Annotated in this window: 56 protein-coding genes and 1 riboswitch (2 of these 57 only partly in view); of the genes, 19 read left to right on the forward strand and 37 right to left on the reverse strand. The window is 48.9% G+C overall.

Features of this window, described 5'->3' with window-relative positions:
- The 8 genes from IEW74_RS02040 to IEW74_RS02075 form a co-directional block, all read right to left on the reverse strand.
- Positions 1–882, reverse strand: partial view of an aminopeptidase P family protein gene (locus IEW74_RS02040; RefSeq protein WP_188660734.1) — the start only. Its footprint begins 894 nt before the window's first position; only the first 882 of its 1,776 coding nucleotides appear in the window; the start codon lies at positions 880–882; the stop codon falls past the left edge of the window.
- A 19-nt stretch (positions 883–901) separates the two neighbouring features.
- Positions 902–3,322, reverse strand: coding sequence for a DUF4175 domain-containing protein (locus IEW74_RS02045; protein ID WP_188660738.1), 2,421 nt, complete (start codon positions 3,320–3,322; stop codon positions 902–904).
- A 78-nt stretch (positions 3,323–3,400) separates the two neighbouring features.
- On the reverse strand, positions 3,401–4,273 hold the full coding sequence (gene yddG / locus IEW74_RS02050) for an aromatic amino acid exporter YddG (RefSeq protein ID WP_188660741.1): 873 nt from the start codon (positions 4,271–4,273) through the stop codon (positions 3,401–3,403).
- Between the two features lie 68 nt (positions 4,274–4,341).
- Positions 4,342–5,091, reverse strand: a complete 750-nt coding sequence (locus IEW74_RS02055; RefSeq protein WP_188660744.1) for an AraC family transcriptional regulator — start codon at positions 5,089–5,091, stop codon at positions 4,342–4,344.
- Positions 5,092–5,136: 45 nt separating this feature from the next.
- On the reverse strand, positions 5,137–6,399 hold the full coding sequence (gene lysA, locus IEW74_RS02060) for a diaminopimelate decarboxylase (protein WP_188660747.1): 1,263 nt from the start codon (positions 6,397–6,399) through the stop codon (positions 5,137–5,139).
- Between the two features lie 13 nt (positions 6,400–6,412).
- Positions 6,413–6,574 (reverse strand): hypothetical protein, encoded by a 162-nt coding sequence (locus IEW74_RS02065; RefSeq protein ID WP_188660750.1) that lies wholly within the window; start codon positions 6,572–6,574, stop codon positions 6,413–6,415.
- Positions 6,575–6,587: 13 nt separating this feature from the next.
- Positions 6,588–7,982, reverse strand: a complete 1,395-nt coding sequence (gene argH, locus IEW74_RS02070; protein ID WP_188660752.1) for an argininosuccinate lyase — start codon at positions 7,980–7,982, stop codon at positions 6,588–6,590.
- A gap of 132 nt (positions 7,983–8,114) precedes the next feature.
- Positions 8,115–8,891 (reverse strand): hypothetical protein, encoded by a 777-nt coding sequence (locus tag IEW74_RS02075; protein ID WP_188660756.1) that lies wholly within the window; start codon positions 8,889–8,891, stop codon positions 8,115–8,117.
- A gap of 322 nt (positions 8,892–9,213) precedes the next feature.
- Here IEW74_RS02075 and arsC point away from each other — a divergent pair, with 322 nt between their 5' ends.
- From arsC to arsB, 3 genes are all read left to right on the forward strand, one after another.
- Positions 9,214–9,555, forward strand: a complete 342-nt coding sequence (gene arsC, locus IEW74_RS02080; RefSeq protein WP_188660761.1) for an arsenate reductase (glutaredoxin) — start codon at positions 9,214–9,216, stop codon at positions 9,553–9,555.
- A gap of 105 nt (positions 9,556–9,660) precedes the next feature.
- A complete protein-coding gene (locus IEW74_RS02085) occupies positions 9,661–10,506 on the forward strand; it encodes a metalloregulator ArsR/SmtB family transcription factor (protein WP_188660763.1) in 846 nt (281 codons plus the stop codon).
- A gap of 47 nt (positions 10,507–10,553) precedes the next feature.
- The gene (gene arsB, locus IEW74_RS02090; RefSeq protein ID WP_188660767.1) at positions 10,554–11,585 is read left to right on the forward strand and encodes an ACR3 family arsenite efflux transporter; all 1,032 of its coding nucleotides are present in this window, start codon (positions 10,554–10,556) and stop codon (positions 11,583–11,585) included.
- A 24-nt stretch (positions 11,586–11,609) separates the two neighbouring features.
- On the opposite strand, the gene elbB is transcribed toward arsB, so the two are convergent.
- The 6 genes from elbB to IEW74_RS02120 form a co-directional block, all read right to left on the reverse strand.
- Positions 11,610–12,257, reverse strand: coding sequence for an isoprenoid biosynthesis glyoxalase ElbB (gene elbB, locus IEW74_RS02095; protein ID WP_188660770.1), 648 nt, complete (start codon positions 12,255–12,257; stop codon positions 11,610–11,612).
- 83 nt (positions 12,258–12,340) lie between these two features.
- Complete coding sequence (gcvH, locus tag IEW74_RS02100) at positions 12,341–12,715, reverse strand: glycine cleavage system protein GcvH (RefSeq protein WP_188660773.1); 375 nt, start codon at positions 12,713–12,715, stop codon at positions 12,341–12,343.
- Between the two features lie 4 nt (positions 12,716–12,719).
- A complete protein-coding gene (gene gcvT / locus IEW74_RS02105; protein WP_188660776.1) occupies positions 12,720–13,820 on the reverse strand; it encodes a glycine cleavage system aminomethyltransferase GcvT in 1,101 nt (366 codons plus the stop codon).
- 17 nt (positions 13,821–13,837) lie between these two features.
- A riboswitch (glycine riboswitch) is annotated at positions 13,838–13,941 on the reverse strand.
- 81 nt (positions 13,942–14,022) lie between these two features.
- Positions 14,023–15,447, reverse strand: a complete 1,425-nt coding sequence (locus tag IEW74_RS02110) for a cryptochrome/photolyase family protein (RefSeq protein ID WP_188660779.1) — start codon at positions 15,445–15,447, stop codon at positions 14,023–14,025.
- 57 nt (positions 15,448–15,504) lie between these two features.
- Positions 15,505–16,071 (reverse strand): hypothetical protein, encoded by a 567-nt coding sequence (locus tag IEW74_RS02115; RefSeq protein WP_188660798.1) that lies wholly within the window; start codon positions 16,069–16,071, stop codon positions 15,505–15,507.
- A gap of 59 nt (positions 16,072–16,130) precedes the next feature.
- Positions 16,131–17,804: a peptidoglycan-binding domain-containing protein gene (locus tag IEW74_RS02120; protein ID WP_188660801.1), complete on the reverse strand. Its 1,674-nt coding sequence runs from the start codon at positions 17,802–17,804 to the stop codon at positions 16,131–16,133.
- Positions 17,805–17,881: 77 nt separating this feature from the next.
- Here IEW74_RS02120 and ispH point away from each other — a divergent pair, with 77 nt between their 5' ends.
- The 3 genes from ispH to rnhA are packed head-to-tail and all read left to right on the forward strand — an operon-like array spanning position 17,882 to position 20,244.
- Positions 17,882–18,823 (forward strand): 4-hydroxy-3-methylbut-2-enyl diphosphate reductase, encoded by a 942-nt coding sequence (gene ispH, locus IEW74_RS02125; RefSeq protein WP_188660973.1) that lies wholly within the window; start codon positions 17,882–17,884, stop codon positions 18,821–18,823.
- Between the two features lie 3 nt (positions 18,824–18,826).
- Positions 18,827–19,789, forward strand: coding sequence for a homoserine kinase (locus IEW74_RS02130; RefSeq protein WP_188660803.1), 963 nt, complete (start codon positions 18,827–18,829; stop codon positions 19,787–19,789).
- Entirely contained in the window at positions 19,789–20,244 is a 456-nt protein-coding gene (rnhA, locus tag IEW74_RS02135) for a ribonuclease HI (protein ID WP_188660806.1), read from the forward strand. The genes IEW74_RS02130 and rnhA overlap by 1 nt, the downstream gene beginning before the upstream one ends.
- A 108-nt stretch (positions 20,245–20,352) precedes the next feature.
- On the opposite strand, the gene IEW74_RS02140 is transcribed toward rnhA, so the two are convergent.
- Complete coding sequence (locus tag IEW74_RS02140) at positions 20,353–22,470, reverse strand: protein-disulfide reductase DsbD family protein (protein ID WP_188660809.1); 2,118 nt, start codon at positions 22,468–22,470, stop codon at positions 20,353–20,355.
- A 138-nt stretch (positions 22,471–22,608) separates the two neighbouring features.
- Between IEW74_RS02140 and IEW74_RS02145 the strand changes: the two genes are divergently transcribed.
- Positions 22,609–23,184, forward strand: coding sequence for a YqgE/AlgH family protein (locus tag IEW74_RS02145; protein ID WP_188660812.1), 576 nt, complete (start codon positions 22,609–22,611; stop codon positions 23,182–23,184).
- A 13-nt stretch (positions 23,185–23,197) separates the two neighbouring features.
- Here the strand turns inward: IEW74_RS02145 and rsmI are convergent, their stop codons facing one another.
- Positions 23,198–24,124, reverse strand: a complete 927-nt coding sequence (gene rsmI, locus IEW74_RS02150) for a 16S rRNA (cytidine(1402)-2'-O)-methyltransferase (protein ID WP_188660815.1) — start codon at positions 24,122–24,124, stop codon at positions 23,198–23,200.
- Here rsmI and IEW74_RS02155 point away from each other — a divergent pair.
- Both IEW74_RS02155 and IEW74_RS02160 read left to right on the forward strand, forming a co-directional pair.
- Positions 24,091–25,512, forward strand: a complete 1,422-nt coding sequence (locus IEW74_RS02155) for a penicillin-binding protein activator (protein ID WP_188660818.1) — start codon at positions 24,091–24,093, stop codon at positions 25,510–25,512. The two genes, rsmI and IEW74_RS02155, sit on opposite strands and share 34 nt — an antisense overlap.
- Before the next feature lie 22 nt (positions 25,513–25,534).
- The gene (locus tag IEW74_RS02160; RefSeq protein ID WP_188660821.1) at positions 25,535–26,860 is read left to right on the forward strand and encodes a cyclic nucleotide-binding domain-containing protein; all 1,326 of its coding nucleotides are present in this window, start codon (positions 25,535–25,537) and stop codon (positions 26,858–26,860) included.
- Here IEW74_RS02160 and hemW read toward each other — a convergent pair.
- The 9 genes from hemW to IEW74_RS02205 form a co-directional block, all read right to left on the reverse strand.
- Entirely contained in the window at positions 26,857–27,999 is a 1,143-nt protein-coding gene (gene hemW, locus IEW74_RS02165) for a radical SAM family heme chaperone HemW (RefSeq protein ID WP_188660825.1), read from the reverse strand. The two genes, IEW74_RS02160 and hemW, sit on opposite strands and share 4 nt — an antisense overlap.
- A gap of 59 nt (positions 28,000–28,058) precedes the next feature.
- Positions 28,059–28,937 (reverse strand): hemolysin family protein, encoded by an 879-nt coding sequence (locus IEW74_RS02170; RefSeq protein WP_229734208.1) that lies wholly within the window; start codon positions 28,935–28,937, stop codon positions 28,059–28,061.
- 34 nt (positions 28,938–28,971) lie between these two features.
- Positions 28,972–29,490, reverse strand: a complete 519-nt coding sequence (locus IEW74_RS02175) for a PIN domain-containing protein (protein WP_188660830.1) — start codon at positions 29,488–29,490, stop codon at positions 28,972–28,974.
- A complete protein-coding gene (locus IEW74_RS02180; RefSeq protein WP_188660833.1) occupies positions 29,490–30,251 on the reverse strand; it encodes a hypothetical protein in 762 nt (253 codons plus the stop codon). Before IEW74_RS02180 ends, IEW74_RS02175 begins: the two co-directional genes overlap by 1 nt.
- A gap of 86 nt (positions 30,252–30,337) precedes the next feature.
- On the reverse strand, positions 30,338–30,823 hold the full coding sequence (gene ybeY, locus IEW74_RS02185; RefSeq protein WP_188660846.1) for an rRNA maturation RNase YbeY: 486 nt from the start codon (positions 30,821–30,823) through the stop codon (positions 30,338–30,340).
- The gene (locus tag IEW74_RS02190) at positions 30,823–31,863 is read right to left on the reverse strand and encodes a PhoH family protein (RefSeq protein ID WP_229734209.1); all 1,041 of its coding nucleotides are present in this window, start codon (positions 31,861–31,863) and stop codon (positions 30,823–30,825) included. The genes ybeY and IEW74_RS02190 overlap by 1 nt, the downstream gene beginning before the upstream one ends.
- Entirely contained in the window at positions 31,860–33,227 is a 1,368-nt protein-coding gene (gene miaB / locus IEW74_RS02195) for a tRNA (N6-isopentenyl adenosine(37)-C2)-methylthiotransferase MiaB (protein WP_188660849.1), read from the reverse strand. Before miaB ends, IEW74_RS02190 begins: the two co-directional genes overlap by 4 nt.
- A gap of 160 nt (positions 33,228–33,387) precedes the next feature.
- A complete protein-coding gene (locus tag IEW74_RS02200) occupies positions 33,388–33,804 on the reverse strand; it encodes a Fur family transcriptional regulator (protein ID WP_188660852.1) in 417 nt (138 codons plus the stop codon).
- Positions 33,805–34,019: 215 nt separating this feature from the next.
- A complete protein-coding gene (locus tag IEW74_RS02205) occupies positions 34,020–34,427 on the reverse strand; it encodes a Ros/MucR family transcriptional regulator (protein WP_188660854.1) in 408 nt (135 codons plus the stop codon).
- Positions 34,428–34,510: 83 nt separating this feature from the next.
- Between IEW74_RS02205 and IEW74_RS02210 the strand changes: the two genes are divergently transcribed.
- Positions 34,511–34,774, forward strand: a complete 264-nt coding sequence (locus IEW74_RS02210) for a sulfurtransferase TusA family protein (RefSeq protein ID WP_229734210.1) — start codon at positions 34,511–34,513, stop codon at positions 34,772–34,774.
- A gap of 78 nt (positions 34,775–34,852) precedes the next feature.
- The gene (locus tag IEW74_RS02215) at positions 34,853–37,216 is read left to right on the forward strand and encodes a PAS domain S-box protein (RefSeq protein ID WP_188660857.1); all 2,364 of its coding nucleotides are present in this window, start codon (positions 34,853–34,855) and stop codon (positions 37,214–37,216) included.
- Here IEW74_RS02215 and IEW74_RS02220 read toward each other — a convergent pair.
- Together IEW74_RS02220 and tsaB are read right to left on the reverse strand one after the other, a co-directional pair.
- A complete protein-coding gene (locus IEW74_RS02220; RefSeq protein ID WP_188660860.1) occupies positions 37,206–37,640 on the reverse strand; it encodes a GNAT family N-acetyltransferase in 435 nt (144 codons plus the stop codon). The two genes, IEW74_RS02215 and IEW74_RS02220, sit on opposite strands and share 11 nt — an antisense overlap.
- On the reverse strand, positions 37,637–38,320 hold the full coding sequence (tsaB, locus tag IEW74_RS02225; RefSeq protein ID WP_188660863.1) for a tRNA (adenosine(37)-N6)-threonylcarbamoyltransferase complex dimerization subunit type 1 TsaB: 684 nt from the start codon (positions 38,318–38,320) through the stop codon (positions 37,637–37,639). Before tsaB ends, IEW74_RS02220 begins: the two co-directional genes overlap by 4 nt.
- 74 nt (positions 38,321–38,394) lie before the next feature.
- Between tsaB and ddpX the strand changes: the two genes are divergently transcribed.
- Complete coding sequence (gene ddpX / locus IEW74_RS02230) at positions 38,395–38,949, forward strand: D-alanyl-D-alanine dipeptidase (RefSeq protein ID WP_188660867.1); 555 nt, start codon at positions 38,395–38,397, stop codon at positions 38,947–38,949.
- Here ddpX and IEW74_RS02235 read toward each other — a convergent pair.
- Positions 38,946–39,797 carry a LysR substrate-binding domain-containing protein gene (locus IEW74_RS02235; protein WP_188660870.1) on the reverse strand — a complete coding sequence of 284 codons (852 nt, stop codon included), beginning with the start codon at positions 39,795–39,797 and terminating at the stop codon, positions 38,946–38,948. The two genes, ddpX and IEW74_RS02235, sit on opposite strands and share 4 nt — an antisense overlap.
- Positions 39,798–39,922: 125 nt before the next feature.
- Between IEW74_RS02235 and IEW74_RS02240 the strand changes: the two genes are divergently transcribed.
- The 3 genes from IEW74_RS02240 to IEW74_RS02250 all read left to right on the forward strand — a co-directional run bounded on the left by IEW74_RS02240 (position 39,923) and on the right by IEW74_RS02250 (position 42,951).
- On the forward strand, positions 39,923–41,113 hold the full coding sequence (locus IEW74_RS02240) for a YbfB/YjiJ family MFS transporter (RefSeq protein WP_188660872.1): 1,191 nt from the start codon (positions 39,923–39,925) through the stop codon (positions 41,111–41,113).
- A 66-nt stretch (positions 41,114–41,179) separates the two neighbouring features.
- Positions 41,180–42,283: an ion transporter gene (locus IEW74_RS02245; RefSeq protein WP_188660875.1), complete on the forward strand. Its 1,104-nt coding sequence runs from the start codon at positions 41,180–41,182 to the stop codon at positions 42,281–42,283.
- Positions 42,280–42,951 carry an HAD family hydrolase gene (locus IEW74_RS02250; RefSeq protein ID WP_188660878.1) on the forward strand — a complete coding sequence of 224 codons (672 nt, stop codon included), beginning with the start codon at positions 42,280–42,282 and terminating at the stop codon, positions 42,949–42,951. Before IEW74_RS02245 ends, IEW74_RS02250 begins: the two co-directional genes overlap by 4 nt.
- Here IEW74_RS02250 and thpR read toward each other — a convergent pair.
- Genes thpR through IEW74_RS02265 form a run of 3 tightly spaced genes read right to left on the reverse strand, consistent with a single transcriptional unit; the run spans position 42,935 to position 45,190 of the window.
- Complete coding sequence (thpR, locus tag IEW74_RS02255; RefSeq protein ID WP_188660881.1) at positions 42,935–43,480, reverse strand: RNA 2',3'-cyclic phosphodiesterase; 546 nt, start codon at positions 43,478–43,480, stop codon at positions 42,935–42,937. The genes IEW74_RS02250 and thpR overlap by 17 nt on opposite strands.
- Before the next feature lie 19 nt (positions 43,481–43,499).
- Positions 43,500–44,543: an NADP(H)-dependent aldo-keto reductase gene (locus IEW74_RS02260; RefSeq protein WP_188660884.1), complete on the reverse strand. Its 1,044-nt coding sequence runs from the start codon at positions 44,541–44,543 to the stop codon at positions 43,500–43,502.
- Positions 44,543–45,190: an arylesterase gene (locus IEW74_RS02265; RefSeq protein WP_188660887.1), complete on the reverse strand. Its 648-nt coding sequence runs from the start codon at positions 45,188–45,190 to the stop codon at positions 44,543–44,545. The genes IEW74_RS02260 and IEW74_RS02265 overlap by 1 nt, the downstream gene beginning before the upstream one ends.
- On the opposite strand from IEW74_RS02265, the gene IEW74_RS02270 reads away from it, so the two are divergent.
- The 4 genes from IEW74_RS02270 to IEW74_RS02285 all read left to right on the forward strand — a co-directional run bounded on the left by IEW74_RS02270 (position 45,189) and on the right by IEW74_RS02285 (position 50,931).
- On the forward strand, positions 45,189–45,893 hold the full coding sequence (locus tag IEW74_RS02270) for an ABC transporter ATP-binding protein (RefSeq protein WP_188660890.1): 705 nt from the start codon (positions 45,189–45,191) through the stop codon (positions 45,891–45,893). The genes IEW74_RS02265 and IEW74_RS02270 overlap by 2 nt on opposite strands.
- A complete protein-coding gene (locus IEW74_RS02275) occupies positions 45,890–48,394 on the forward strand; it encodes an ABC transporter permease (RefSeq protein WP_188660894.1) in 2,505 nt (834 codons plus the stop codon). Before IEW74_RS02270 ends, IEW74_RS02275 begins: the two co-directional genes overlap by 4 nt.
- 111 nt (positions 48,395–48,505) lie before the next feature.
- Positions 48,506–49,222, forward strand: coding sequence for a Bax inhibitor-1/YccA family protein (locus IEW74_RS02280; RefSeq protein ID WP_188660897.1), 717 nt, complete (start codon positions 48,506–48,508; stop codon positions 49,220–49,222).
- A gap of 140 nt (positions 49,223–49,362) precedes the next feature.
- The gene (locus IEW74_RS02285; protein ID WP_188660900.1) at positions 49,363–50,931 is read left to right on the forward strand and encodes a carbon-nitrogen hydrolase family protein; all 1,569 of its coding nucleotides are present in this window, start codon (positions 49,363–49,365) and stop codon (positions 50,929–50,931) included.
- Between the two features lie 68 nt (positions 50,932–50,999).
- On the opposite strand, the gene IEW74_RS02290 is transcribed toward IEW74_RS02285, so the two are convergent.
- From IEW74_RS02290 to IEW74_RS02315, 6 genes are all read right to left on the reverse strand, one after another.
- Positions 51,000–52,241 carry a phenylacetate--CoA ligase family protein gene (locus tag IEW74_RS02290; protein ID WP_188660903.1) on the reverse strand — a complete coding sequence of 414 codons (1,242 nt, stop codon included), beginning with the start codon at positions 52,239–52,241 and terminating at the stop codon, positions 51,000–51,002.
- A 47-nt stretch (positions 52,242–52,288) separates the two neighbouring features.
- Positions 52,289–53,116 carry an ABC transporter ATP-binding protein gene (locus tag IEW74_RS02295; RefSeq protein ID WP_188660906.1) on the reverse strand — a complete coding sequence of 276 codons (828 nt, stop codon included), beginning with the start codon at positions 53,114–53,116 and terminating at the stop codon, positions 52,289–52,291.
- Between the two features lie 154 nt (positions 53,117–53,270).
- Positions 53,271–54,545 (reverse strand): ABC transporter substrate-binding protein, encoded by a 1,275-nt coding sequence (locus tag IEW74_RS02300; RefSeq protein WP_188660909.1) that lies wholly within the window; start codon positions 54,543–54,545, stop codon positions 53,271–53,273.
- 110 nt (positions 54,546–54,655) lie between these two features.
- A complete protein-coding gene (locus IEW74_RS02305) occupies positions 54,656–55,747 on the reverse strand; it encodes a branched-chain amino acid ABC transporter permease (protein ID WP_188660912.1) in 1,092 nt (363 codons plus the stop codon).
- A gap of 4 nt (positions 55,748–55,751) precedes the next feature.
- On the reverse strand, positions 55,752–56,645 hold the full coding sequence (locus IEW74_RS02310) for a branched-chain amino acid ABC transporter permease (protein ID WP_188660916.1): 894 nt from the start codon (positions 56,643–56,645) through the stop codon (positions 55,752–55,754).
- 13 nt (positions 56,646–56,658) lie between these two features.
- On the reverse strand, positions 56,659–57,671 hold the 3' portion of the coding sequence (locus IEW74_RS02315; protein ID WP_188660919.1) for a long-chain fatty acid--CoA ligase. It continues 922 nt past the right edge of the window; the window shows 1,013 of its 1,935 coding nt (coding positions 923–1,935); its start codon lies off the right edge, out of view; it ends in the stop codon at positions 56,659–56,661.

A 57,671-nucleotide genomic window follows, 5' to 3' on the forward strand; every position in this document is an offset into this window, starting at 1 on the left:
TAAATCATCCCCCAGCACCACATTCGCTTTTGCCTTTTTCAGACGTTCACTCATCCACAAAGGCGTGCTGGCCCCTTCAAGGCGCACGGTCTTTGTACTCAATTCATCTAGTTTCTGCCCCAGAGCTTTGGGTTCAAAAATTCGAATATCATCCTCCAGATGCGTACGAACATCCTCATCAATTTTTCGATGATCCATAAACAAATCTGCCGTTGCATCACGATAAAGAATCGCAAAACCCAATGCCACCGGTGTGCAGGGAATATCCCCGCCGCGAATATTGAAAAGCCATGCAATCGAATCGGGCAGGCTTAAAACCATTGCGTCCTGATTTTCCTGATCCAGCTGTGCGGCAATCTCCGTCCTTTTATCCTCATGGCTGCGCCCGGCAAATTCTAGCCCATGCGGTGTTATAGGATGCAGAGGTGGGTCCGGGCGGTCCGTCCAGATTGCATCGATAAAATTATGCGGCGCCGGGGCCAATTTTGCCCCGACCTTTTCACAGGCCTGCTTTAAACGATGCAGACTTGGCCCGGTATGCAGCCACGGATCATAGGACAAAACCATCCCTTTGCTTAAATGATTTTCCAACCAGTTTGCCGCCGGTTCATCCGTCATATGACAACGTTCAAAACAGGCCCCGTCCACTTCCTTTTCCGCCTGAAGGGTATAACGTCCATCCACAAAAACCGCAGCATGATCGCGCAAAACAAGGGCCAATCCCGCCGACCCGGTAAAGCCGGTCAGCCACGCCAAACGTTCTGAACAGGGGGCGACATATTCGCCTTGATGTTCATCGCTGCGCGGGACAATAAAGCCATCCATCGAAAAAATATCCATTTCATGACGCAAGGCGGCAAGGCGGGAGGCACGGTCTTTCATAAAGGTTTCCTATAGAGTCCTAAAAACGATCCAATAATCGATCAATATATTCCAATTCTTCGCGTTCGCGACCCTTTTGTCCGGCGCGACGGTATAATTCCTGTAAAATTTCACGCGAACGATGGATGGTGCGTTCACTGGGCAGGGTGTGCCCGTTTGGGGTGACAATACGCCCGCCACGCCCGCGACCCAAAGGGTCCGTTCCCGGCAGTTGTTGTCCCATCGGCATCATCCCCATTTGACGAGCCATTCTTTGCGCGGCTTCTTTCAATCCTGAACTTAATTTATCCACGGCGCGCATCTGGGCCTGCAAGGCATCTTCATCCAATCCGCGTTGCAAGGATTGCGCGGCATGTTCCATATTTTGCAAAGCATCTCGCAGATCTCTTGACGGCTTCATCGACATTTTTTTCATGGCCTGAATTTGTTCATGCAAGCGTTGCAGCAATTTTTCCTGATCTTCGCTTTCTGCAATGGCTTGACGCGTCGCATCCAGACTCGGCCCCTCTTGATTGCGCACCCGTTTAAACGTGCGATCCAGCAGGTTTTGCTGATCCGCCTTCAACTGGCGCAGCCCGTCCATCGTTTCCTTGGCCTGTTGCATCTGGTCCGGGTCGGGCTTGGGTTGCTGGGCCAATCGCGATAAAATCGACTGAAACTGTTCCATCAAGGCGCGTGCCCCGGCCAAATCCCCCTGACGCATCAACTCACGCGCTTTATTCAACATCTCCTGCATTTGATCGCGCCCAATCATTTCGGCATCCGCTGGCGATGCCGCTTCTTTAAATTCCTGCATTTGAGCATTGGATTCGATCATTTTTTGCAAATATTGATCCAGACTTTGGTTCATTTGTTCGAACAACGTCTCCATCGCCGCATGATCGGACCCTTGCGCCATCATATCCTGCATTTTCTGGCTCAGATCTTCCAAAAGGTTGCGTTGCGTGCCTGCGGCCCCTTCATCAAGGCGCAAAGCTACCTCCCACAAAATGGCGCGGATGCGGCTTATTTGATCGTCTTGTGTATAGTGGCGCAAACGTTGTGAGGCGACTTTCAAGGCCAGATAAACCGTCACATCGCCATCAAACAGTTGCGGCGCTGTCAGAATTTTCCTCAACTCAAACTGACCAAAAATCCGGTCTTCCGCACTTGGTTGATAAAGATCACGGCGAATAGCGATTAAACGAACGGCAACGGGATGACGAAAATGGCGTTGCGGCAAAACAGTTTCCAGCGCATCCCCCAAGGCCATCTGACCAAAATTATCAACTGCTTTGGGCGTTATAATCACCCGTTGTCCCGCCCACGGGTGATCGGCCAGATTGCGACTGAACATCCCCGTTGCTTTTTTACCGGAAACCACCCGTGTTAATTCAAGTGGGATAGACGATGCCCCTTCTGCCTTGCGGATGGATAAAGCGACCTCGTTTAATCCAAAATCATCTTCTGCGGTAAAGGAAAGACGCAATTGTCCCCGTCTAAAACGGTCTTCCTGAATTTTAGCCGAGACCTGAGGCGCCAGATCAAGCAACAAATCAACCGGTTGCTGAAACAGAACCTCATTGTCGTTTTTTACAACCAATGCCGTCCCTTGATCAAAAACGGTTTCGTAACTGTAGGCCCCTTGGGATAAATCTTGAAACGACTCTTGAAATGTCCCAGTGGAAAAAGACAGATCCGCCCCGGTTTTATAGCCCGCAAGCCGGATCATAATTTCGCTATGTTGGGCAAAACGCAGAAGTCCGGCTTCATCGTATGTTTGTATATCAGTGGCATTCAGACTGATATAACGGCTGCCCAACCCGGTATGGGGCGGCGGCGTGATCCATATATCAAGGGTCCAGTCCCCGGCCACACTTTGTTCCTGCGTTATATGAAACGCACGCCCAAATCGGTCCTGCCAGTCAAAACGTGCTTCTATGCCAGCAAGAACCAGTAATAAAATTAATAAGGCACGCAAAGAATAAGGATCTTTTTTATATAACGCTGAACGGGGCCAAGGGCGTTTAAGACGACGAACGGACCGTATCATGCGGTTTTGATGGGTTAACCAAATGATTTCAGCCTGCCCTGAAAGTTTTTTTCGGGCCGGTTGATCCAACAAGGCCAACAACGGGTGATGATGTAATCCATTGTCGGTCTCCAGACGGATCAGGGCGGCCCGTTGGCTGGGCCAGAACACCGATTGAAAGGCACGATACAGGAAAAACAGAAACAATAATCCCACGACCGCCAGTACCGTTGCATGCATAAACGGTGGTAACATTTGAAAGAAATCAAATAAAACAGCCAGCAGGAACACGCCGGAAACGATCAATGTTCCCCAAAGACGAGGCCATATCTGTTCCCAAAACAACACACAGCGCGTCCAGATCACCATGCGTATCAAACGCCGGATCAAGGCGGGATCATAATCCTCTGTGTCGTGTCGTTTGTCCATATTCTGCCTTTTGGCGATTGCGACAGGGTCTAGACTAAACTGTGAACGCATCGGGCGCTATACAAGTCTTTGTGAAATTTACGCGCGCGCCTTTTTAAACATATCCAGTGATCCCAAGACAGCCCCAGATGTAATCAGCAAACAGGCCGCCACCAAATGAATTGTGACCTCTGCCTGTCCCGCCATTGTCAGAAACAGCGTACTAAACAGCGGTGCCCCGTAGGAACACACCCCAAGGAAATGAATATTGCCGTGTTTGGTGCCATAATCCCACGCATAAAAAGATGCCCCAACCGGCCCGGCCCCCAGTGCAATAATCGCCAACCATTGTGTAAATGTCGGATCCACCCAGCTTTCAAACATCATATGCGAAAATGCGCCCAATATGGCCGTCAATAAACAAAACCCGGCCACGGTTTCCGTTGGGACATGGCCTTGTGTGCGGTTCAGCACCGAATAAAGCGACCAGATCAACGCACACGCACAAGCCGCCATATACCCCCACGCAAATTGGGAAGAAAAGGAAAATTCGCCTTTGCTGGCAACCAGCAATGTCGCCCCGCCCAATCCCATAAAGGCACCAACCATATGAAACCAGCGCAACCGTTCACCGGGCAAAAAGGCGGAGAACACCACGATTAACAAGGGCCACAAATAAGCGATCAGGCTGGCGTCAGCAACCGGAGCATTGGATAAAGCGGTAAAATAGAAAAAATGGTACCCAAACAAACCGCCGACCCCCAAAACCCAGGCCCGGGGTGGCTGTTTTAGTTTGACCCATCCCGTTTTGCCACGATGGGCAATGAAGGCAAACCCGATCAATGCCCCGACAAAAAACGTCAAAGCCAACATCTGAAATGGCTTGATCCCGGTTGTTGCAGACGTAAACAGCGCCAGCAACGACCACATTGCAATGGCACTGATTCCGGATACGTTGGCCTTGGCATTCATATGAAAAAACCTCCTGAATGATATTTTCCACAGAATGACACAGGCCGGGATAAAATTCTCAACCCGGCCTACGATTTTTTGGTTTGAAACTCTTGTTTACGCCATTTTGCGGGCGAAACACCAAAAGCCTTGCTAAAGGCACGTCCAAAACTGCTTTGATCACTAAACCCGACCTGATCGGCCACATCCACAAGGCTGTGACCATGTGTGATCAAACGCTTGGCCATATCGAGTCGACATTTTGTCAGATATTGCTGCGGCGTCATCCCTGTTGTCTGGCGAAACAGTTCATAAAATCGTGCCGGAGATAAAGAAACCAGCGCCGCGAGTTCGCGGTTTTCAAGAACCCGGCCTAAATTAGCCTGCATATAAGCAACCGCACGCTGAATGCGCGCGGGCAGGTCCGGCAGTTCCCCGGCCAAATCACAGGCCAGCGTTTGCATGAACAGATTCTGCCACATCTGTAAATCCTGAGACGATGCCCCTAAATTTTTGCGATAAAGGGCATAATCACTCAAGCTGGTCAGGGCCTGCGACATTGGTAAAAACGGTTGATCAATGGCTTGTGACCAAACGGTTTCCCAATTTCGGCCCGTTTCTTCGCCAATATCCAATACCAAAAACCGATTATCCCCATTGGATCGAAAGGCATGGGTTTCCCCCATTGCAATCGCCCCAACGGTTCGGGTCTGCACCCATCCTTGGCGACCGCGCATATCCAGTTCCAGCGCCCCAACCAAAGGAACGATGACTTGATGGAACGCCGCATGGCAATGTGTCGCCTGCGCGCTTTCATATTTGCGAATGGAACTGGTCATAATCCAGACAATAACAAACAATCAGGGCGCAGGGATATCAGAAAATTAATCCTGCCAGGATGCGAGAGCTTCAAGGTCCATTTGTTCTTCAATATCAAGGCGGCGACGAATAATGGCGTATTCTTCACCTTTTACCATAAGCTCAGGTATTAATGAGCGTGAATTATAAGTATTTGACATAGTCGCGCCATAGGCACCTGCCGTTCTAAAGGCTATCAGATCACCCGTTTTCAGCTTGTTCAGCAGGCGGTCCTTGGCAAAGGTGTCACCGGTTTCACAAATCGGCCCGACCACATCATAAAGCTGCTTGGCCTCTTCTGCATCGGCTTCAATCACCGGAACAATCGCGTGATAGGCATCATACAAAGACGGGCGCATCAGATCATTCATGGCGGCATCAATAATAGCAAAAGTCTTACTGAGGCCTTCTTTCACATAGATAACTTCGCTGACCAGAATACCGGCATTGCCAACAATCATGCGACCGGGTTCAAATTCGAACTCCACATCCAGATCACCCAGTTCTTCAACAACCAGTTTGCCATATTCAACAGGAAGCGGTGTGTCCCCTTCATCATAAGGGATCCCCAGACCACCGCCCAAATCAACCCGGCTGACATCCAGACCCAAACCACGCAATTCACTGACCATTTCTTTCATCCGGCGAAAGGCGGCGCGAAACGGTTCAAGATCTGTGAGTTGCGAACCGATATGACAAGCCAAACCCTTGGGTTCCACACCCGCCATATTGCTGGCACGCTGATAAACTTCGACCGCGCGTTTCCAGTCGATACCAAACTTGTTGCCGGATTTCCCGGTCGAAATCTTGGCATGCGTTTTGGCATCCACATCCGGGTTGACGCGTAAAACGATCGGCATACGCGCACCCATTTCCTGTGCGACCTCATTCAGGACTGCCAATTCTTCTTCCGATTCCACATTGATTTGTCGAATGCCCGTTTCAACGGCGGCCTTCAACTCACTGCGGCTTTTACCAACGCCGGAATAAACAATTTTATCTGCCGGAACGCCTGCTTTGAGCGCACGTTTCATTTCCCCGACAGAAACAACATCTGCACCGGCCCCGAGATCGGATAAAGCCTTGATCACAGAAATGTTGGAATTGGCCTTAACGGCAAAGCAGATGGTCGCATCAATATCTTTAACCGCATCGGCAAAAACCTGATAGTGGCGTTCTAAAGTTGCCTGAGAATAGACATAAAAAGGCGTGCCGACTTCCTGTGCAATTTTGCTCAGAGCGATGTTTTCGGCGTAAAGTTCGCCATTTTTGTACTGAAAATGATCCATTTGATTTCCAATGTTATTTTGTGCTGCCGGGAACCGGCTGTTGTGCCGGATATTGACGGGGATATTTCGGATCCACATCATCCGGTGCCACAGGTTTGCCCACACGCCCACAGGCATTGAGCGAGACAGCAAATGCCGCCAGTAACAAGACCATGAGAATCCGATGCCGCATCATTTGCACAAACTCCTTACAGGAAACGCTGACGCGCTTCTTTAATCTGTTCACGTACGTTATTCGGTGCCGTCCCCCCATAAGAGGTTCGCGAGGCAACGGAGGCTTCAAGCGTGAGAACATTGAAAACATCATCGGTAATCGCCGCATCCACCGTTTGCATTTCTGCCAACGACAGATCGGACAGATCACAGCCTTTGTCTTCCGCCAGTTTCACAATCGCACCAGTGACATGGTGGGCATTACGAAACGGCATCCCCAGTTCACGCACCAGCCAGTCGGCCAGATCGGTTGCCGTGGTGAAACCCCAGCCCGCGCTTTCACGCATTTTTTCTTTGTTCACCGTCATTTCCGCAATCATTCCCGTCATAACCGCAACGCTGAGTTCGATGGTATCAGCGGCATCAAAGACAGGTTCTTTATCTTCCTGCATATCCTTGGAATAAGCCAGCGGCAATCCTTTCATGGACATCATCAGGCTGTTCAGATCACCGACCACCCGACCGATTTTAGAACGGATAAGTTCGGCCGCGTCCGGGTTCTTTTTCTGTGGCATGATACTGGACCCGGTCGAAAAACTGTCCGACATACGCACAAAACCGAATTGTGCAGATGACCAGATGACCAATTCTTCGGACAGGCGCGACAAATGCAGGGCACAGATAGAGGCCGCACTCAGATATTCCAGCGCGAAATCACGATCTGACACCCCATCCAGCGAATTACGCATCGGGCCATTAAAGCCCAGCAGTTCTGCCGTATGATGACGATCAATCGGATAAGGCGTGCCTGCCAGTGCCGCAGAACCCAGCGGTGATTCATTCAAACGTTCGCGGGCATCTTTCAGGCGAGAACGGTCCCGCCCCACCATTTCCACATAAGCCAGCATATGATGACCAAAAGAAACCGGCTGGGCCGCCTGTAAATGCGTAAAACCGGGCAGGATCGTATCCACCTGTTCTTCTGCGCGTTCAATCAAAACCTGTTGCAGAACTTGCAAACCATCGTCCAGACGGTCAATGGCATCACGCACCCATAAACGGAAATCCGTTGCCACCTGATCGTTACGAGAACGCGCCGTATGCAGACGACCGGCGGCATCCCCGATCAATTCGCGCAAACGGTTTTCCACGTTCATATGGATATCTTCCAAGGCTGGTGAAAATTTAAAGTCACCGGCTTCAATTTCCGCCAGAACCTTATCCAACCCATCGGTAATGGACTGTCCGTCTTCGGCCGTGAGAATGCCCTGTTTCACCAGCATGGCACAATGGGCTTTGGAGCCAGCGATATCCTGTGCATAAAAACGTTTGTCAAAATCAATCGAGGCATTGATTTTTTCCATGATTGCACTGGGTCCACCGGAAAAACGGCCCCCCCACATTGTGTTCGTATCGGAAGATTTACTCATATCGGTCCATCACTTGAATAAGAGGCAAGGCTTCAGTGTTTGCCCCATTCTGACATATCCGTCAATCATCGAGGCATGAAAAAACCACCGAAACGTCCAATTTTCGGTGGTTTTCATTCATTTTACGACAGATCAATCGAACAGTGCGTCGATATCGGCCTGAGAAATCCCACCGCCATGTTCAGCCGGACCGTGTAATTCCTCGCCTTCGGGGGCACGCCCAGCCTCCAATGCCTTGACTTCATCGGGGTGATCAACCGTATCGAAGTTTTCTTCACCCCAGATTTCCATCATGCGTTCAACACGTTCTTCGATGAATTTCAGGGTATTCACCACCTTGGTTGTACGCTGACCACATAAATCCTGAAAGTTACAGGCTTCAAACATGCCAATGGTATTTTCCAGAATTTCATCGGTCAATTGGGTGACAAACTGATCCGGGGAATGCTGGCGTAATTGTTGCGCCAGATCATCGATTTTCTCTGCAGCGGTCAAAATGGTTTCCGTTGCCCGTTCCGTTGCCCCGACGATTTCATCCAGTTCGTTTGTCACAACGGAGAATTTATCTTCCTCATTCATGCCCAACGCTTTAATCTCACGTTTGGTATCGTGAATGCTGCGTGACAAGGCCCGAACTTCGGTGCGCAGAAGATTTACCTCATCCAGTTTGTCTTCCAAATCATGTTGCGCTTCTTTCAGCTCTGTTTTTTTCTCAGCCTTATTAAGCTCTTTGACTTGGACTTTCTGCATCAATAATTCGGACTGCAACGCCTTAATCGCTGTCATCAAGTCCTGATTGGTAATTCCGGATGGATCCGCAGCCCCTGCAGAAACACCTGAAGCCCCCATAATTTTTTCTTTTATTTTGCGTTCCGCACTAAAGAGACGCTTCGTAGCTCCCGACGTCATATTAGCTTTCTCCTGTCTACCCCTTTGCGGGGCATGTCATTCCCTCAATCATATCTTGAACGATACTATAGCGGAATTTTTCCATATTTGAAAAGCTATTAGAATAATGCAGCGATGTCGCCCTCTTTTTTTGGAATTTTTGGGATGAAAAAATAAATTCACACAATTTTATAAGTATATATACTTATGATAAATAAGGTGAGTGCCCCTCATTGTTGCAAATGTCACTTACTTTTGAATGGTTCCAATATCATCCAAGGAATGATATGGTCGGACATAAAATGTTTGATCCCCTATCATTCCAACCAAGAGAAGGCAGCTTATGTCCGTTACCATCTATCATAATCCACGCTGTAGCAAATCCCGCCAGACACTTCAACTTATTGAAGATAAAGGCATTAGCCCAACCATCATCACCTATCTGGACAATCCACCCAGCATTGATGAGCTTAAAGCCATTTTGTCAAAACTGGGGGTCTCGCCACGCGAACTACTTCGCAAAAAAGAAGCAGAAGAATGTGGCCTGAATGACGATTCGCTGAATGAAGATGCCCTTATCGCTGGCATGGTTGCCAACCCACGCGCCATCGAGCGCCCGATTGTGGTTAAAGGTGACAAGGCGGTTCTGGGCCGTCCCCCTGAAAATGTACTGGATCTGCTCTAGGCCTGAATAAATCTCCAAGACGGGATTTCATTTATTTCACTGGTCAACTCTCTGTCATTAAACTATAACATGACTCTTCGTATATTCACGAAATATAAAAATGATATGAAAACAGAGAATGCCATACAGTTATTTGCTGCCCTTGCCCATGAAACAAGGCTGGGGGCTTTTCGAACCCTTCTCAACAAAGGGGCGATGAGTGCCGGTGACTTATCCGAATACCTTCATGCAACGCCGTCAACACTTTCAGCCCACTTGCGGGACTTACGATCCGCCGGGTTGATAAGCAGTTACAAACAAGGGCGTTTCATATTTTATGAAGCCAATGTTTCGGCAATCGGTGTCTTGGTAAACTATCTGCTGATGGAATGTTGTAATGGCAAGCCGGAAGCCTGTGCGGATTCTCTGGGTGTTTTAAAATCCATATCAGAGGGTCTCGTCATGACGGCCAACATCACAGAAGACAAAGTATTCAACGTTCTCTTTCTCTGTACAGGAAATTCCGCCAGAAGCATTATGGCCGAAGCAATTTTGAACCGTGAAGGCATAGGACGTTTTAACGCTTATAGCGCAGGTTCCACCCCTCGCGGTGAAGTCCACCCGGAAACAATCAAATTGCTGCGCCGAAGCAATCTTCCTGTTGAACATCTACGATCCAAAAAATGGGAAGAGTTTATAGGGGAAGATGCCCCGAAACTGGATTTTGTCTTTACCGTTTGTGACAACGCCGCCCATGAAGTTTGTCCCGTTTGGCCCGGTCAACCCTTAACAGCCAATTGGGGGGTGCCTGATCCTGCATTGGCAAGCGGCACACCGTCAGAAGTTGCTCTTGCTTTTGCCGATACTTACCGAATGCTAAATAATCGAATTTCTATTTTCACGGCTTTGCCGTTACAAGCGCTTGATAAACTGTCATTGCAAAAACGACTGGATGAAATCGGGCAGTCCTGAATTATCGAAATTACATGAATGAAACAGGCAAATAACGGATATTTAAGATGGGACTATTTGAAAGATATTTAACCCTTTGGGTCGGCCTCTGCATTATCGCCGGTGTCCTTCTGGGAAATCTGTATCCTGCACTCTTTGCCTTTATTGCCGGATTGGAACTTGCGCACGTCAATCTGGTCGTTGCGGTTTTAATCTGGGTGATGATTTATCCGATGATGGTGCAAATTGATTTCTTTGCCATCAAGGATATTGGCAAAAAGCCCCAAGGTATCCTCCTGACTGTTATTGTAAACTGGCTCATCAAGCCCTTCTCAATGGCATTTCTGGGTTGGCTATTCTTCAAAGTTATCTTTGCTGGATGGGTCAACCCAGAAACCGCAGAACAATATATTGCCGGTATGATTTTATTAGGCGTTGCCCCTTGTACCGCAATGGTATTCGTCTGGAGCCAACTGACAAAAGGCGACCCTAACTACACTTTGGTTCAAGTCTCGGTAAATGACATCATTATGGTGTTCGCCTTTGCCCCAATCGCCGCTTTTTTGCTGGGTATTTCAGAAATACATGTTCCGTGGGAAACATTGCTGCTTTCCGTCGTTCTTTACGTTCTCTTTCCCTTAATTCTGGGTGTGCTGACTCGTAAACGGCTGGAACGAAAAAATGATGATCACAAACTCATTGCTTTTTTAGAGAAAGTCAAACCGTGGTCGGTTGTCGGATTACTCTCAACCGTCATTCTTCTTTTTGGATTTCAGGCTGAAAAGATCATCGCACAGCCACAAGACATCATGCTGATTGCCATCCCTTTGTTGATCCAGACTTATGGCATTTTTATCATTGCCTATCTGGCGGCAAAAGCCATGAAACTGGCCCACAATATCGCAGGTCCGGCCTCCTTGATCGGGACATCAAACTTTTTTGAATTGGCGGTCGCTGTTGCCATTTCACTTTTTGGACTGCATTCCGGTGCTGCCCTTGCCACTGTTGTCGGTGTCCTCGTCGAGGTTCCGGTCATGTTGTCACTGGTGGCTATCGTCAATAACACCCGCCATTGGTTTGCAGAAAAGCCCGCAGATTGATTGCTGCGGGCCTCCTCTCAAACCTTAAATCAGGTTGAGGACTTCTTTGACGCAAGCCTCTGCCCCATCGGCAATCTGGGCAATATTGGCATCCAGCATATAACAGGGTGTCGTGACCACTTTGGCTGCCTGATCAATAATAATTTCACCATGATCGGTACATGTGTGCGTACAGCCTAATGTTTCAATCGCGCCAGCAACGCCTTCATCCTGACCGATGGTCACGTTCACATCCCCGAAGACCTTGGCGAGAACAGCAGGGCTAATACATAAGGCACCGATCGGTTTGCCTGCGCTGCGTGTTGTTTTCAAGGCCGCTTCCACATCCACATTCACCGTGCAATCCGGCCCGTCAATTGCAAATGTGGACAGGTTTTTCGCCGCACCGAAACCGCCGGGTAAAATCAATGCATCATAATCGGCCGCCTTATAATCAGACAGCGCCTTAATATCACCACGCGCAATCCGTGATGCTTCCACCATCACATTGCGTTTTTCATCCATTTCATCGCCTGTCATATGATTGATGACGTGATATTGATCCATATCCGGTGCAAAACACTGATATGTGGACCCGGCCCGTTGAATGGCCAGCATGGTCAAAACGGCTTCGTGAATTTCTGCGCCATCAAAAACGCCACAACCTGATAAAAGAACCGCAATTTTCGCCATATTCAAGTCTCCCTTTAAAAAATAAAAGTGCCGAAAAAACCCCTTTCAGGTCTTCCGGCACTTTTACAGATATTCAGCACATCTTAGTCAAGACCATCACAGAATGCCTGATAAGCGGCTTCGTCCATCAAATCATCCAGTTGCGCCGCATCGCCAACAGTCATTTTAAAGAACCAGCCATCACCTTCCGGGGAACTATTCACAAGGGCGGGATCATCTTCCAGGGCTTCGTTGCCTTCAATGATTTCGCCCGTGATCGGGGCGTAAACTTCAGAAGCGGCCTTTACAGATTCAACAACGGCACAGTCTTCACCTTGTTCAACTTCGCGGCCGGCTTCCGGCAATTCAACAAACACGATATCACCAAGGGCGTTTTGGGCGTAATCGGTAATGCCGACCGTTGCATTTTCGCCTTCAATCAATACCCATTCATGGTCTTCTGTATATTTCACAGTCATTCTCTTAGCCCTTGTAGTAACGTTGTGGAACAAATGGTAATTTGGCAATCTCCGCCGGCATCGCTTTGCCGCGTACAATTAAATTGACGGACGTGCCGATTTTCGAAAATTCGTGTTTGACGTAACCCATCGCAACCGGTCCCTGAAAAGTCGGACCGAAGCCACCGGAGGTAATTTCACCGATGATGTTACCGTCTTGATCGGCAATCTCGGTATGGGCACGTGCAGGCGCACGACCCAAAGGTTTAATCCCCACCCGTTTGCGCGCAATGCCCTCATTCAGATGCGTCATCACGACACCATGACCGGGAAAACCACCTTCTTCGCGGCGACGTTTACCCACCGCCCAATTCAAGGAAGCTTCAATCGGGGAAGTGGTTTCATCAATATCAGCCCCATAAAGACACAAGCCGACTTCCAGACGTAAGGAGTCACGTGCGCCCAAACCAATGGCTTCGACCTCGTCTTCACCCAGAAGCTTACGGGCCAAGTCTTCGGCTTTATCCGCCGGAACGGAAATTTCATAACCATCTTCCCCGGTATAGCCAGAACGCGACACCAAACAAGGAATACCCGCAATATCGTATTCCCCCATATTCATAAAGATCAGTTGATCAATGCCGGGGGCAAAACGGTTTAAAACCACAGGCGCCATCGGGCCTTGTAAGGCCAACAGCGCGCGATCATTGAGCAATTCCAACTCGTAATCCGGTAAAGATCGGGCGATATAGTCAAAATCGGCCTCTTTACACGCCGCATTTACCACCAGATAGAGATGATCCCCCCGGTTGGTCACCATGAAATCATCTCGAATACCGCCTTGTTCGTTCATCAATAAAGAATATCGGATACCGTTCTGAGGGAGGCCTTTAATATCACTCGGCGTCAGGCTTTCAATTGCCGCCTGAACATCAGCCCCTTTTAAAAGCGCCTGCCCCATATGGGACACATCAAACAGACCGCAAGCCTCTCGCGTATGGGTATGTTCTTTCATAATACCCTGTTTATATTGCACAGGCATATCATAACCGGCAAAGGGCACCATCTTGCCGCCCAACTCCAAATGCAAGGCATGAAGCGGGGTGGTTTTTAAATCTTCACTCATGGAAAATTCCTTTTATGATGAGTCCAGCGGTCCTATATGCCTGAGAGTTTGCAGGGGCGCTTGCTCCTTCGGCGGATGATCCGTTCAAAGATAAAGATCATCACTCTCCCGCATGGGATCATATGATTTCGCCGCATTTTACAGAGGGTCGTTTTTACGGTCAAAAGGATTTTCAACAATGTGAAAAAATTCCACCTTCAGGTCAACGCCCCAGTTCCTTAAAGGCAGAAAGGGCGCGTTCCCGTGTCGATTTCAGATCAACAATCGGTCGGGGATACTGGACACCAAGAACAATCGAATGTTGCTTTAAAATATCCATCGGGGCCATCCACGGTTTGTGAATATATTTATCCGGCAAGCCTGCCAGTTCCGGCACATAACGCCGGATATAATCGCCACTGGGATCAAACTTTTCCGATTGTGTCACCGGATTGAATATCCGAAAATAAGGCGCGGCATCTGCCCCACAACCCGCCACCCACTGCCAGCTTGCACTGTTATTGGCAAGATCGGCATCAAACAGGCAATCCCAAAACCAGCCTTCCCCATCTTGCCACGGGATCATCAGATTCTTAACCAGAAAAGAAGCAACAATCATGCGTACCCGGTTGTGCATATACCCGGTTTGCCACAGTTCACGCATCCCGGCATCAATAATCGGATATCCCGTTCTTCCGCTTTGCCATGCACTCACATGCTGTGTATTTTCCAGCCAGGGAAAATCATTAAATTTTTCCTGAAGCGGTTGTTCCGGTATGTGCGCATTATAATAAAGCAGAGAATGGGAAAATTCCCGCCATGCCAGTTCCGAACAGAAATGATCCAGATCACGATCGAGATGATGCGCCTGTCCATAGCTGCGTGCCGCTGCCCATACCTGATGCGGTGAAATCTGTCCAAAATGCAGATAAGGTGCCAATCTTGAGGTGTTATCCTGCGCGGGGCAGTCTCGTCCCGTTTTATAATGGGACAGGCCGTCACACAAAAATGCATCCAGTCGGTTATGAGCCCCTTCCTCGCTAATATCCCAATGGGCAACCATGTCGCTATACCAATCGACCTTGCGGGGTAATAACGACAGATCATCCAGTGCAAGCCCCTTGTCTTTTTGCACCAAGGATATGGTATCTGGGGCAGGTAGCGGGGAGCGCGGCGGAGCTGCGTTTAGGCAGCCTTTGCGAAAATAGGGCGTAAAGACCTTGTACGGCGTACCATCTTTTTTCTGCACCTCCCACGGTTCCCATAACAGAGAATGGTTGAAACTGCGCACATCCACGCCCTGTTGCAAAAAACGTTCCTTGATGGTGCAATCGCGTGCCATACGCCACGGCTCGTAACAGCGTCCCCAATAAAGCCCTTTGACGTCATAATCCGCAATCAGTTGCGCCAAAATTTCAGCCGCATTCCCCTGAAAAACCTGTAAACACCCGTCAAGCTGGTCATTCAAATCCTGCAAAGCCGAATGGAGCCAAACCCGCGACGCCGCCCCCATCTTCCATTGCGCCGCCGCCTCGTCATCCAGAATATATATCGGTAAAACCGTCCCGCATTGTGCGGCATACTGCAAAGCCGGATTGTCCGCCAAACGCAAATCTTGCCGAAACCAGACGATGTTTACTTTGTTCATATCTTAGCTCGTGTGATGTATTCATCATAATATTTCAGATATTAAACAAGCGTCCAATTAACGTTGGCGCAAACGTTCGTTATAGGCCATTTCTTCTTCGCTCAGTTGAAAACCGACATAGATTTCATAGGCCGTACCGTCTTTACTGCCATCCGTTGTAAGGGTCAGATCGATCGGTTCATCACGCACTTCGTTTTGAACCAGATTGCCGGGGAAAGCGAGTTTCAGGGGAAAGACACTTTTTTGCAGAATGTTTTTCTGTTCATCAACCATCGCAACAAAATATTCAATCTCTGCCAGACGGCTGGTATCTGCCGGGCCGCGTTTGCCTAAAATCACCGGTGCCACTTGCGCATGAATGGAACCCGCACGTGTGTCATAATCCACGTCATATTCACAGGTGCTATAAACATTTGTCACCTTGGCTTCAAACAGCACATCGATCAGATCTCGCCCCGGTCCGGGTTTGAATTTGGTTAATTCCGCCGCGTTGCGTAAAACTGTAACACGCGGACAAGGTTCCGGTTTTGCCTTGCGCCAGACTTTCAAACTATCCACAGTATCACAAGCACTTAACCCAACACCAAGGGCCAAAGCGAGCAAAGTGAATTTAGCGATTTTCATTGAAAACTCCATAGCTTGAAAGGCAGTGACAGCACCTTACCCCATAAGCAAGGCGACAATCAATCAAAGCGATACGCCAAAGCCGCAAATTTTGCCAAGGCCCGAGATCTTGCCCACGGATTTTTCAGTTCCTCAACCGTCACAAGCCCCAGTTCAAAGGCGCGTTTTGCCCGTTCCGGCTCATTTTCCGTCTGATAGTATTCCACCAGATCACCCAAGACCCAAACCCGGGAAAATTTACTTTTTATCGCCCCGACCGCCATTTGGGCCACCGCGTCCAAATCCGTCCCCGCCACGGATAAATGATTCCGACTGGCCGCATGGGCCAGATCCCACAGCCCGCGCGCTTTCAAGCGGTCATCACTTATATTTTGTAAAATGGCATAAGCCCGCGCGGCATGGACACTTTCTTGTGAATTTTCGGCAATCCTCATCAGGGTTTGCGCGATATGGGATAAGGAAAAATTCCGTGCAAAGGGTAATTTTACCCCTTTGGCAATGACAAGGGCTTCTTCCAACGCAGTCAAGGCATTTTGATGTTCCCCCGCACGCCACATATGTCCGGCCATATCGGCCAAAATAACACTGCGATAGCGTTTTGCCGAAATCCGTTCAATGGTTTGGTGGGCGGCCTTGAAACGTTGCGCTTTTAAAAAAGCCCGCGCCGCCGCCATCAAAACCGGAATACGGGTTTCATCATCCGGCATTTTTTCAAGCACTTTCAACGCCCATTCTGGATAGCCGATTTTTGCAATCGCCCCGGCCGCTTGGCGCATCAAGGTGACTTTCGATCCGTTTTGCGCTTTTGTTCGGGCACGTTCAGACATGGCATCCAATAAATTAAGCGCCCGTTTGCTCTCGACATCAGCCAGCAGTTCTGCCGCTTCAATCTGAAGGGACAAGCCTTCTTCAAAAGACTCCAGCCCTGCCGCAGTTGTCAAAATATTATCAACAATGCGTTTCAGGTCCCTTTTACGATTTTCAATGCGATAGGCTTTGGCAATTTCCAATAAAACAGAAAGGCGACGTTCAATCACCGGGATTAAATCCAAACTGCTCAGGGCTTCTTCAATCTTGCCTTCGCGCGCATGGGTTTTCGCAATATTGGTCAAGGCCGCAATAATCAAGCGGCTGTCTTTAATCCGCGCCGCCGTTTTCAGGGCGTCCTCTTCCTGACCGACAGCGACTTGCGCAGCCAAAATCTCACCCAGCGCCCAATCACGCATATCATCTTCATAGACCGCCTTTGAAGTTTCAACCGCCCCACGCAGCAAACATCCGCTGGTGGGTTGGACAAAACAATGCGACATATCGCGGGTCGGGTCTGCGGTTTTATGGTCTTTTTGTTCCAGCAATTTCCGGGTGCGCGGGTCGGATAGCAAAGCCTGACGTGCCTTTTCCCGGCGTTGACGGCGCACGTCTTCCAATCGCGTAATCAACGCCCGGATGCGCCCGACATTTTCCAGATGCGCAATTAATTCCGCCGATATCTTGCCGGTTTGTGGCAATCCTTGTTCTTTTTGATACAGCCGAATTGCGCGTTCCAGATCGGACCCCATAAAACCGTCAACCGCCCCTTCATAGCGCCCTTGCGATTTCAGAAGTTCCTGAACACGGGCAACCGGATTCTTCAAACGATAAAGTTCGGGGCGGGCCTGCGGGTCCGCCAGTCCATCCGGTTTGGCCGCAAAGGCGGGCAGTCCCATCCCGATGACCAGACATATGAGTATCATGCGCAACATAGAAAAAATTTTATCACGAAAGAACAGGATTGGCTTTACTCTTTGTTGCGGGTTTCTATATTGGGCTTATGAAACCGACCTTGACCATATTACTGGCCGGACCGCGCGGCTTTTGCGCCGGTGTGGACCGGGCCATCCATATCGTAGAACGCGCACTGGAAAAATTCGGTGCGCCCGTTTATGTCCGCCACGAAATTGTCCACAACAAATTTGTTGTCGATAGCTTGCGCGATAAAGGCGCCATATTCGTCGATGAACTGGACGAAGTCCCCGATGACAGGCCAGTGATTTTTTCCGCCCACGGTGTCGCCAAGTCCGTTCCCGCAGAAGCGAGCCGCCGCGACATGACCTATGTAGACGCCACATGCCCGTTGGTCAGCAAAGTCCATCGTGCGGCAGAAAAACATTATGACAAGGAACATCCTGTGATCCTGATCGGCCACGAGGGCCACCCCGAAGTGATCGGCACAATGGGACAATTACCGGATGGGGCCGTCATTCTGGTTGAAAATGTCGCACAGGCCCAAACGGTTGAACTTCCCCGTAACGTCCCGTTAGGATTGGTCACGCAAACCACCTTGTCGGTTGACGATACCAAAGAGGTTCTGGCGGTTTTAAAAGACCGTTATCCCAATCTGGAAATGCCGCGCAAAGAAGATATCTGTTATGCCACCACCAACCGTCAGGCTGCGGTTAAACAGATTGCACAAAAAGCCGATATGATCATGGTCATCGGTGCGCCGAATTCATCCAATTCCAAACGATTGGTCGAAGTTGCCCGGCTGAACGGCTGCCCTAAATCCATGCTGGTCCAGCGCGCCGATGAAATTGATTTCGATCTGTTTGACGGGGTAAGCACACTCGGTATCACAGCAGGGGCATCCGCCCCTGAAATTTTGGTGGAAGAAGTGGTCAACGCCTGCAAAGATCATTTTGACGTTAACGTTAAATTTGAAACATTCACCGAAGAAGACGTGGTCTTCAAACTGCCTGCAAGTCTGAGTGCATAAATCATGGCTGTTTATACCGAAGTCAGCGATACCGAACTGAGCACCTTTGTTGAACGTTTCAATATCGGATCGTTACTGTCCTATAAAGGCATTGCCGAAGGGGTGGAAAACTCCAACTACATTATCCAGACGGAACAAGGCCCGTTTATTCTGACGCTTTATGAAAAACGCGTGAACGAAGATGATTTGCCGTTCTTTCTGGATTTATTGGACTATTTAAGCGAACGCAACATCACCTGCCCGACCCCGTTAAAAGATGAGGCAGGTCATGCATTGGGGGTTCTGGCAGGCCGTCCTGCCGCCATTTTTACCTTCCTTGCCGGGATGTGGCCGCGCAAGATCAAGCCGGTTCATTGTGCCCAGTTGGGACAAGCCTTGGGTGAACTGCATGTTGCCGGAACCGATTTCCCCCAAAAACGTAAAAATGATCTGGGGATTGGCGATTGGCGTGCCTTGTTCAATAAATGCCGGGACCACGCAGATGATGTTATGCCCGGTTTGGGTGATAAGTTATCAGCAGAACTGGATTATCTGGAAGCCTGCTGGCCGACAAATTTGCCCAAAGGCATCATTCATGCCGATGCCTTTCCCGACAATGTCTTTTTTCGGGATGAAAAATGCAGCGGCCTGATCGATTTCTATTTCGCCTGTTATGATATTTTTGCCTACGATCTCGCCATTTGTATGAATGCATGGTGTTTTGAAAAAGACGGTGATTTTAATGTCACCAAGGCCCGTTTACTGTTATCCAACTATCGTAAGGTACGCGATTTCAGCAGGGAAGAAGTCGACGCCCTGCCCTTAATTGCACGCGGGGCCGCGCTGCGCTTCTTGCTGACGCGATTATATGATTGGGTCAACACGCCCAAAGAGGCGCTGGTTAAACCCAAAGATCCGCTGGAATACTATAAAATCCTTAAGTTCCATCAGTCCATCCGCACCGCTGGTGCCTACGGGTTAGAATAATGAGCAACGATATCGTAGAAATTTACACAGACGGTGCCTGTAGCGGAAATCCCGGCCCCGGCGGCTGGGGCGTTTTATTGCGCTGGAAAGGGACCGAGCGTGAATTATGCGGTGGCGAAGAAAACACCACCAACAACCGCATGGAGCTAATGGCCGCCATCCGCGCACTGGAAAGCCTGAAACGCCCGGTTAAAATCGCCCTTTATACCGACAGCACGTACGTAAAAGACGGCATCACCAAATGGATTTTTAACTGGAAGAAAAACGGCTGGAAAACTGCTGCCAAAAAACCCGTCAAAAATGCCGACCTGTGGCAACAACTGGAAAGCGCGCTGGCCAAACATGAAATCGAATGGCATTGGGTCAAGGGTCATGCCGGACATGAAGAAAACGAGCGCGCCGATGCCTTGGCGCGCGAAGGCGTTGAAAAAATCAAAAACAGTATGATCCTGTAAGCACCCCAATAAAAAAGCCCTCTTTTGAGGGCTTTTTGTTTGCTCATGTCGGCGTTTTCACCACAACATGGCTTTCTTTCATTACATGTGGGTTCTGTTTATCGGTTTTCAACCCTTGGCCTTTTCAATGGCTTTCAGGACCGTTTCTTCATCCAATAATTCCGGCAAGACAATGCCCTTTGGCGCCCCCGGTCCATAAACCGCATTAAACGGAATGGCATAACGCCCGAAACTTGCCAGATACGCCGCAATTGTTTCATCCGGGTTGGTCCAGTCCGCTTTCATCGGGGTAACTTGCGCATCTGATAAAGCGGCAAAGGCATCCCCGCGATAAAGCACGAGGTTCTTGTTGACCTGACAGGTAATGCACCATTGGGCCGTGACATCCACAAACACAACTTGTCCACGGGCAACTTCTTCCTCAATTTTCTGCAAGTCAAACGGGGTCCAGAGCTTTTCTGCCTGCGCCTTGTCAATTTCATCTTTCTGGGCAAAGGTCGGGACCGCAAAGGCCGCCAAGAACAAGGCAATCACCACTGGACCCACCAGTGTTTTCAACTGTTTGTTCATCGCCAGCACCAAGATAACCCCCGCCATTAAGGCCGACAGGGCAATCACGCCATTAAGGCCGATTTGTACCCAGAGAACACTCAACAACCAAATCGCGGTGCCGAGCAACAGCAACGCCAAAATCTTGCGCAAAGTGACCATCCATGCCCCCGGTTTGGGGAGACGGGTGGCAAAACCGGGGAAAAGCGCAATCAGAATATAAGGCAGGGCAAGACCGACCCCAAGGGCACTAAACACCATGAAAATATCAATTGGCCCGCGTGCAAGGGCAAACCCGACCGCCGTTCCCAAAAACGGGGCCGAACACGGGGTCGCCAGCAATGTCGCAAAGGCACCTGTGAGAAAATGCCCCCCCAACCCATGCACATGGGAGGATCGTTCGCCCAAATTTGACAACCAGCCCGGTAGATGAATTTCAAAAAAGCCCCACATGTTGCAAGCAAAGAGAATCACGATCAAAGCCAGCGCAATCAAAAACAAGGGTTGTTGGAACTGAATGCCCCAGCCAATAGAAGCCCCCCCCATTTTCATCGCAACCAGAATCCCCGCCAAGACCCAGAACGAGAATAAAATCCCGGCACTGGAGGCTAAAAAACTGAGGCGCACGGTTCCTTTTGCCGCGCCGCCATGACTGACCAGTCCAATAACTTTTAAGGAAAGAACCGGCAAGACACAGGGCATTAAATTTAAAATTAAGCCTCCCAGAACAGCCAAGGCCAAAATCGTCACAAACGGCAAGTTATTCAAACCGGTTTCACCGGGTGTACTAAACCCTTCCACAAAAGGAGGCATACCCGCTGGGCCTGCCATCACTTTGGTCTTCAGTTCAACAGCCTGATTCCCATCCATCAGGGTGATGATGAAATCGTGATCATCAAACCCGTTTTCGAGAAACTTCAACCCATCTAGCGCAACATCCACCAACACCGTTTTCTTGTCTTCTGAAAACTGAAAACCCGGCTTGAAAAAGGCCAATTCAATCGGTCCTTCAACCAAAACATCCGGATTTTGATAGGCATGGTTTGAAACAACCTTCAAACGCAATATTGCTTTGTTGCCTTCACTATCAGGATAAAGGGTGGCGGTTTCAATTGTGCGTGCCAAGGGGTCGTTTTGGGACGGCACAAGGCTTTCATACTTGTTGACCAACTGGGCATCTACACCGGGTTGGGCCGGACCTGCGGGCAGATGCAAGGATAAATCCGCTTCCACCGGGACACAGATTTCCGCACAGGTCAAATAACGGACTTTGGCCTGAATATTCAAATCCTGTGACGGGTCGTTCACTTTGACGCGGATCGGATAGACAACCTCTTTTTTATAGCCAACCGTTTCCAGCCCCAAAACGACAAAGCGTTCCGGGCGCGGCCATCGCATTTCAGATGATTTGATATTGGGGTTATTCTGCCAGTCCATTTCCGGGGGATAACCGGCATCACCAGGGCTGCGCCAGTACACTTTCCATCCGTCTTGCATTTTGAAATGCAAGCCAAGTGTCACTTCATTGCGATCCCCAATGGCAGTGGTCTGCGCAATCAAACGGACTTTTGCCTGATCGACACCACGCCATTCTTCGGTTTGACTATAGGCCGATGTCGACCATGCCAACAGAAAAACAGCTAAAACCAGAGCAATATTTTTAAATCGATGCATCATTATACGACCTCTCGCCCCCCTGTATCGGGCAGAATTATGTCAGAATTAGGGTGAAACATAGCCGTATTTCAGGGCGCAAACTCATAAAATAGACCGGAAAAGCTTGCACTTGCGGGTAATCAGCCATATTTGTAGAACATGGAAAAACAAGAAGACATAAACACCAGCCTGACCGGACAGCTTTTGGTCGCCATGCCCGGCATGCCGGATCCGCGTTTTGCAAAAACGGTTATTTACGTGTGCTCCCACAGTGAAGAAGGCGCAATGGGGCTTGTGGTGAACCGCCTTGTCCAATCGCTCAGTTTTCCTGAACTGATGAAACAGTTGGGCATTGATGCACGGACACCGGAAAACCAAATTCGTGTGCATCTGGGAGGCCCCGTTGATGAAGAACGCGGATTTGTCCTGCACAGTCCCGATTATATGAAAGAATCCACCGTGGTTATCGGGGCGCATTTTGCCTTAACCGCAACCATCGATATTTTACGCGATATCGCCGTTGGGACAGGCCCGCGCAACAGCATGTTGGCCTTGGGCTATGCCGGATGGGGACCGGGACAACTGGATCAGGAACTCATGGAAAACGGTTGGCTGAACGTGCCCGCCAAAAGCGAAATTGTCTTTGACAACCATTTGGAAAGCAAATGGGAACGCGCCTTGGGCCAACTCGGTATTGACCCGCGCCTGCTGGTCGATGATGCCGGGCACGCCTGATCACTTTTTTCCTTTACTGGGACAATTTAAGTGCCCGGTTGTAAACATCCTTTTTCTTTAAGCCGGTCATCGCCACAACTTCAGCCACCGCATCACGAACCGATAAACGCGCCAAGGCATTTTTCAGCAAGCTATCCAAATCTTCCGCGCTGGTTTCATTAACCAAATCATCGGGGGGGCCGATGACCAAAACGACTTCGCCGCGCACTTCCGCATCCTCATACATATCTGCTAATTCCGGTAGCAGGGCACGGCGCACTTCTTCAAATTTTTTGGTTAATTCACGGGTTACCGCCGCCTCCCGCGTACCGAGAACCTCGGCCATATCCGCCAGACAGGCCGCCACACGACGTGGCGATTCCAGTACGATCAATGTGGCCTTCACCGATTTAATTTCTTCCAATGCTTTTTTTCGGGCCGTTGTTTTATTGGGCAAAAAACCCAAATACAGGAACCGATCACTGGGCAATCCCGATAAAACCATCGCTGTAATGACAGAACTTGCCCCTGGTGCAGTCGTATAAGGCAACCCAATTTCTGCACATTCGCGCACCAGCTTATACCCCGGGTCATTAATCAACGGTGTACCCGCATCACTAACCAGCACAACCACTTCGCCTGACTGTAATTTTTCCAGCACTTTCGGGCGCATTTTTTCTGCATTATGTTCATGGTAGGCAAGGCATTTCTTTCTGGAAATCCCGTGTATCGCCAATAACTTAGCCGTGACACGTGTATCTTCACACAAGATGGTATCGGCTTGTTTCAACAGGTCAAGTGCACGCAAAGTTATATCCTGTGCGTTCCCGATCGGTGTTGCCACAATATAGAGACCAGCGCGCCCTTTACTCCCTTGTCTACTCAGAGTAATCTCTTGCGCACCTTCTTCTTTGCCTTGGGGACCCAATGTTTCTAAATCTGCGTTATTTTGTTTTACCATTGATGCTCTGTATCACTTTGTTGTTGAGCGCATGTGAAACCACAACTACACCCGATAAATGGTGGGAAGTCCCCGGCACAACCCCACAAGCGCGTGGTCCTGCCCCTGAAACCTATGATCCCACGGCCCTGCCGCGTAGCGGAAGCGAGATCCCGCCTTGGGACCCTTCCCAGCCCGTGACGGTGCAACAGCCGGACGCGCAGGTCAAGGCCGAAGAATGGATGACCCAATATGATGTCCGTGGTGGCTTGCGTGCCGCCCGTGTTGGTTTGCTCGTCCCTTTAAGTGGCAGTGCCGCAAATGTGGGACGCGAAATTCTCAATGCGGCCCAGCTTGCCTTGTTCGATTTCGCAGGTCCGCATTATGAATTGTTACCTTACGATACCAAAGGAACCCCCGAAGGGGCTGTACGCGCCGCACAATACGCGCTTGCGGATGGTGTTTCCATCATTATCGGCCCGCTTCTGTCACAATCGGCACAGGCCATTGCCCCTTATCTGGAAGCTGCCAACGTCAATGCCCTTGCCTTCAGCAACGATTCGAACGCAGCCAGCCAGAATGTGTTCGTCATGGGAATACGCCCGGAAGAAGAAGTCGAACGCATCATCAATTTTGCCGCCCTGCAAGGCAGCCAGCGTTTTGCCCTGCTGGCACCCGCCGATGAATATGGCATACGTATCCGCGCGGCTTTTGAACAAGCCGTTCAAGCCAATGGCGCCCAAGTTTCCAAAGTTGTACAATTCCTGTCCAGCAGTGATGACTTGCCCGCTTTGATCCGTGATATGGCAGATTACGATCAACGCCGTCAGGATTTGCTGGAACAAAAACGCGAACTGGCCGGTAAATCCGACGAATTATCCAAAAAAGCACTGGACCGCCTTGAATTGTTACAAACCGTTGGGGATGTAGATTTCGACGCGTTATTGGTTGCAGCAGGCGGACAAACCTTACAAGCCATCGCTGCCAACCTTCCCTATTATGATGTTGACCCTAAAAAAGTCCGGATTCTAGGCACCAGTTTGTGGGAAGCCAAATGGGTCCATGCCGAACCGGCTTTATTAGGGGGATGGTTTGCCGCCCCCAGTCCGAAAAACCGCAGTGAATTTGTTGAACAATATCGTTCCGTTTACAAGGAGGCACCCCACCGCCTTGCCACCTTGGCCTACGATGCTGTTGCTTTATCAGCCGTTTTGGCCGATGACAAAGGCGAAGCGGACTATAGCCGGGCGACCCTGACTGATCCGGCTGGATTTTTAGGGCGCACAGGTATTTTCCGTCTCCATCAATGGGGGCTTGCCGAAAGGGGTTTAGCTGTTTTACAAGTTCAGTCAAAAGGGTTCCGCGAAATATCTCCTGCCCCCCAAAGTTTCGCCCCTATAACGAATTAATCTCTTTTGGGTAACTTTGATTATGGCTGACTATAAAAATCAGGAATTTATGAATGGGGAATATATTATACGCGAAGGGGATGATCCTACTTGTGCGTATATTTTAAAAAGCGGCAGTGTCGAAGTTCTTAAAACCCGCAGCGATGGCGAAGAAGCCATTTTGGATATCTTAAAACCCGGGGATTTGTTCGGTGAAATGGCCTTGGTTGATCTGGAACCGCGTTCGGCAAGTGTACGCGCGTTGGAAGATATCACCGTTATCGTCATCGACGGGACGACCTTCAATCAAAAACAAGAAAAACTCGATGTCTTTAGTAAAAAGCTCGTTAAAACTCTTATAGACCGGGTTCGCCTGCAAAATCAGAAACTGGCCGATCTGTCCGATCCTTCCAGTTTGTTAAAAGCGGTGAAGAAAGGTCAGGTGAATTCGGTTAAACCCGCCCATACCAATGTCCTGATCCGTGATGATTATCGCGACAAAATTGATTTTGGCAAAATTCGCCTGTTGATGGGCGACAGTAACCCGCAGTCACGCCAAGGCATTAAAGGCGGTTTGCACATGCAGGGCTTTCGCGAAATCGAGGATGTCAATAATGCCAAAGATTTCCGCAATTTAGTTGCCTCCACCGACTATGACCTGATTGTTGTCGATAGCAGCTTGAACGTGGCCGAAGTTTCCGATGTAATCAACGACATCCGCCACGGTAAAATGGCCACCAGTCCGTTTGCCGTTATCTTTGCCGTTATTGAACAACCCGACCCCAAAACATTGGAAATGCTGGCAGAGGCCGGACTGGATGATGTTCTGGTCAAACCCATTGCATTGGCCAATATTATTGACCGGGTGGAACGGCGCATTAAAAAACGCAAAGACTTCGTTGTGACCCTTGATTATGTCGGACCGGACCGGCGCAGCAGTGCCCGGCCCGGCGGTGAACAAATCCCATTGGTCGCCGTTCCCAATCCGCTCAGTTTCAAGGCGTTAGACCTGATTGATGAACGCACCTATATCAGCCTGAGCAAAAAAGCACGCGGACGGATCGAAGATTTAAAAATCGAACGTTTCGCCGTCCAGATTGACTGGTTGCGTGGAAAAATCGCCACACAAATCGGTGAAAAACAAAGCCCGGCCTTTTTTCTGGAGCGTCTATTTGAGGTCACGCAAACCCTGATTGAAAAGCTGGATCGACGTAAAGATGAAGATCACGTCACCACATGCCGCCTCATTTTATCCAGCTTGGATGATTTTGAAGTCGGGACAGCCGATATGACAGGACAGGATTGGGAAAATTTCGCCAACCTGACCCGTCAGCTCCGCAACGAGCTCGGACCACAAAAAACCGCTTAAAGGCGGATCAGCTTTTCCAATAGACCATCCAGACATTTGCGTCCTTCATAAGTCGGGCGCAAATGCTTTTGATCCCATTCAATAAGATCATGAGTTAATAAAAGCTCCAGCCCGTCCGGGTCCAGACAGCTTTGCAGGTTTTTGCCACTGACGTGCTGAAATTTATCACTGTGAATACCGTTTTTCAGTCGCAACCCCATCATAAGCAGTTCAACCGCGCGCTCATCCGGGGCAAGTTTTTTTCTTTTTTGCTCCCCCGTGCCGTTTTCAAGAACGCCGTTCAGCCACAGGTCTGGCTTATATATTTGATGAATTGCAAAATTGTTCAGACGGCTATGGGCACCGGGGCCAATACCGATATAATCATCGCCTTGCCAATAAACCAAATTATGGCGGCTTTCCTCACCCGGTTTGGCATGATTGGATATTTCATAGGCAGGCATCCCGGCCTGTTCCATCATGGTCTGCGTCAAATCAAATAGATCAGCCCCAAGATTTTCCTCTGCTGCGGGGACATTGTCTTTATAAAAAGCGGTCCCCGGCTCGATCGTCAATTGATAGAGCGATAAATGCCCGGCACTCAGGCTTAAGGCTTGTTCCAATTCATCCTGCCAATCTGCAAGGCTTTGGTTGGGGCGGGCATAAATCAGATCGAAACTATAGCGATCAAAGGTTTTTGCTGCCAGTTCAAGGGCCCGAAACCCTTCCTCAACACTATGGGCACGCCCCAGAAACTTTAACACATCGGGGCGTAAGGATTGGATACCAATGGACAGGCGATTGATACCGGCGTGTTTAAAATTGGCAAAGGTATCGCTTTCAACCGTTGTCGGGTTGGCTTCCAACGTAACCTCGACATCATCGCGCAATCCCCACAAGGACGCGGTTGTTTCAAGAATCCGGTTGACGGTTTGCGGCGCCATTAAAGAAGGCGTCCCCCCACCAAAGAAAACACTGGAAACCTGTTGATCCTTGCTTTCCTGAAAGACCCGATGCAATTCGGCCTCAAAAGCCTGTGCCCATTGGGCATGGTCAATGGTTTGCGCCACATGTGAATTAAAATCACAATACGGGCATTTGGACACACAATAAGGCCAATGAATATAAAGGCCAAACGGGGACTTTTTAATTTGGGTCATAGCCAAGGCTTATACCTGCAAATGCAAAGAAAGACAGCGTCACCCAAGCAGGTAACCCTCTAATCATCAAGAACGCTTAAATTCTGGATGCGCAAACGATGAATGCGACGGGGATCGGCTTCAAGAATTTCAAATTCCAATCCACTTGGCGCATGACGGATAATTTCACCACGAATAGGTACATGCCCGGTGATAGAAAACACCAGACCGCCAAGCGTATCTATGTCCTCGCGCTCGGTTTCTTCAAGAAAAACACCGATTTTTTCTTCAACATCTTCAATTTCCCAACGGGCATCCGCATCAATTTTACCATCGGCGCGTTCGACAAACATCGGCCCTTCCGGTCGGTCATGTTCATCTTCGATCTCGCCGACAATTTCTTCGACCAAATCTTCAATGGTTACCAGACCGTCCGTGCCGCCATATTCATCGACCATCAAGGCCATATGGACACGCTTGGTGCGCATTTCCAACAATAATTCCAGCACACGCGCACTGGGGGAAACGAAAAGAACCTTGCGACAAAGCTTTGCCAGATTAAACGGGGTGGATTGGTTTTGCCACGCAATGACATCCTTGATATGCACCATCCCGACCGGATCGTCCAAATCTTCCCCATAGACCGGAATGCGCGAATGGCCTTCCTTGGTCATCAACCCGACCACTTCCTCCAAAGAGGCATCCACCCCAATGGCACAAATATCGGAACGCGGCACACACACATCTTCGATCGTGCGTTCGCGCAATCCTAAAATATTCTTGAGAAGTTGAGCCTCTTCGGCTTCCAGCGGAATTTCCTGTTCTTCACGCTCTTCCAACAGTTCTTCCAGCGTGTCACGCACACTGTTGTCGCCATTAGATTTTTTTCGGAACGGGTTTAACCGTTCGAGTAATCCGGGCTCGTTCGTCCCGTTTTCCGGCCCCGTTTCACGGGGCATGCTACTGTCACCTGACTGGTCGTTCATTCGTTTATCAATAATTTAAAAGGTCACCTTGGGCATCGCTCTCAGGCATCTCCAAGTCATAGACTCTCTTTGCGTTCATACCAAGACTTTCAGCAAGAGTACAAACATGTCCATCGTCTGAATATATTGTATCAACATCGCATATTTTACAAATTGCTACAATCTGTCTATCAAACTTTACTTTAGCCCATGTAGTTTCATTCCTATCATATTTTTTACCTAACGTATTGTTTATTTGTGCCAATTCAATAGCAGCTTTAACGTCAAACGGAACAATTTCGAAATTTGAATTTCTGTCTAGCCTTTGAACCATCCGTGGTCCTTTATCACCTAACTGCACCAGAACCTCGGATAACACAGGCGTTGGAATAACAATTTTTGAACGTGATTTTTCTATCTGATTTACTAGATGTAAAATTCTTTCCGTAGGATGCGTTACAAGTTCACCTGTTTCAGGGTTCATAGGAGGTTTCGATGATTTAACAAGAAGAAACGTAAGGAAATTAGAATCAAAGGCTACTTTCATTAATTATCGCCCTTTGTTTCAGAGCCATATCGTTCTTCATATACTGCTTTTAGAGGATCATCTCCCCAAGCATCCGCAAATTCATCGCGAATATCCAAAACAAAATCAGTCAAAGGCGTATTGTCTAATACTTCATAACTAGATATTCTAAAATACTGTTTTTGTTGCCAATTACCATTTTCATCTTGAATCCAACGCCCTTCTCCATAAACGCGAATTGGCCCTTCATAATAATGTTTAATAAGCTCTTTAGATTGTTCTACAGTTGCCTCACATTTCCAAATATGACCATCCATATCCTGTAAATGCACTGGAATAGTTTTATCTATCCCCCCAACTTTTACCACCACTCCTGTTAAAGTACCTGCTTGTGTCACCGCTCCATACTCTAAGGGGTGAGATTTATTTCTTCCAGAAAACTCATATATAGCTTCCGTTTTATTGGCAGCATGCCGACTCAAATATCCAACCGCATTGTCAGAAGCCAACATGTTATTGATCTTATCAAAGGCTTCACAGACAGATTTGTCAGCATCAACAGTATCAATTGTGCGTAATCTATCCTTTACTTTGGGAGCCGCAATTGCTTCCACATCAATTACTGCGATTGCACTGCCTTTTTTTAATTCTCTAAAATGAACTTTATCTTTATTCCCAAATAGTTTAGCCAATTGATCAAGATATTCGGCAAGACGAAACATCGGAATAGTGTCCGGCGTAAATGCATCAATTTTAAATTCTATTTTATCGTCTTCATACATAACCAATTACCTACATTCATCAGGTACACTAGAATCGTATCATATAGTCGCCGAAAAAAAATAAAAAACTCCTAAAAGGAGAAAAATCAGCCATAAGGATTCGCAATGCCAAAATCTTTTAATATGGCAATTTCCAGTGCTTCCATTTCCTCGGCTTCTTCATTTTCGATATGATCAAACCCAAGAAGATGCAAAACCCCATGTATGATCAAATGGCTAAGATGGTCTTCAAATGCAATCTTTTGATCCGATGCTTCCTGTGCCACCACACCATAGGCCAGAATAATATCCCCGAGATGCAGGGGGCCGGGTTCTAAAATCAAATGGCCCGGTTCATCACATTCAAGGGCGGGAAAAGACAAAACGTTAGTCGGTTTGTCTTTTTGACGATATTCACGATTTAAGTCCTGAACCTGATCATTATCGCTCAACAAGATGCTGAGCTCAAACGGACGGCCATGTTGCGTATCGGTTTGACAATGGGCCAACGCGGCTTTGACACAGTTTTCGATTAACACATCACAATCAGGCCATGCCTCGTCTGCATGCGTGATATCCAGATCGCCCAGCATTATACTTTTGGCCTTCTGCGTGGCGGTTTAACATAAATTTCGGCATCTTCACGGTTTTTTTCTGCATTATCATAGGCTTCAACAATACGTCTGACCAAAGCGTGACGCACCACGTCCTTTTCAGTGAACTGAATGCCTGCAATCCCTTGAACACCGCTGAGAGTTTCCCACGCATCGCGTAAACCCGAACGCACCCCATGCGGCAGATCCACCTGTGATAAGTCGCCTGTTACCACCATGTGAGAGCCTTCGCCCAAACGGGTCAGGAACATTTTCATCTGAACAGCTGTGGTGTTTTGCGCTTCATCCAAAATAACAAAGGCATTAGACAGGGTCCGTCCGCGCATGAAAGCCAGTGGCGCAATTTCAATCTCGCCCTTTTCCATACGTTTTTCCACTTGATCCTGAGGCAACATATCATAAAGCGCATCATAGATCGGACGGAGATAAGGATCGACTTTTTCCTGCATATCACCGGGTAGAAAACCGAGTTGTTCACCCGCTTCCACCGCAGGGCGCGACAAAATAATCCGGTCCACTTCGCCTGTGGTCAGGGCTTCCACCGCTTTTGCAACTGCCAGATAGGTTTTCCCCGTTCCGGCCGGACCGATACCAAAAACCAGCTCACAGGTATCAATAGCCCGCAAATATTCCGCCTGAAGATGAGAACGCGGCGAAATATGTTTTTTGCGGGTTTTCACCACCATTGCCGTATCGGGCAAAGCCGCGCGTGCTTTCTTTTCGCTTTCTTTGACATGAGGGGGCTGATCGCCGTCAATCGCCATACGAATGGCACCATCAACCTCGGCAGATCCGACAATCATGTCTTTTTTCAAACGGTTATAGAGACTGGAAAGTACATCGCGCGTGCGATTAACATTTTCAGGGTCCCCGACAACAATCAGTTGATTGCCGCGTTCGTGGATGGTGACATCCAGCATTTGTTCCAAACGGGCCAGATTGCGATTGTGTTCGCCAAACAAGTCCGGCAGCAAGGCATTATCTTCAAAATCCAGATTCAGATTAATCTCGTCGCTCACGCACGTTTCCTTTCGCCATCAACCAATTGTGCCCCCAACGAATTCGGGCGGGCACTCACAATCTTAAGATCATGGATTTGGCCGACAAAATCAAGTGGCGCGTCCACATGGACGGGCTGCATATAAGGACTGCGCCCGACAAGCTGCCCCGGATTACGACCTTCACGTTCCAGTAAAATCGGGAATTCTTTGCCGATGCAGGACTGGTTGAAATCGGTTTGAATATCGCCCAGTAATTTTTGCAAAATCTGCAAACGCTCGTTCGCAACGGCTTTTTCTACCTGCAAATCCATCGTGGCCGCCGGTGTACCGGGGCGCGCACTGTAAACGAACGAAAACGCCTGAATGAAACCGACCTGACGGATGATATCCAGTGTATCTTCAAAATCACGATCATTTTCACCGGGGAAACCAACGATAAAATCAGACGACAAAGCCAAATCCGGACGTGCTGCCTTCAGTTTTGCGATAATTTCCAGATATTGTTCGCGCGTATGATTGCGGTTCATTGCCGCCAACACACGGTTAGACCCGGCCTGAACAGGTAAATGCAGATACGGCATCAGTTGCGGCACTTCGGCATGGGCGCTGATCAAATCATCATCGACTTCTGCCGGATAGGATGTGGTATAGCGAATACGTTCCAGCCCGTCGATTTCAGCCAACTCGCGGATCAAACGGCCCAAAGACCATTCCCCGCCCTGCCCATCATCGCCGTGATAAGCATTCACGTTTTGACCCAGCAAAGTGATCTCCAGCGCGCCTTGCTCAACCAATTGACGGGCTTCTTTCAACACATGGGCTGTGGGACGCGAATATTCAGCCCCGCGCGTATAAGGCACAACGCAATAAGTACAGAATTTGTCGCAGCCTTCCTGAATGGACAGAAACGCGCTGTACCCTTCCGGCTTAACCGGATCAGGCAAATGATCGAATTTGTCTTCGGCGGGGAATTCGGTCATCAAAATGCCCCGACCTTTACCATCACCTGCGCGATGGGCCTTGGCGATCATTTCCGGCAAATTGTGATAACTTTGCGGGCCGAACACCATATCCACATAAGGGGCACGACGTGAAATTTCTTCGCCTTCGGCCTGCGCGACACAACCTGCCACCGCAATAATCATTTCATTATTTTCATCCCGGACTTTTTTGATATTTTTCAAACGCCCCAGTTCGGAATACACTTTTTCCGAGGCCTTTTCCCGGATATGGCAGGTATTCAAAATCACCATATTGGCCTGATCCGGCCCATCGGTCATTTCATATCCCAAGGGTTTGAGAACATCTTCCATACGTGCAGAGTCATAGACATTCATCTGACATCCGTATGTTTTGATAAATACCTTCTTCGGCGTGGCCATGATCGATCCGTACTTTATAATATGAACATTGCAAAACTGTTGTGGGGTGCAGATAAGCCGAGACGCCCGCAGAGTCAAGCGATTCACGGCGACAGAAACCACGCCCCGTCTTTAGGAACAAGCGTCATTATTAAAAAATCAGAAGTTATAGAACTGAAACTTAGTCTTTTTTCAGCGGAACGCCGAATAATTCCATTCGATGATCCACCAGCTCGTATCCAAGCTTTTCTGCGATTTTGCGCTGAAGCTCCTCAATTTCATCATCGTGAAATTCAATGATCTTGCCGCTTTGCACATCAATTAAATGATCGTGATGATCTTCGGAGGCTTCTTCATAACGCGCGCGTCCATCGCCAAAATCAAGGCGTTCAACGATCCCGGCTTCTTCAAACAAACGGACCGTGCGGTAAACCGTTGCGATAGAAATTTTCGGGTCAACTTCACTGGAACGGCGATAGACTTCTTCAACATCAGGGTGATCGTTCGCATCGGAAAGAACTTTGGCAATCACACGTCGTTGCCCGGTCATTTTCATGCCTTTTTCAATGCACATTTCTTCGATACGAGAATCTGTCATTTTCCCTAAGCCCTATATCTGAAAATTCTAAATTTCAGCAATTGCGAATGCGAATCACCGCTTCAATAATAATGCCTACTGAGATATTTATGTCAATGTAAAGGAGCACTATTTTAGAATTTATTATGCTTCTAAACTAAAGATTATAGCTTTCAAGACATAGAAATCCTTGAAAGCCAATACCCTAAAGCCAAGATCAAATCTGTTGAAAACAATTATTTGGCGCGTGCGCGCGTTCCTAAGCCGATTTTTTTCGCCAAACTGCTGCGATGTTCCGCATAATTGGGTGCAACCATCGGATAATCAGACGATAAATTCCATTTTTCGCGATATTCTTCGGGTGTCATGTTGTAAGCGGTTTTCAAATGGCGCTTCAACATTTTCAATTTTTTACCATCTTCCAGACAGATAATGTAATCCTGTTGAATAGACTTTTTCACAGGAACCGCTGGAAGAAGTTTCTCTTTCATGTCGGATTTTTCACCAACTGAACTCAGAGATCTATAAACGTCTTCAATCAATTGCGGCAAATCGGTCGGACTGACAGAATTATTGCCAACGTGGGCAGAAACAATTTTGGATGTCAGCTCCAAAAGTTCTAGTTTGCTCGGTTGTTCGCTCATGCTAAAACCAACTCCAATTATTATGTTTGGTCGTTTTTATATAGGTCTTATATTCAAATCATAAAAGGGGTTACAAGTATAAAATGCTAATGAACAGTAATAACGACCAAGAAATTCAGATTGATGAGTCTATAGACATTACTTCAGATACATGTCCCATGACATTCGTGAAGACAAAATTAAAAATCGAAAAAATGAAATCCGGTCAAATTCTCGAAGTTTTATTAAATGAAGGCGAGCCATTAAAAAACGTTCCTCTATCCGCAGAAGAACTCGGCCATAAGGTTTTAGACATTACAGCCCAACCTGAACGCAAAACATATAAACTGCTTATTCAAAAAAAGTAAAATTGGTTGCCTTCTGTTCAACAGGCATTCAATTTGCTATATTTCCTGTAGAAAAACAAAATATAAAGCGCTTGATCAATGGACGCTCAAAAAACAGATACCCCTGACAAAGGACGCACGATCCTCCCCCTGATCGTTCTGTTTGCTGTTTTATGGACAATTGTTGTTGCTGCCTCTTTAGCCTGGAACACGCATAAGGCCGAAGAAGAAGTTATGAACCTCGCCCGCAAGGAAGCTCTTGCCATGTACAACAAGGACATGGGCTTTCGACTGTGGGGCACCCGTCATGGCGGTGTCTACGTCCCGATTAGCGACCATACGCCGCCCTCCCCTTATCTGGCCCATATTCCGGAACGTGATATTGAAACACCATCGGGGAAAAAGCTGACCCTGATGAACCCGGCCTATATGGTCCGTCAGCTTATGGATAATTATAACGAATTATACGGGACACGCGGTCACATCACCGGGTTGGTCCTGCTGCGACCTGAAAATGCGCCGGACACATGGGAAAGCAAAACCCTAAAATCCTTTATTGAAGACGGTGTGAAAGAAGTCAGCGAATTAACCGAAATCGACGGCGAACCTTTTTTGCGCCTGATGCGCCCCATGATTATGACCAAGGGCTGTGAAAAATGCCACGGTCATCTTGGGTTTCGCGAAGGTGATATTCGCGGTGGCGTCAGTGTCGCGATCCCGATGAAATCCTACCTTCAACATCAAGCCGCACAAAATCAGGTTCTTTATGCAACACATGGCAGCGTCTGGCTGATCGGTTTGTTTCTCATTGGTTTTGGTGGACGTAAAATCCACACCGGATTGCAGGAAACCCTGAACGCCGAACAAGAGGTGCGCAAATTAAACCACGACCTTGAACAACGGGTTGCAGAACGCACAAAAGAGCTTAAAGAAAAAGAAGAACGTCTGCGCATGACCGTGGAAAACGCCGCCGATGGTATTATCGTAATCGACGAAACCGGCATCATTGATACCTTTAACGAGTCCGCGCAACATATATTCGGCTATACCCCCGACGAAGTCATCGGTGCAGATATCGCCATGCTTATGCCGGATAATGAGGGAAAGAAACATGATGGCTATGTCAGCAACCTTTTAAAGACAGGTCGATCAACTGTTTTAGGAGTCGGGCGTGAAGTCACGGCAAAACGTAAAAACGGCGATCTGTTCCCGCTTCATCTGGCGGTCAGTCAAACCCATATGGAAGACCGCATCCTTTTCAGCGCCATCTGTCGTGATTTAACCCATGAAAAGAAAATCGCACAGGAACTTTTGCAGGCCAAGAAAGAAGCCGAACAAGCCAACCATGCAAAGTCCGAGTTCCTGTCCTCGATGAGCCACGAATTACGCACACCCCTGAATAGCATTATCGGGTTTTCCCAATTACTGAATTTAGGAAATAATGAGCCTTTAAGCGCAGGCCAAAGCGATAAGGTCAAACAAATCCACAATGCCGGGCAACATCTTCTTTCCCTCATCAATGATATTCTGGATCTTTCGCGCATTGAAACACAAGGGTTTTCCCTGTCTTTAGAACCCATCGACGTCAAAAAGGCCATTCAGGACTGCTTAACCCTGATTACACCACAGGCGCAAAAGCGCAAAATTCGTATCTGTGACAATATTACCTCTAAAGACCTACCCCTCGCCTTTGCCGATTTTGTACGTTTCAAGCAAGTGTTGATGAATTTGTTGTCCAACGCCTTGAAATATAATGTCAAAGGCGGGCAAATCACCTTAAGTGCTGAAATCAATGGCCCTTATATCAAACTGTCCGTTGCCGATACCGGTGCCGGTATTGCACAAAGCCAGCTTGATCAGGTCTTTCTACCGTTTAACCGCCTCGGACATGAAAATGGGGATATCGAAGGGACCGGTATCGGCCTGTCCATTACGAAAAAGCTGATTGAAACCATGAACGGGCAAATTACCGTTGAAAGTGTCCTCAATCAGGGATCAACCTTCAGCATTGAAATCCCGGTCTGCATCTCGGTTGAAGATTCTGAAAACGGAATACAGGTTTTGCCGATCCTGCCTGCGGGATCATGGCGTATTCTTTATATCGACGATAACGAAAGCAATTGCAGTCTGTTAAATGATACATTCAGCCATTACGATATGGTTGAATTTATAAGCGCACACACGGGGGAGGAAGGGATAAATCTCGCCTATGAAGAACTCCCCGATATTATTTTGATGGATCTCAACCTGCCGGGCATGGATGGGTTCAGCAGCCTGCATGTTTTGAAAAACGATGACGTAACCTGTGACATTCCCGTCATTGCACTTTCTGCCAACCGGGCGAAAAACCAAAGACAACTTGCCTTGCAAGCCGGGTTCCAGTCCTATATCGCAAAGCCGTTTGATATTGATGATTTACTCACAACGATTGCCACGATCTTGAGCCGCCAAATCAGGCCGTGAACTCATAAACCAAGGCATTCACAAGCGCGCCATCAGAGCGTTTATAATAATTTTTACGCACCCCGATTTTAGCAAAACCGTGTTTTTCATAAAAGGAAATCGCCGATAGATTATCTGTTGCGACTTCTAGAAACATACGTGCGGTTTGCGCACAAGCGGCCTTTAACAAAGCACCGGCCACCCCTTGTCGACGGATCGCGGGCCGGGTCGCAATCGTGATGATTTCAGCTTCTATGTTATCGCCTTGACACAGAATAAATCCAAAAGGATCGTCATTTTCGCAATCAAAAGCCAAAAAGCCAAATGTTGCCGGCAAACCAACCAAATCCGCAAAAGCCTGTGTTGACCAGTTTTCTGTAAAACTTTCTGCGTGTAAATTCGCAATTACCGCACAATGACCCAGACCCAATTCACATATGTTCATGGACGCAAACGCCCGCCGTTTTTGGGTAAAGCCGCATCCGGTGGACGAATGTAAAAGGCAGACGGGCGGGCTTGATCCGCATTCGGCAATCCTTTGGCCGCTGCAATTTGCACGACATAACGGGCTTCGGGCAAAGTGACATGGCTACAGACAGCTTCCACCCCACGGGCTTCCAACAGGTCTTTAATCCGGTCAAAAGAATCGCCACAAACCACAACCTTTGGGCAATTATCAGGCAGAATTTTAACCACATTTTCCGGCAATAAGGCCTGTGCCTGTGTACAAGGTTGTCCCTTCCCATCAAACAATTGGCAATAAAGATCAGCCCGCTTGGCATCCAAGGCACATAAAATCGGGCAATCCTGTTTTCCAACACCGAAGGCCAGGGCTTCCAATGTCGTGACACCAATGACCGGCAGGCCACTGGCAACGCCAAACCCACGCGCCGCCGCCAAACCAATGCGCAACCCGGTAAACGCCCCCGGCCCAACCGTTACCGCCAAGGCACCCATGTCCTTGACGCTTAAGCCAGCCTCATCCAACATGTCAGAAATCATCGGCAAAAGCTCACTGGCATGCCCGCGTGTCATTTCTTGCAAAACAGAATGAGTAACATTATTATCCTGCCAAATCGCAACCGAACAAGACGCCGCTGCTGTATCCATCGCCAAAATTTTCATGGGTGCTTTCACCTTTTTCAAAGATCTCCGGCTTCTTATACTGTGAAAACCGTTTAACCTTCAAGGTTGGCAATATGGCCCTTATCGAAATTACCGAAGAAACCCACAACGTCATTCTGGATTTGAAATACGCCACAACCGATAATTTCACCAACGCGCCTGTTTACACAAATCCCCATTGCTACTTGCATGAAGAAGCAGAAGAACTGCTGCGCAACGCCATTGTCCTTGCCCAACCGTTTGGCTATCGCTTTCGCATTTTCGATGCCTTTCGCCCATCTGAAGCCCAATGGGCCTTGTGGAACCACACCCCGGACCCGGAATTTCTGGCAGACCCACGGCGTGGTTCCCCCCATTCACGGGGGGCCGCCATTGACGTAACCCTGACAGACGAAAATGGAAACGATCTGGATATGGGCACAGGCTTTGACGCCTTCACACCGCTGTCCCACCACGGCAATATGGAAGTGTCCATCGAGGCACAGAAAAACCGCTGCCTGTTAATGGGCATTATGACCACGGCTGGTTGGGATTTTTTCCGCAATGAATGGTGGCACTATCAACTGTTTAATGCCCGCCGCCTGCCTGTTTTCAGCGATACCACCTTGCCAAATCCAATGATGGCTTAAGCGGCTTCCACCTCCGAACAATGCGTTGCCAGTTCCAGCAAGGTCTTCATGGGTTTTGTCTGAATGGTGGATTTATTGCAGATCAGATAGGTCTGCACCAATGCGATATCATCGGGAACAAGTGAGATTGAGATATCGCTCGATAAATTGCGTGCGACTTCTTCGGGCAAAAGTGTAATGCCCAAACCGGCAGAAACGCAGCCGATAATCCCTTCCTGTGTGCCAAATTCCATAACCTTATAGGGCAAACGCCCTTCACGGCGCAGCCATTCTTCGGCACGCGCACGATAGGCACACCCTTGTCGATAAACCAAAAGCGTATTATCCGGGGCACTGCCTGTGGCACTGACCAGAACCAAACGTTCTGTAAAAAACGGATATTGCACAATATCGTCACTTTGCACCGCACTACCCACAATCGCACAATCAAGCTGATGATTCAGAACCTGCGCAATCATTTCGTCCGTTGTTCCGGTGCACACCGACAATTGTGTGCGGGGCTGGCGTTTATGAAATTCCTTTAACAGACGGGGCAGGCGAACCGCCATTGCCGTTTCCATCGACCCCAGTGACAAGGTGCCGCCATCTTCCACACTGGCCCGCACGGCCCGGCTGGCTTGGCGTTCCATATCCAGTAAACGATAGGCATGATCCAGTAAGACACGGCCCTGACTGCTCAGTTCCATCCCCCGGCTTTTGCGCAAAAACAAACTGACCCCAAGTTCTTCTTCCAGTTTTTTAATGCGCGCGGTCACATTGGATTGCACACAATGTAATTGCTGTGCTGCGCCCGAAACACTGGCATTTTCTGCAACGGCAATAAAGACTTTCAAGGCTGAAATTTCCATAGGAACATCCTATTATCACTTTTTATGAACGATAGCATCAAAACAAATCATTTGTAATGATTTTTTATTTCCCCTACACTTTGTTCGTCAATCAAACAAAAAAATAAATAGGGTGGTAACACATCATGTCCCAACGTCTGGCAACCTGGAAATTGCTTTGTGCCGGTATCTCGTCGTTAATCCTTGTTATGGGGATTGCCCGCTTTGCCATGACCCCGTTACTGCCCGCCATGCAGGCAGCCACCGGGTTGGGGGATGATGGGGCCGGATTTCTTGCGGCCTCCAACTATGCCGGATATCTCAGCGGCGCTTTATTTGCCAGTCGCTTGCGCGATCCTTTAAAAAAGCTGTTTTATTTCCGCCTTGGTATTGTTTTTGCCGTCCTGACCACCGCCGCAATGGCCCTGAGCGATCATGTTATCATCTGGTCTGTCTTGCGCTATTTCGGCGGATTGACCAGTGCAGCCGGGATGGTCATTGGGACAGCGATTATTTTAGACCACCTGAAACAACGCCATCGTCCCGATTTCATCGGTATTCATTTCAGCGGTGTCGGGTTGGGGGTTGTCCTCAGCGGAACGGTCCTCACCCTGATTGAACCGATTATGAGCTGGGATCAAGGTTGGTTACTGGTCGGGGGCATCGGTTTACTGCTCGCCCTGCCCTGCCTGTTCTGGATGAATGTTCATAACCTGAATACCGCCCCAGCCGCACATGCCGATGCCGTCAGCATGCGTTCCAAACCCATCTTGTTTTTACTCATTTCCTACGGTTTTGCCGGGGCGACTTTCTCAATTGGCACAACCTTTATCATTTCGATTATGGCGCAAAGCCCTTCCTTGTCAGACAGTCGCAACCTCGCCTGGATTTTGCTGGGGGTTGCCTTGGCACCGTCTTGTTATTTCTGGATGCGTAGTGCGGTTAAACTTGGTGATTTCCGCGCCCTGACACTGGCCTATCTGTTGCAGGCGCTCGGTTGTGCCCTGCCTGTGATTTGGCCGTCAACCGCCAGCGCATTGATCGGTGGCTTCCTGTTTGGCGCCTGTTTCATGGGGATCGTCACCGTGGTTCTGGCCCTTGGTGGTAAATTATCACCACACAATCCATCGGCCCTGATCGGAATTTTGGTGGTGTCTTATGGTGTCGGACAAATCGTCGGCCCTGTCTTGGCCGGAATTGCGATGGAAAAAACCGGCTACAGTGAAATCGGATTGTGGAGTGCGGCAGCCTGTAGCCTCTTATCCATCGTCACCTTGGCGGGTAGCCGTTGCCCAGGCGATAAGCCGGTTGAAGAAAACTGTGGCTGTTTAACCTGACAATAACCCTTCTTTCACTTTTTTATCCTACCCTTACCCTGTAAATATAAAAGACAGGGCAAGGGTATGACTGATTTTGACAGACGATCGGGGGCAGATCGACGCACATCTCCCGTTCAGGATCAAAACAAATCCGTTGGACGGCGTGAGAACGATATATTGGATGCGGTCGCCCCTCTGGAACCCAGCTTTCAAGCACAAGGTTACAACCAAACCAGACGCAACCGTATTTTTGAAATTATGGAAGTCGGCAGTCAAAAAGATGTCATTTCCCATGCATTCGATCTCTTCATTATCTGTTTAATCTCCCTGAATGTCCTTGCCGTTATTCTGGAATCTGTTGCCAGCATTCACAAAGACTGGGTGCTGGAATTTGAATATTTTGACCGCTTCAGCGTTTTTATTTTCACCATCGAACTTTTTCTGCGTATCTGGACCGTTGTTGAAAGCCCGGACCCCAAATTTTCACACCCGGTTTGGGGGCGGGTGCGTTATCTTTTCACCTTGAATGCATTGGTTGATATTTTGGCAATTTTGCCATTTTATCTGAGTTTCCTTATGACATTGGATCTGCGTTTTATGCGGGTTCTCAGACTGTTACGGGTCTTTAAACTGACGCATTATTCATCTGCCATGTCCATCATGTTAACCGTCTTGCGCCAAGAAGCCCGCGCTTTCGGGGCGGCTCTGTTCGTTCTGCTTTTATTGATGGTTTTTTCCGCTTCCATGATTTTCCTGTTTGAACATAAGGCCCAGCCGGATGTCTTTTCCAACATCCCCAATTCCATGTGGTGGGCGGTGATTACATTAACCACAGTGGGATTTGGCGATGCCTATCCCATTACGCCAATGGGCAAATTGTTTGGGGCAATGATTTCCATCATCGGGATCGGAATGGTGGCCCTGCCTGCCGGTATTCTGGCCTCGGCTTTTTCCGAACAATTACATCTTCGGCGTGAAAAATATCGTGATCAGGTCAATGATGCCCTGTCCGACGGTGTCTTGACCCACGGCGAAGCCGAACAGTTACGCAAAATTCAAGAAGATCTGGGGATATCTGTGGAAGAAGCTCGCAATATTTTGCATCATAGCGTAAAAGGCAAACTTCATTTTTATGCCCACTGTCCACATTGTGGCGAAAACCTGCAAAAAGACCCATCCAAACCATGAGCAGCACTCCTTTCGACCTAATAATCTTTGACTGTGACGGCGTCCTTGTTGACAGCGAGCTTCTCGCTTCAGACGTTTTGTCTGAAGAACTGGCGCGTCATAATATCGACATTCCACCGCGCGAATGCCGGGACCGTTTCACCGGGTCCAGTCTGAAACGGGTCAAAGAACTGGTCTTTCAAAGTACGGGTATTGAACTCCCCGATGATTTTGAAGAAAACGTGCGCAAACAGGACCGCGATATTTTTGAAAAACGCCTGCGCCCTGTTTCCGGTATCGAAGAAACGCTGGAACTTTTAAACATTCCGGTCTGTGTAGCCTCCAGCGGGTCTATGGAAAAAATCACCCATTCCCTAAAACTGGCGACAATCTATGATCATTTTGCGCCGAATATTTTTTCAGCCGAAATGGTCGCACGCGGCAAACCGGCGCCTGACTTATTCCTGTTTGCCGCTGAAAAAATGGGTGTTGCCCCGGAACGTTGCCTTGTCATCGAAGACAGCCCTGTCGGCGTCAAAGGGGCGTTAAAAGCCGGCATGACCGTCTTTGGTTTTGCCGGCGCATCCCACGCCGGACCGGGTCATGCGGAAATGCTGGATTTAGCCGGGGTTAAAATCTCGTTTCGCGAGATGTTCGCCTTGCCCAACCTGATTAATTTTTATCAATAGAACCATATCGTTCCAGAACGTCATATTCCGCCCCATGTTGTGTCAAATGAGACTGAAACAGGGAAAAATGGGAAACTTTAAAAATTTCCGTTTTAAATCGGTTGTTCTCGCTGATGTAATCCAGCAGCTTTTCTTTTGGAAAACGATTAAGATAAGACAACGTGATATGGGGTTTAAATTTACGCCGTTCCGGTTCCAGCCCTGCACGTTCTAATGCTGTCATAATTTTATGCTGCAAATGACAGAGGGCCACACGGTCCCCCTCAACACCCGTCCACAACACCCGAACCTTGCCCCGGCTTTCAAAACAATCAACCCCTGCTAATTGCAAATCAAACGGGATAAGCTGCAATGTGTTCAGGGCTTCATGCAAATCAGCCGCCTGCACACTGTCCACTTCCCCTAGAAAAGCCAAGGTTAAATGCATATTGCGCGGAGCCACCCAGCGCACATCTTTTAATCCTGTGCACAAGGTGACAACCGCATCACAAACTGCTGAAGGCAGTTCCAGTGCGACAAATAATCTCATGTCCTGCCTCCCTTCCTATTTACGGGGCCGGATTGGGAAAGCTTCTGTGAACCGCATCAATATCGGCCAGTACATCGTCGGACAACGTCAGTTCATAGGCATCAATATTGCTTTTCAACTGTTCCATCGTTGTCGCGCCGATAATCGACGCCGTGACAAAATTCTTGGATTTCAAAAAGGCCAGCGACATTTGGCTGAAATCCAAACCATGTTTTTGGGCCACCTCTGCATATCCTTGCGTTGCGTCCAGACCGCGCGGTTTGGTATAACGTGAATAACGATCCGGCCAAAGGGTCAGACGCGCACCTTGTGGTTCTGCACCATTTAGGTACTTACCACTCAGCGTTCCACACCCCAAGGGCGAATACCCCAGTAAGCCAACCTGTTCGCGCACAGCAAATTCGGACAAGCCAATTTCAAAAGAACGGTTGAGCAGGTTATAGGGGTTTTGGATAGATGCTATCCTTGGCCAGCCGTTTTTCTCCGCCAATGCCAGATATTGGGACACACCCCACGGTGTTTCGTTGGATACCCCGATATGGCGCACCTTGCCTTGTTCCACCAGTTTCGCAAGGGCCGACAAGGTTTCCTCAATCGCGACCGCATCCGAATAGTCCGCATTGTTGGGGAAATCCAATTGCCCGAAACAATTCACCGGGCGCGATGGCCAATGAATTTGATACAAATCGATATAATCCGTTTTCAGACGCTGCAAACTGTGATCACAGGCGGTTAAAACTTCGGCCTCGGTCAAACGTTTGGCGTCATCACGGATATATTTAAACCCACCCGGTCCAATCACCTTGGTTGCCAGCACGATCTCGTCACGCTTGGCGCTTTTTTCAAACCATGTTCCGATCACCCGTTCGGTATCTGCATAGGTTTCCTTGCGCGGGCTGATGGGATACATTTCCGCCACATCAAAGAAATTCACCCCGCGTGAAACGGCGTAATCCATCTGTTCATGGCCTTCGGCTTCGCTGTTTTGTTCGCCCCACGTCATTGTGCCCAGACAAACAAGGCTGACGTCAATATCGGTGCGTCCCAGTTTTCTATATTCCATTAATTCATTACCTTTTTGATATGGGGAAGGAGACGTTCTACAATAATCGCAACGCCGTCTGCATTGGGATGAATACCGTCTTCCTGATTCAAATCCGCAATCCCGGCCACCCCTTCAAGAAAAAAGGGATATAGGGCGACCCCATGCTTTTTGGCAAGACGGGGATAAATTGCATTGAATTCCTGACCATAATCGCCACCCAGATTGGGTGGTGCCAACATACCGGTCAATAAAACTTTCATGCCGCGATCTTTTAAATTCTGTAAAATGCCATCAAGATTTTTTTCTGTCAGTTTTGGGTCCAGACCACGCAAACCATCGTTTGCCCCCAACTCCACAATCACCATATCGGGATTATCCACCAAGGCCCAGTTCAGACGCGCCAGACCGCCTTTGGTCGTATCCCCCGACACCCCGCCATTCATCACTTTGATATCTCGGTCCGGGAAATTATGATTAAGTGATTGTTGCAGTTGAACCGTAAACCCCTGATTTTGATCCAACCCGTATCCAGCCGTCAAACTGTCGCCCAGTGCCAGAATTTTAAAATCATCCGCCCATGCATGGACAGACACCATATTGACAAGGCCAAAGATCAGGACAAATCTGATAAGAACTGTTTTTATTGAAAATAGGCCCTGTTTCATGGACAAAACTCCCGCGCTACGTTTAACCGACATTCATCTTAAACTGGCCAGTCAGGCTGGTCACGTCAATATCCTGCGGGGAATTGATTTGGAAATTAACCAAGGGGAAACCGTTGCCATTGTCGGTCCCAGCGGGTCGGGCAAATCTTCCCTGATGATGGTGGTTGCCGGGTTGGAACGCGCAACAAACGGCAAAATTGAAATTGCCGGTCAAGATGTCACCCATTTTGATGAAGATCGTTTTGCCCTGTTTCGACGCGATCAAATCGGCATTGTCTTTCAGGATTTTCATCTGGTTCCGACCATGACCGCCTTGGAAAATGTCGCTATTCCGTTGGAATTTGCCGATATCGCCAATCCGTTTGATGTGGCCCGCCAACAACTTGAAGCCGTCGGTTTATCGCACCGAATAGATCATTATCCCTCGCAACTTTCCGGCGGGGAACAACAACGCGTTGCCCTTGCACGTGCCTGTGCAACAAACCCTGCGTTGTTATTGGCTGATGAACCCACCGGTAATCTGGATGGGGAAACCGGAAAAAAGATTATGGACCTGTTACTGGGTCGTCATAAAGCCCAAAAAAACACGTTGTTGCTGATTACCCATGATCCCAAACTCGCTGATAAATGTGACCGCATTGTCCGGGTCAAGGACGGCTTGATCGTTGAAAACATCCAGACACAAAAGGCCGTTGCGCAATGACCAACTGGACCCATGCCTTTCGTCTGGCCCGGCGCGAACTGCGCAGCGGCACCCAAGGGTTTCGCATTTTTCTGGCGTGCCTGATTTTGGGTGTGGCGACAATTGCCGCTGTATCCTCCCTGAACCTGTCCATTTCCGATGGATTGGCGCGTGATGGTAAAATTTTGCTGGGGGGCGATATCGACCTGCGCCTGTCCGGTCGCACCATTGATGATGACCAACGCGACTATCTGAGCAGCTTTGGTCAGCTTTCCCACGTCAGTGAACTGCGTGCAATGGCCCAAGGCGAGGATAAACGCCTGTTGGTGGAACTCAAGGCCGTTGATATACTCTACCCACTGGTGGGCCAAGTCCAAACCAACGGGGCCAGCCCTTTTGACAGTGCCATGAATTCCGCACAAGCGGTAGTGGATCAGGAAGTTCTCAACCGCCTGCAAATAAACGTCGGTGACACAATAAAACTGGGGGAAGCCACCCTGTTTATTGCCGATGTGTTGAAAAAAGAACCGGACCGCATTGCTTCCGTCATCAATTTTGGGCCGCGTGTTCTCATTTCACAGCAAACTTTGGATCAAACCAAACTGTTACAGCCCGGCAGCGTTGTGCGCCATCATTACCGCCTGTTACTGGACGATCCAAATCAGGCTATCGGTTTTGAAGAGAAACTAAAAGAGACTTTCCCCGAAGCCGGATGGCGCATTCGCACGCCCGATAATGCGGCCCCCGGTGTGGAAAACTTTATTGATCGTCTCGCCCTTTTCCTCAGTTTCGTTGGCTTTACCACTTTATTGATCGGCGGGGTTGGTGTCAGTGCCGGGGTGCGTGATTACCTGAATGGCAAAACCGCCACCATCGCGACCTTTAAATGCCTCGGGGCCTCCAGCGATATTATTTTTGGTACCTATCTCGTTCAAATCACCCTGATCTCTTTAATCGGTATCTCAGTCGGTCTGATTTTGGGGGGGGCTGCCCCATTAATCGCAGCGCAGATCGGGTCCAGCCTGTTTCCCGTTGTCCCGCATGGGGCACTTTATCCCGGTGCCCTTCTCAGTGCCGCCGCCTTTGGTATTTTGACCGTCATGGCCTTTGCCTTCTGGCCTCTGGGTCGGGTACAAAATGTTGCGGCCAGTGCGCTTTTTCGTGATAAAGTGACACCGATCACCGCAGAACCTGCCCGTAAATACAAGATATATTCTTATGGGGCTGCCGGATTATTAATTTTATTAACACTTGCAACTGCACATCGCCTTGATTTTGCGATTGTGTTTGTCGTTGTGGCTGCATTGGTTCTTTTAATCTTGAAACTTGCCGGACGCCTGACCGCCACATTGGCACAAAAGACCCCGCATCTGGGCCATACCGGCATGCGCCTTGCTATTGCCGCCCTGCACCGCCCCGGCACCACGGCCCCTGCTGTTATTCTCTCCCTCGGGCTTGGTCTGTCCGTTCTGGTCGCTGTCACCCAGATTGATCAGAACCTGCGCGGACAAATCAGTGACGAACTCCCCAAACAGGCACCGACTTTCTTTTTTATTGATATTCAAAGTGATCAGGCAGACGCCTTCGATCAGGCCCTGCAAACCATCGACGGAACCTCACAGTATAAACGGGTGCCCTCTTTGCGCGGACGCATCACCCAGATTGACGGCGTGGATGTGGATAAAGTCAACATCGACAGTCAGTCCCAATGGGCGGTGCGTGGGGATCGCGCGTTGACCTATGCCCGTGAACCTGCCGAAGGATCCAAAATAATCAAAGGCGAATGGTGGCCTGCCGATTATCAAGGTGCCCCACAAATATCGTTGGATGCAGGCCTCGCTAACGGATTTGGGGTAGAAATCGGTGACAGTCTGACCGTGAATGTCTTGGGGCGCAATGTAACGGCTGAAATTACCTCCTTGCGCGAGATTAACTGGAAATCCCTGCGTTTTGATTTTGCCATTATCATGTCCCCCGGCCTGTTGGAACACGCCCCGCATTCCCATATCGCCGCCATTCATGCCAATGATCAAGCGGCCCCTGATATTGAACAAAAACTCGCCCGTGGTTTTCCCAATGTTTCCATCATTCGGGTAGAAGAGGCACTTAATTCCGCACGCAATATCATGGATGGGATTTCCAGTGCCATTGGCGTTGCCGCCAGCCTGACCGTCATGGCCGGTGCCCTTGTGTTGGCGGGTGCAATGGCATCGGGTCGCCAGCAACGCATTTATGAGGCCGTTGTCTTCAAGGTCTTGGGGGCGACACGGGCAAAAATGCTACAGGCCTATTTAATCGAATACAGCGTCCTTGGCCTTGTCACCGGTGTCATCAGCGCCATTGTCGGAAGTCTGGCGGCCTGGGGTGTCATCACCTTTTTGATGGATATGAACTGGCGCTTTCATCCCCAAGGTGTGATTCTCACCTTGGGCATCTGCCTGATTTTAACCATCGCCGCCGGATTCATCGGTACATGGAACGCTTTAAGCGAAAAGGCCGCGCCCCACTTGCGCAATGAATAGGAAATCGGTGCAATTCTATCCGGTTTCCCTTGCATTGCGGGAATTTCATGACATATTAGGTGGTAACAAATTCATTTTGATTGAGTCTTAATAGCTCCAACGAGGATTCAAATGCAATTCGGTAATGACCGTCAATCCATGTCGCACGCTGAAGCACGCGTTTCACAGTATGACGTGGGCCTACGCAAATATATGCTGGGTGTCTATAACTACATGGCTGCGGCCCTTGCCTTAACCGGTATTGTGGCCATGCTGGCCTCTACATCAGCGCCCCTGATGCAAACTGTTCATGGAACACCGCTGAAATGGGTTGTGATGCTGGCGCCGCTTGGCTTCGTCTTTTTCCTAAGCGCCCGCATCCATAAAATGTCCAACCAAGCCGCGCAAATGACCTTCTGGGCCTTTGCCTGTCTCATGGGTCTGTCCCTGTCCTATATCTTTCTGGCATACACCGGGACAAGCATTGCGCGGACCTTCTTTGTGACAGCCGTTTCTTTCGGCGCACTCAGCCTGTACGGGTACACAACCAAGCGTGACCTGTCCGGAATGGGCACATTCCTGTTTATGGGTGTGGTCGGTTTGATCCTGGCATCGCTGGTGAACCTGTTCCTGCAAAGCTCCATGATGCATATGGTGATCTCTGCCATTGGTGTCCTGTTGTTTGCCGGTCTGACCGCCTATGACACACAACGCATCAAAGATATCTACAACGAACTTGATTCGTCCGATATCGCTGGCAAGAAAGCCATTATGGGTGCTTTGACGCTCTATCTCGACTTCATCAACATGTTCATGTTCCTGCTCTCATTCCTGGGCAATCGCGAATAATCGAACATGATCAAGAGATAAAAGAAGAAGCCCGGCAATTACCGCCGGGCTTTTTTTATATCTGTTCTATAATCCCACTTGCGCCTTTCAAAAGCACTGCCATACTCCTTTCAAATACACTGCCTTATGAGGAACCGATCATGGTTGCGACCAAAAAAAACCAAGAAAGCCAACCCAAACTGATTGTGCGCAATACACAACACAGCGATATCAAACGCATTCAAAAACTGTGTAAAAAAGTCTATCCCGATATCCCGGCTTACTCCGCCGCAGAGATTAAAGCCCAGATTCAGAAATTCCCGGAAGGCCAGTTCGTTGTTTTGTTTGAAAACGACATTGTGGGTTTTTGTGCCACTTGCCGCCTGCCTGAAAATCTGGCTTTTTCCAAACACGACTGGGAAAGCATCACAGGAAACGGCTATGCTTCGCGCCACGATCCAAAGGGTGATTGGCTTTATGGCATTGAAATTTTGGTCGATCCCGATATGCACGGCAATCGCATCGGACAACGCTTGTATAATGAACGGAAGAACCTGTGCCTGAACCTCAGCCTGAAAGGCATTGTCTTTGGCGGACGTCTGCCCAACCTTGCCAAACGTTGGAAAAAAGTCGGCAGTGCAGAAGCTTATATTGAACTGGTTCAATCCAAAAAATTGCGCGACCCTGTACTGGGGTTTCAGCTGCGCAATGGCTTTGAACCCATCGGTGTTTTGCCCAAATATTTTCCCACAGACCATGAATCGATGGGCTATGCCGCCCATATGGTTTGGCGCAATATCAAATATGTTGATGATCCCATTCGCGAAACCGATCAACAACGCGGACGCACGATTAAAACGGTTCGGGTCTCGATCGTGCAATACCAGCAACGCAAACTGACATCTTTTGAAGAATTTGCCACGCAAGTCGAATATTTCGTCGATGTGGTTGCCGATTACAAGGCGGACTTTGTCCTTTTTCCCGAACTGTTCACCCTGCAATTGCTGTCGATTGAAAATCAGGAAATTCCGGCGTCCAACGCCATTGAAACACTGACCAAATATACAGAACCGCTGAAGAAACTACTTTCCGAACTCGCCGTTTCCTACAATATTAACATTATTGGCGGATCACACCCCACCCGGGACGAAGACGGCAATATCCTTAATATCTGTTATGTCTGTCTGCGCGATGGGTCCATTCATCAACAGGCCAAAATCCATCCCACGCCCAATGAGCGTTATTGGTGGAATATCGAAGGCGGGAACGAGCTGCAAACCATTATGACTGATTGCGGCCCGATCGGCGTTCTCATTTGCTATGACAGCGAATTTCCAGAACTCGCCCGTCATCTGGTGGATCAGGGGGCCGAAATTTTGTTTGTGCCGTTTTGTACGGACGAACGCCAAAGCTATATGCGGGTACGTTATTGTTCACAAGCGCGTGCTGTTGAAAACCAGTGTTTTGTGGCTATGGCCGGAAATGTCGGCAACCTACCCAACGTGGCCAATATGGATATCCAATATGCCCAAAGCAGCATTTTAACCCCCTGTGATTTCCCCTTTGATCGTGACGGGATTGCCGCCGATACCACACCAAATGTGGAAATGGTCGCATTTGCCGACCTCAGACTGGAAGATTTACGCCAAGCCCGCCATAGCGGAACTGTCCAGAACCTGAAAGATCGCCGCTTCGATTTATACGCAACTCATTGGAAGAAAAAATCCTAAGGGATAGTCCATAAACAAAAGCCCCTGAAAATATCCTCAGGGGCTTTTGTTTAATGCATCAGATTTGTTTATTCATAGGTCCGGATATCGTCGATAACCTTACCATCATTGGCCAAGCTGCCCGGGGCAACAAATTCAATACCGCCGCGCAATTTACAAATTGTTTGCACCGTCTCGCCAATGGCTTTTGCCAAATCATCCGTACCGTTTTCCACTTCGCATTGCAGGGTCATGGCATCGCGGTTGTCTGCATTTGTCACAACCAGACGGCCTTTTTGAATTTCAGCAAAACTTTTCACCACCTGATTGACTTGGCCCGGATGGACAAACATGCCTTTGACCTTGGTGGTTTGATCAGCACGACCCATCCAGCCTTTAATGCGCATGTTTTTACGTCCGCACGGGCTTTCGCCTGCCAGAACAGCCGATAAATCACCTGTGCCGAAACGGATCAACGGATAGGCTTGTGACGTCAGGTTTGTGACCACCACTTCCCCCACTTCACCTTCTGCAACCGGATCGTTGGTACCGGGACGCACGATTTCAACCAAAACGCCTTCATCCACAATCAGCCCCTCACGTGCCGGTGATTCATAGGCAATCGCGCCAATATCTGCCGTTGCATAAACCTGACCAACCTTGATACCGCGTCCTTCAAACCAATCACGCACCGATGGCGGCAAGGCTTCGCCTGTCACCAAGGCCTTGTTCATAAAGCTGGTATCAATCCCCGCACCATCACATTTTTCCAGCAAAATACGCAGGAAAGACGGTGTGCCGCAGTACCCATTCGGTTTTAAGTCACGCAGGATTTCAAGCTGTTGTTCCGTATTGCCCGGCCCGGCAGGAATAACAGCACAGCCCAAGGCACGTGCCCCGCCTTCCACAATAAAACCACCCGGCGTCATATGGTAAGATAACGTATTTAAAACCACATCACCTTCACGAAATCCGGCGGCATGAAACGCGCGCGCCGTGCGCCAATAATCCGGCTGGCGCCCTTCCGGGTCATAAATCGGCCCCGGTGATTGAAACAAACGGCCAATCAGACCCGTTCCTTGCGCCGTCATTCCCCCAAACGGCGGCAATTCACGTTGTTTCGTGACAAGATCAGATTTACGTGTTACCGCAATACCCGCCAGTACATCGCGATTGATAGATTGCGGATCAATGTCTTTTAGAAGATCCGTAAAAAACGAGGCATTGGCTTTCGCATGAGTAAGCTGTGTGGAAAGCTGGGCGAACTGTTCCTTTTCGCGCTGCGCCTGATCGCGTGTTTCCAGTTCGTCGTAATAGTGTTGGTCGCTCATGGTTTTACCCTGTAGTTATCTTTTTTGGCCTGAGTGCTGAGTCTGATTTACAGCCAACGCTTACGACGTTTGTAGGATTTCAGGTTCTTGAAGGATTTGCGTTCTTCACCGCCACCACCGAGATAGAATTCTTTGACATCTTCGTTGCTGAGCAGTTCTTCGCGCGTGCCATCCAGAACGACTTTTCCGGATTCCATAATATACCCGTAATCACAGTGCTTCAGGGCCATATTGGCGTTCTGTTCCACCAGCAACATGGTAATGCCCAGTTCTTTGTTCAAAGTGCGGATAATTTCAAACACTTCTTTCACCAGCAAAGGCGACAGACCCATGCTCGGTTCATCCAGCAAAATCATATCAGGCTTGGACATAATCGCACGGCCAATTGCCAACATTTGCTGTTCCCCGCCCGACAGATAACCTGCCAGACCGGTCCGTTCTTTCAAACGCGGGAAATAATGGAAAACTTTTTCAATATCGGCCTTGATCTCGGCATTACTGTCTTTTCGGGTATAGGCACCCAGACGCAGGTTTTCAATGACCGTCATATCTTCAATAATCCGGCGGCCTTCCATAACCTGAAAGATCCCGTCACGCACAATCTGATCCGGGCTGCCGTTGGCAACGTTCTTCCCATTGTAAATGACTTCGCCACGGGTCACTTCGCCGTCTTCGGTTCCCAAAAGACCGGAAATCGCTTTCAATGTGGTTGATTTGCCCGCACCGTTTGGCCCCAACAAAGTCACCAGTGCACCTTTTGGTACATCCAGAGAGACACCACGCAGAACCAGAATAACCTCGTTATAAACAACTTCGATGTTGTTTACACTCAGCATCAGGTCTGCATTGTCATTTGCTATAGCTGCCTCTGCCATCGTTTTTTCCTTTTTCCCTGCTTGCCCGCGAAAAATTCGAGCGATTTGTTTTTATAAAATGGATAAATCAATAAATTTAAATTTTTGAGGGTATCGGAGGCCCCGGACAAATCGTCCTGTCCGGGGACACTCCAACACCTCAGGAAGGTAAACCTTAGAGGCCAAGCCACTCGGGCTTACGCTCCAATTTCGCATCGAACAATTTTGTCATGCCGATTGTGCCGTCTTTCAACAGTTCGGGAACAGACTTGCTCGGGTCAACTTCACCTTTTACGTTGGCTTGGTAGACATAAACATCCATGTGACCACGGTGGTCTTCCGCTGTCCACGTGCCTGCCGGGCAAACGCCTTCAAGACCAGCCGGTACCCAGTTTGCTGTCTGGTACATGCCTTTTTTGATGTTGTCGCCGGTGATGCCACCATTTTTGGCAGCCCATTCCATTGCTTCTTTCATGTAGAAGAAGGAACAAACGCCACGCATATAGTGTACGGGGTGGTGTTCTTCATTTGAACCGGCTGCGTTGATTTCTTTCACCAGTTTCATGCCCGGAACATCCGCACCATAAGCTGCTGCACCCATCGGGAAGACAACGCCGTCTGCTGCAGCACCAGCCGCTTTCATTACGTTTTCGTCCATACCCCACACGTTGGTTACAAACTGAACGCCAGCACCGACAGATTTACACGCTTTCAAAAGCGCAATACCAGAGCCGCCTGTGTTTGCAAGGTAAGCGTAGTTTGCACCAGACTCTTTCAATGTCAGGCATTGTGCTTTGAAATCACCCGGTTTCATTGAATAAATAATGTCGTTGCCAACTTCGAAACCAAGTTCTTCTGCATAGCCTTTCGCCGCTTTTTTCGCAGCGTTCGGATAAGGGTGGTTGTCGCCCATGTAAACGAACTTCGGCTTGGCAATGCCTTTTTCTTTGGCATCAGCTGCCGCCCACTGAATTACAGCGCGCGCACCGTCAGAATAAGACGGACCGGCAAAGAAGTTATAAGGTGCACCTTTTTTCACATGCTCGGATTTACCTGTCGGATCCTGCAGGTGAGCAGAATAAGACGCAGAGTAGTAAGGGATTTTGTCACGGCTTACGAAACCAACCAAAGCTTCGGTATCCGCAGTTCCCCAACCTTGGATAACCTTAACGCCTGCTGATTTCCATGATTTGTACTGGGCAATCGCACGCGGTGCAGCGTAGGCATAATCGACTGTGTCCAGATCAATTTCCATACCGGCAATACCGCCGTGTTTGTTCAAGTATGCTGCCGCATCCTGTTTGCCTTGTGTAAACGGCTTGGAAACAGAAGCGGTCGGACCTGTCAAGTCAGCCAAGTTGGCAATCAAAACTTTGTCAGCTGCCAGTGCAGAACCGGCAAAAGCAACCGCCGTTGTTGTGGCCAACAGGCCTGAAAGTAATTTGCGCATGAAATGCGTCTCCCTTTATTAAGTTAACCTTCCTGAAGAGGTGATCCGGGGCGTTTGGTCTTGCTTTTATCGCCCCACAGTATTCACGTAACGATTTCTCGTTATCGAGCTTAGTAAGAGAAGGGATAAAGCTTCCAATAAGCTTTAATCATCCGCCAGCGGTGTGCCAATCCGTCCGGTTCAAAGATAAGGAACAGGACGATTGCCAAACCGATGACCATCTCTTTCATAAAGTTAATACCTTCGGTAATTGCCGGAATGTTACCCCAGTCGGTGGAGGTAATCATACCCGCCGCCCCTTGCATAACTTCAGGCAATAAGACCATGAAGGCTGTTCCCATCAGGGAACCCATCACACTGCCCAATCCCCCAATAATGATCATGCCGATAAATTGGATGGAAAGAAACAGGTTGAAACTTTCTACAGATACATATTGCAGATAATGCGCGAACAAAGCGCCTGCGATCCCGGCATAGAAAGAAGAAATACCAAAGGACAAGACACGGTACCATGTCAGGTTAATGCCCATGACTTCTGCAGACAAGTAGTGGTCACGCACCGCAACAAAGGCACGGCCATCACGCGAACGCATCAGGTTTGCTGCCAGAATGTACATGGCAATCATATAGAACAGAACGACGTAATAATAACTACGGTCCCCGGACAACTGAAAACCAAACAGTTCGAAAGGATTTGCCAAAGCACCAGCAGACCCCCCTGTGAACCAATCGGCACGGGCAAAGAAATCTTCCAGAATGAACTGAGATGCCAAAGTCGCAATCGCAAGGTACAGACCTTTAATACGCGCCGCCGGCATCCCGAACAACATCCCGATTGCCATTGTCAGCACACCCGCCAACGGAATGGAGAAAAAGACCGGAATAGAGAAATCATTGTTCATCCAAGCCGAAGCAAATGCACCGAACCCGAAGAATGCGGCATGGCCCAATGAAATTTGACCGGTAAAGCCCACCAGAATGTTCAGCCCCAAAGCCCCGATCGACAAATATCCAATTTGGATCATCAAGGTCAGGATTGTCGGGCTTACCAGTGAAAATTCACCAAATTGCAACGGCGCAACAACGCACAGTAACACACCTAGAAGAGCAAACTTCTTGGACATAGGGGTCGGAAAGATGGTTGTGTCTTTCTCGTAAGTCGTGCGGAATTCCCCGCAACGCATCATATTATAACCAGCCATCTAATTACACTCGCTCAATATCTTTTGTGCCAAACAAGCCGTACGGTTTAATCATCAGGATAATGACCAATACATAGAACGGCGCGATCGTGTACAGGTTACCCACATGGAACCATTGACTATCGGTAAATTCTGCAAAGTTTTCTAACAGACCGATAATAATCCCGCCGACGATTGCCCCGATGATGGAGTCAAGACCGCCAAGGATTACCGCCGGGAATACTTTAATCCCGATGAAGGCCAAGGTGTCGGACACCCCGTTTACAATCCCGATAACCACACCGGCAACCGCAGAAACAACCGCAGAAATTGCCCATGCCATCGCAAATACGTTTTTAACCGAAATACCCAAAGATTGAGCAACCTGTTGGTCAAACGCTGTCGCACGCATGGCAAGACCGTGTTTGGATGTTTTAAAGAACCATGCAAAACCGACCATGATAAACAGCGATATCACAAGGCTCATGATATAGGCCGTTTGCACCTGGAAGCCGAGGAACTCAACCGTTTGCGTATCAAATACACGTGGGAACGGCTGAACGTTTACACCAAACATCCATTTCATGCTGGCCTGGAAAAACAGGCTCAGACCGATGGTCACCATGATGACGGAAATAATCGGCTCGCCAATCATCGGGCGCAGGACAATCACCTGCAAGGCAATCCCGAATACGGTCATAAAGCCCAATGTAAAGAGGAAGCCCACGATGAACGGCAGTTCCCAAGTGGTCAAGAACCACCAGCAGACCCACGCCCCGATCAGAAGAAATTCCCCTTGGGCAAAGTTTACAATTTGTGTCGATTTATAGATTAGAACGAAGCACATCGCGACCACGCCGTATAAACAGCCGATGATCAGCCCGTTCATAAGCAGCTGGATAAGCAGATCCCAGTTCATTTATCGTCCTCCCTTATTCAGCCGCAGCTTTATTTGTTTGAATTGATGCACCGTCCATTGTTTCCACAACCAGGTCGGTGACGATGCGTGATTTGGATCCATCTTGGAACTGGATCATCGTGTCGATATGCACTTCCGGCTTATCTTCATAAATCGCATCGATAATATCTGCGTACTTTTCTGCAACCACTTTACGGCGTACCTTGCGGGTACGGGTCAGTTCGCCGTCATCGGCATCCAACTCTTTGTAAAGCAGAACGAATTTTTTGATTTGCTGCGCTTCGGGCAGCGTCTCATTGACTCTTTCAATCTCTTTTTTCACGGCCTGATAAATCGGCGGCAATGAAGAAAGGTTTGTATAGTTGGTAAAGGTAATCTGATTTTGTTCCGCCCATTTGGAAACAATGGAGAAACGGATACAGATCATAGCCGACAGATACGGACGGTCTTTACCCAAAATAACGGCTTCCGCCACAAACGGAGAGAACTTGAGTTTATTCTCGATAAATTGTGGGGAGAAACGAATCCCGGTTGACGTTTCCGCCAAATCCTTGATCCGGTCGATCACAACCAAATGACCGTTTTCTTTCTTGAAGTAACCGGCATCGCCAGTATGCATCCAACCGTCACGAACGTCTTCCTTGGTTGCTTCTTCGTTTTTGTAGTAACCGAGGAACATACCGGAGTTGCGCGAAACAATTTCGCCCACACCTTCTTCATCCGGGTTGATGATTTTGATTTCGGCATTATCAAACGGGAAACCGACCGAATCGAAATCAATGTCATCGCCCCGGTGGATGGTATAAGCACCCGCCATTTCTGTTTGACCGTACAACTGTTTCAACGGCACACCCATTGCGAGGAAGAAACGGAACGTATCCGGCCCCATCGCCGCACCGCCGGTTGCCGCAGAACGTAAGTTGGTGAAACCAAGACGGTCACGCAACGCACGGAACAAGATAAAATCAGCCAACTTGGAACGACGGCCCTGATCCAGTGCTTCTATCCCCAGCTTCATCCCCCATT

Source organism: Terasakiella brassicae, from assembly GCF_014641495.1.
Lineage (GTDB): Bacteria > Pseudomonadota > Alphaproteobacteria > Rhodospirillales > Terasakiellaceae > Terasakiella > Terasakiella brassicae.

Excerpts from the sequence above, each read along its gene's own strand:
- IEW74_RS02065 (WP_188660750.1), bottom strand. The coding sequence starts at position 6,574 with ATGATGCGGCATCGGATTCTCATGGTCTTGTTACTGGCGGCATTTGCT.
- rnhA (WP_188660806.1), top strand. The coding sequence starts at position 19,789 with ATGAGCAACGATATCGTAGAAATTTACACAGACGGTGCCTGTAGCGGA.
- IEW74_RS02295 (WP_188660906.1), bottom strand. The coding sequence starts at position 53,116 with ATGGCAGAGGCAGCTATAGCAAATGACAATGCAGACCTGATGCTGAGT.
- IEW74_RS02180 (WP_188660833.1), bottom strand. The coding sequence starts at position 30,251 with ATGTATGAAGACGATAAAATAGAATTTAAAATTGATGCATTTACGCCG.
- IEW74_RS02085 (WP_188660763.1), top strand. The coding sequence starts at position 9,661 with ATGAAAACAGAGAATGCCATACAGTTATTTGCTGCCCTTGCCCATGAA.
- IEW74_RS02175 (WP_188660830.1), bottom strand. The coding sequence starts at position 29,490 with ATGAAAGTAGCCTTTGATTCTAATTTCCTTACGTTTCTTCTTGTTAAA.
- IEW74_RS02240 (WP_188660872.1), top strand. The coding sequence starts at position 39,923 with ATGTCCCAACGTCTGGCAACCTGGAAATTGCTTTGTGCCGGTATCTCG.
- IEW74_RS02200 (WP_188660852.1), bottom strand. The coding sequence starts at position 33,804 with ATGACAGATTCTCGTATCGAAGAAATGTGCATTGAAAAAGGCATGAAA.
- IEW74_RS02045 (WP_188660738.1), bottom strand. The coding sequence starts at position 3,322 with ATGGACAAACGACACGACACAGAGGATTATGATCCCGCCTTGATCCGG.
- IEW74_RS02170 (WP_229734208.1), bottom strand. The coding sequence starts at position 28,937 with ATGCCCCGTGAAACGGGGCCGGAAAACGGGACGAACGAGCCCGGATTA.
- IEW74_RS02260 (WP_188660884.1), bottom strand. The coding sequence starts at position 44,543 with ATGGAATATAGAAAACTGGGACGCACCGATATTGACGTCAGCCTTGTT.
- IEW74_RS02160 (WP_188660821.1), top strand. The coding sequence starts at position 25,535 with ATGGCTGACTATAAAAATCAGGAATTTATGAATGGGGAATATATTATA.
- rsmI (WP_188660815.1), bottom strand. The coding sequence starts at position 24,124 with ATGGTAAAACAAAATAACGCAGATTTAGAAACATTGGGTCCCCAAGGC.
- argH (WP_188660752.1), bottom strand. The coding sequence starts at position 7,982 with ATGAGTAAATCTTCCGATACGAACACAATGTGGGGGGGCCGTTTTTCC.
- IEW74_RS02075 (WP_188660756.1), bottom strand. The coding sequence starts at position 8,891 with ATGACGTCGGGAGCTACGAAGCGTCTCTTTAGTGCGGAACGCAAAATA.
- ybeY (WP_188660846.1), bottom strand. The coding sequence starts at position 30,823 with ATGCTGGGCGATCTGGATATCACGCATGCAGACGAGGCATGGCCTGAT.
- IEW74_RS02115 (WP_188660798.1), bottom strand. The coding sequence starts at position 16,071 with ATGAAAATCGCTAAATTCACTTTGCTCGCTTTGGCCCTTGGTGTTGGG.
- tsaB (WP_188660863.1), bottom strand. The coding sequence starts at position 38,320 with ATGAAAATTTTGGCGATGGATACAGCAGCGGCGTCTTGTTCGGTTGCG.
- hemW (WP_188660825.1), bottom strand. The coding sequence starts at position 27,999 with ATGACCCAAATTAAAAAGTCCCCGTTTGGCCTTTATATTCATTGGCCT.
- IEW74_RS02110 (WP_188660779.1), bottom strand. The coding sequence starts at position 15,447 with ATGAACAAAGTAAACATCGTCTGGTTTCGGCAAGATTTGCGTTTGGCG.
- IEW74_RS02265 (WP_188660887.1), bottom strand. The coding sequence starts at position 45,190 with ATGAAACAGGGCCTATTTTCAATAAAAACAGTTCTTATCAGATTTGTC.
- miaB (WP_188660849.1), bottom strand. The coding sequence starts at position 33,227 with ATGGCCACGCCGAAGAAGGTATTTATCAAAACATACGGATGTCAGATG.
- IEW74_RS02220 (WP_188660860.1), bottom strand. The coding sequence starts at position 37,640 with ATGAACATATGTGAATTGGGTCTGGGTCATTGTGCGGTAATTGCGAAT.
- IEW74_RS02305 (WP_188660912.1), bottom strand. The coding sequence starts at position 55,747 with ATGGCTGGTTATAATATGATGCGTTGCGGGGAATTCCGCACGACTTAC.
- IEW74_RS02215 (WP_188660857.1), top strand. The coding sequence starts at position 34,853 with ATGGACGCTCAAAAAACAGATACCCCTGACAAAGGACGCACGATCCTC.
- IEW74_RS02120 (WP_188660801.1), bottom strand. The coding sequence starts at position 17,804 with ATGATACTCATATGTCTGGTCATCGGGATGGGACTGCCCGCCTTTGCG.
- IEW74_RS02155 (WP_188660818.1), top strand. The coding sequence starts at position 24,091 with ATGTTTCTAAATCTGCGTTATTTTGTTTTACCATTGATGCTCTGTATC.
- IEW74_RS02145 (WP_188660812.1), top strand. The coding sequence starts at position 22,609 with ATGGAAAAACAAGAAGACATAAACACCAGCCTGACCGGACAGCTTTTG.
- gcvT (WP_188660776.1), bottom strand. The coding sequence starts at position 13,820 with ATGAGTGAAGATTTAAAAACCACCCCGCTTCATGCCTTGCATTTGGAG.
- IEW74_RS02130 (WP_188660803.1), top strand. The coding sequence starts at position 18,827 with ATGGCTGTTTATACCGAAGTCAGCGATACCGAACTGAGCACCTTTGTT.
- elbB (WP_188660770.1), bottom strand. The coding sequence starts at position 12,257 with ATGGCGAAAATTGCGGTTCTTTTATCAGGTTGTGGCGTTTTTGATGGC.
- ddpX (WP_188660867.1), top strand. The coding sequence starts at position 38,395 with ATGGCCCTTATCGAAATTACCGAAGAAACCCACAACGTCATTCTGGAT.
- IEW74_RS02210 (WP_229734210.1), top strand. The coding sequence starts at position 34,511 with ATGCTAATGAACAGTAATAACGACCAAGAAATTCAGATTGATGAGTCT.
- ispH (WP_188660973.1), top strand. The coding sequence starts at position 17,882 with ATGAAACCGACCTTGACCATATTACTGGCCGGACCGCGCGGCTTTTGC.
- arsC (WP_188660761.1), top strand. The coding sequence starts at position 9,214 with ATGTCCGTTACCATCTATCATAATCCACGCTGTAGCAAATCCCGCCAG.
- lysA (WP_188660747.1), bottom strand. The coding sequence starts at position 6,399 with ATGGATCATTTTCAGTACAAAAATGGCGAACTTTACGCCGAAAACATC.
- yddG (WP_188660741.1), bottom strand. The coding sequence starts at position 4,273 with ATGAATGCCAAGGCCAACGTATCCGGAATCAGTGCCATTGCAATGTGG.
- IEW74_RS02270 (WP_188660890.1), top strand. The coding sequence starts at position 45,189 with ATGGACAAAACTCCCGCGCTACGTTTAACCGACATTCATCTTAAACTG.
- IEW74_RS02245 (WP_188660875.1), top strand. The coding sequence starts at position 41,180 with ATGACTGATTTTGACAGACGATCGGGGGCAGATCGACGCACATCTCCC.
- IEW74_RS02205 (WP_188660854.1), bottom strand. The coding sequence starts at position 34,427 with ATGAGCGAACAACCGAGCAAACTAGAACTTTTGGAGCTGACATCCAAA.
- thpR (WP_188660881.1), bottom strand. The coding sequence starts at position 43,480 with ATGAGATTATTTGTCGCACTGGAACTGCCTTCAGCAGTTTGTGATGCG.
- IEW74_RS02280 (WP_188660897.1), top strand. The coding sequence starts at position 48,506 with ATGCAATTCGGTAATGACCGTCAATCCATGTCGCACGCTGAAGCACGC.
- arsB (WP_188660767.1), top strand. The coding sequence starts at position 10,554 with ATGGGACTATTTGAAAGATATTTAACCCTTTGGGTCGGCCTCTGCATT.
- IEW74_RS02235 (WP_188660870.1), bottom strand. The coding sequence starts at position 39,797 with ATGGAAATTTCAGCCTTGAAAGTCTTTATTGCCGTTGCAGAAAATGCC.
- IEW74_RS02140 (WP_188660809.1), bottom strand. The coding sequence starts at position 22,470 with ATGATGCATCGATTTAAAAATATTGCTCTGGTTTTAGCTGTTTTTCTG.
- IEW74_RS02290 (WP_188660903.1), bottom strand. The coding sequence starts at position 52,241 with ATGAGCGACCAACACTATTACGACGAACTGGAAACACGCGATCAGGCG.
- IEW74_RS02250 (WP_188660878.1), top strand. The coding sequence starts at position 42,280 with ATGAGCAGCACTCCTTTCGACCTAATAATCTTTGACTGTGACGGCGTC.
- gcvH (WP_188660773.1), bottom strand. The coding sequence starts at position 12,715 with ATGACTGTGAAATATACAGAAGACCATGAATGGGTATTGATTGAAGGC.
- IEW74_RS02300 (WP_188660909.1), bottom strand. The coding sequence starts at position 54,545 with ATGCGCAAATTACTTTCAGGCCTGTTGGCCACAACAACGGCGGTTGCT.
- IEW74_RS02310 (WP_188660916.1), bottom strand. The coding sequence starts at position 56,645 with ATGAACTGGGATCTGCTTATCCAGCTGCTTATGAACGGGCTGATCATC.
- IEW74_RS02285 (WP_188660900.1), top strand. The coding sequence starts at position 49,363 with ATGGTTGCGACCAAAAAAAACCAAGAAAGCCAACCCAAACTGATTGTG.
- IEW74_RS02275 (WP_188660894.1), top strand. The coding sequence starts at position 45,890 with ATGACCAACTGGACCCATGCCTTTCGTCTGGCCCGGCGCGAACTGCGC.
- IEW74_RS02055 (WP_188660744.1), bottom strand. The coding sequence starts at position 5,091 with ATGACCAGTTCCATTCGCAAATATGAAAGCGCGCAGGCGACACATTGC.